The organism is Yinghuangia aomiensis (assembly GCF_039542225.1).
Taxonomy (GTDB): Bacteria; Actinomycetota; Actinomycetes; order Streptomycetales; family Streptomycetaceae; genus Yinghuangia; species Yinghuangia aomiensis.
In genome coordinates this window covers 285034-334754 of sequence record NZ_BAABHS010000007.1, presented here as the reverse complement: position 1 = coordinate 334754, position 49721 = coordinate 285034, and the positions used below count along the sequence as shown (strand labels likewise).

Here is a 49721-nt window from a genome sequence, read left to right as displayed (position 1 = left end):
CGGAGAGTTGCACGGTGGCCCGCCCCGTTTTCAAGGGCGCGTCCACCGGCAGACGGCGCACACACCGGCACACGACCGGCGCGCATCCCCGCCAACATCAGCTACACCACTCAGCGGGACGCCATCCGCGAGGCGTCTTCCACACGGCCTTGCCCGCGCTTACCGATGCCCAAATTGAGCGCAAGATCAAGCAGCGAATGGACCGGAGAGCCATCCTTGATCGTGGTCCCGGCGTCCGGTTGTGGTTCGTCATCGATGAAGCAGTGCTCCACCGCGTGCCCAGGGCGGATGGAGTCGCCGTCGAGCAGCTCACGCATCTGCTAGACATGGCGCGACTGCCACAGGTGACACTCGGGGTCGTGTCCTTCCGCGAGGGCCTTCACGCGAGCATGCATGGCCCCTTCGCGCTGCTGTCGTTCGACGACGGCAGCGAGAGCTGCTATCTCACATCCGCGGACGGGGCGCGGATCACCACCGACCACCATCGCCTCGTGACGTTCCGCGAGATTTACGATGGACTCCTGTCGGCCGCCCTTCCGCAAGGACAGTCCGAAGACCTGATCCGAGAGGCTCTGGAGAACCTGTGAAGACCAGCCCCACCATGCCCCACGCCCCGTGGTTCAAGTCGTCGTACTCGGGTTCCAACAACGACAACTGTGTGGAGGTCGCCGGCCTGACGACCGGGGTCGGTGTTCGCGACAGCAAGGACCTGGCCAAGGGCCACTTGGTCGTGTCCCGCGACGCCTGGGGCTCTGTAATCGAGGCTGTGGCCCGCTAGAGCACGGTTCGTTGGTGCCCCGCCGGGGTGGGGCACCGGCGGAAAGCATAAGGGCGCGATATGGACAGCGAACGACTCGACGACCTCCTCAACGCGCCGGGTGAACGAGTCGGAGTCCGTCGTGCGCGTCGGTTAAGCCCGGATGCGCCAGGCACGTTCGCCCTCGAGTGGTGGAGCGGTACACGTTGGCTGTGTGCCGGACACACCACCCGGAACGACGGCATCACAGCATGGATCCGAGACACACCGGACGGTCATCATCCGTGGAAGCCCGGAACCGGCCGCCGCCGCAAGTCGGCCTCCGGGATCAGGGACGGATGACGTGCCTGAGATAGGCGTTCGGGTTGGTCATGAATCTGCGCCAGTGGTCGACGAGGAGGAGTTCGTCCCAGGTTGTGCTGCGCAGGCCATGGTCGCCTACTTCGATGATGTCGGGGTCGGGGGTTGCGGCGAGGTCGTGGATGAGGCCGACGAGTTGCAGCATGAGGTGAACAACAGCTCGGCTTCGGGTTCGTCCGTGAGGCTGGCGCCGCGCGTGTGCACGGATGTGCACCCGTTCGCCCGGAGGTTTGATGCCGACGGCCGTCATGCACGGCTTCGCATGGCGGGGTTGCTCATGCCTCGTCTGGGGGAGGGACCGTGCAGAAGAGCGTGCACACCGGTCGATCGGGGGATCGCGATGCGCCTAGTGTTTGTGGCTGTCGACGAGAAGAGCGGCGGGGGTAACTGCCCGACGGTCTGGGTCGACGAAGACGCGGGAGAACTGGTCTTCCAGGGCTGGGATGCGCTGCCGGAGATGCTGGAAGCGTGCCGAGCCACGGGGCCGGTCCCCGACGGCGAATCGGTAGTGCGGCTTCCCGTGAGGATGGCCGACGCAATACGGAGGGCATGTGACCTCGCGGAATCCTGCGACGTTCGATGAGTTGATGGCCTGGTGCTCGAAGACAGCAGAGCACTGGGAACTCCGCGACGGCTACGACGTCCCCGAGGAAGCGGACGACCTGGACCGGTGGCGCCGCGGCGAACCGGGACCGGACCCGTACCGGGACAACTTCCGGCCGATGGTCGCCGCGGCCGTCGCCCGCGGCGTGGCCTTCCGACGGCTACGAGTGGTCTCCATGCCTGCCACCGAGTACGTCCGGTACGAGTACGACACGACGGGGCACATCCTCGACTCCGGCGAGCAGGTCCGCTGGATCAAGCGGCCCGATGTCGTCGGGCTGGTGCCCGCGAACGACCTGTGGGTGTTCGACGGCCGGTTCGTGCACTGGGGATTCTTCGACCCGGCCAACCGCTTCACCGGCGCCCGGATCGACGACGACACTAGTACCGCCGATGTGATCCGCAACGCCTTCGACTCCGTATGGTCGCAGGCCACCCCACACGCCGACTTCGAGATCGGGTGACGGAACCGGCTGCCCGCTACCCGACGACCGGTCATGGCCCGCTCCCCTTCCTCCAGTGCGCAGAAAGCCCGTGAGGCGCTCGCGGCACGCCTCAAGGAGGCCATGCGTCGCGCCGGCCTGGACGGCACCCGCGTCGCGCACGCCGCCGGGTGGCACCCCAGCAAATCCAGCAGAATCCTGACCGCGACGACCCTGCCGTCAGTCTCGGACATCGAGACCTGGTGCCGACTGTGTGGGGTACCGGACGCGGTTGAGGACCTGGTGGCGCAGATGTTCGCCGCCGACGAGATGTACTCGGTGTGGAAACGCCGCTGGCGGGGCGGAATGGCCACCGACCAGGCCACCTACGGCCCCCAGTTCCGGCGGCACCGGCGCATCAAGGTCTACTCGGCCAGCGTGGTCCCCGGCTTCCTGCAGACCTTCGCGTACGCCCAAGCGCTGCTGTCCACCATCGCCCGGTTCAACGGCGTGCCCGACCACGCCGACGACGCCGCCGCGGCGCGGCTGGAATGGGTGCAGCTCGTCCACGAACCCGGCCGCACCTTCGCCTTCCTCATCGAAGAGTCCGTCCTCCACTACCAGGTCGGTGCGCCCGAGGACATGGCGGACCAACTCGTCCACCTGCTCACAGCGATGACGTGGCCGGCGGTGTCGGTCGGCGTCATCCCCATGACCGCGCAACGGCCGGACATGTGGGTCCAAGAGACCTTCAGCCTGTTCGACGACGCCCGGGCCAACGTCGAACTGCTCACCGCCGAGATCAACATCACCACCCCCTCCGAAGTCGACGGCTACACCAAGGCCTTCACCGAGCTGTCGAAACTCGCCGTCTACGGAGCCCAAGCACGCACCCTGGTCGGACGCGCCTTTTCCTCGCTCGAATAGCCGGGCACGGCCCTGCGCAGGCCACCTGATCGAGTGGACTGCGTAGAAGAACGTGCACATCCATGGACCCGGCCGGCATCCGGCGCGGACCGTACAAGGATGGAAGCAACCGGTCGCCGCGCGCCGGAGTCGCGGATCACCTGGCCTCGGACTCGTGGATTGCGTTGCCGCGTGTTCACCGTCCACCCCGACGGCTCCACCACACCGGAGCCGATCCGCGACCTAAGCGCCACGCCAGCGCTGCCGTTGGCGCGGCCGTTCGAGGACTGCCGGTGCCCGCGCTGCCGCCCGAACCTCCACCGGCACTCGGAGACCCGCGCGTGAACGAGGAAAGGCCATCCACCGCCTTCGCCGAGCTAGCCAGCGCTGTCGTCTACGACGACCAAGCGCGCTCACTCATCATCGAAGCCGTCAACCGACCTACGTAGAGCGTAAGTTCGCCGGCGTACGTCATCCGGCTGGCGGATTCCCGCAGACCCCGATCAAACGAGAGAGTCAGCCTCTGTACCGCTTGCAGGTGGGAGGAGCCGGACGCCATGACCGACCAGGACGGCAGCGAAGCCGAGACCGCTTCGCCCGAACTCGCCGCGGAAGAGCTGAAGTTCTCCTTCCGCGGGCTGCGCGAAGAGTCCGACATCCGCAAGGCGATCTCGATCAGGTCGATAGGCGGCAGGCTTCCGCAGCTGATCCGGCGTTCGCTGACGCTGGCGTGGCGTGTGGACCGCCGTGCCGTTGTCCTGCTGCTGACCTTCCAGGTGTTGTCGGCCCTCTTGGAAGCGTTCGGGTTGCTCGCGACGACCCGCACGATCACCGAACTGATCGCCTCCGGGCACATCGCCGACCGCGTCCAGGCCGCGCTCCCCTCTGTCCTGGCGATTGCCACCGCGGCGGCGCTCCGCACGGTGCTCGGCATCGGCATCAACATGATCGGCTCTGACCTGGAACCCCGCATCGCGCGGCGGGCCGAGTGGATGATGCTGGAGGCCGCGACCGAGGCCGAACTGTCCGCCTACGACACCCCGGGATTCAACGACGCCTGGGACGCCGCAGACCGCGGCGCCGTCGTCTCCCCGGACTTGGTCCTGGAGTCCCAATCGATCATGTCGTCCGCCGCGTCCCTCCTCGCGGCGGCCGGGGTGCTGACCGTGTTGCACCCGGTGCTGCTGCCTCTGCTGCTGTTGGCCGTCGTCCCACAGGGGGTTGCCGCCGTCGCGGCGACGCGCGAGAACTACCTGTCCAACCTGGAGATGAGCGCCGATCGGCGCGCGCTGTCGCATCTGCGCTGGCACCTGGCCGACAAGGAGTACGCGGACCAAGTCCGCTCCGACACGATGGCTCCGTTCTTGCTGGCCAAGTACCGCCGGCACGGCGAGCGGGTCGATGCTCGGGTCCGCAAGTCCGTCCGGACCGGCGCCCGCTACGCCGCCGTCGGAGCCCTCATGGGTGGCGCCGGCGCGACGCTGGTGTGGGGCGCGGTGGTACTTCTTCTCTCCACCGGTCGCATGTCCGTCGCCTCCGCCGGCACCGCGGTGATCGCACTTGGCGTTGCGACCACCGGGCTGCGCGGCATCGTCAATTGGTCGGCGCGCCTGTTCCGCACCGGCCTGTACGTCGACGACTGGGCGGACTTCATCGCCAAGGCGGGCGGCTACGCCCTCGCGCGCGGCGCCGCCGCACCGCCGGCTCCGGACGTGATCCGCGTCGAGGGAGCGACCTACGGCTACCCGGATGCGGCGAAGCTGGCCCTGGACAAGGTGGACTTCCACGTCCGACGCGGCGAAGTCGTCGCCCTGGTCGGCGAGAACGGCTCCGGCAAGACCACCCTCGCCAAACTCATCGCCGGCCTGTACTTGCCCACGGACGGCGAGGTCACGTGGGACGGTGTCTCCACGCGCGATCTGGACCCGCACGCACTGTGGGCGCAGACCTCCGTCGTGCCGCAGAAGGTCGCCCGCTGGCCGCTCACCGCCCGCGAGAGCATCACCCTCGGCCGTGAGGACGAAAGCGGCGACGGCACCATCCTGGACGCCGCCGCGGCGTCAGGGGCGAGTGATGTGCTGAACGAGCTGAGGCGCGGGCTGGAGACGCTGCTGGCTCCGGAGTTCTGGGGCGGCCAAGACTTGTCCGGTGGGCAGTGGCAGCGCATCGCGCTCGCCCGAGCCTTCTACCGCCGAGCCCCGCTGCTGGTCCTGGACGAGCCGACCAGCGCGCTGGATCCCAGGGCCGAGCACCGGATCTTCGCCGGTCTGCGCGCCATGGCGGCCGACTGCGCCATCGTCCTGGTCACCCATCGCCTCACCAACGTCGCCGTCGCGGACCGCATCGTGGTCCTCGACCACGGTTGCGTCCTCCAGGAGGGAACGTTTACCGAACTCACCACCACACCCGGCCTCTTCCAGGAGCTATGGCGGCTGCAAAACGACCGCGCCAGCCTGCCGGATCAGCGTGCCGCCCAGCCTGCCGAGGAATTCGATTCCGGGATCGGGAACAGCGGACAGTGACGCGGGCGTTGTGCGGTTCCCAAACGAACCGCGGGGAGGGCAATTGCCGACAGACGTGGCGACGTGGCGGATCGACGGACCAGAGCCGGTGGAGGTCACACCGACCCCGTTGGCGCTCGAGCGGCAACTGGAGGACGCGCTCGCGGCCCGGCCGGACATTCTGGGAGAGCAGCTGCTGCTGATAGGCCGCCAGGTCCCCACCGGGATGGGCGGGATCGTGGACTTGGTCGCCGTCGACGCCGAGGGTGCGCTCCACGTCATCGAGCTGAAGCGCGACCGGACACCGCGCGAGGTCGTTGCGCAGGTCCTCGACTACGGATCTTGGGCCGAGTCCCTCACCCACGACGACGTTCTCGCGCTGTACGCCGACCACACCGGAGGGGTGTTCGAGGCCGCGTTCGAGGACCGGTTTGGTTCCTCACCGCCGGAGGTGCTGAACACCACCCACCGCCTCACCATCGTCGCCGCGGTCCTCGACGACGCGACCGAGCGCATCCTCGGCTACCTCGCCCGCGGCCAGGTGTCGATCAACGCTGTGCTGTTCCGCCACTTCGAGGCCGACGGCGGCCAATACCTCACGCGCGCCTGGGTGCGCGAGCCGTCAGCGGCGGTACCGCCGGCACGCAAGCGTTCGCGCGGGTCTGCCGAGCCGTGGAACGGCATCGACTGGTACGCCAACTTCGGCCACAACGAGACACGTGCTTGGCAGGATGCGGCCCGGTACGGCTTCATCTCCGCCGGCGGCGGCGCGCGGTACTCCCGCCAGATCCGGCACCCCCAGGTCGGGAGCCGCGTCAACGCCTATGTACCCGGGAAGGGCTACGTCGGCGTCGGCGAGGTGACCGGTCCCGCCGTGCCGTTCACCCAGGCAAGGGTTGTGGTGGACGGCCAGACGCGCGCACTCGCCGATCTGCCGCTCATCGGCTCCTACCGGCATGCCGGCGAGGATGGGGACCCGGACTTGCGCGAGTGGGTGCTGCCGGTGTCGTGGCGGCGCACCGTCTCGATCACGGAGGCGTACCGTCCGGATGGCGTGTTCGCCAAGCAGCACATCACCTGCAAGCTCTCCTGCGTGTTCACCCTCAACCTGCTCGCAGGCTTCGCCGACGACGCATGACGATGCCCTGCCCGAGGTTCACCCCGGGCCCGGCAACGGGGTGAACCACTCAGCCTGCTCCGGAGGCACGGGCACGGCTCTCCCGAGCGGGCGGGCACGGCACTCCGCCCAGTCGTAGTCAGTGGGGTCGCGAGGAATCGCCACATTGTCGTCGGTGGCCTGCTCCGGGTCCTCGGTGGGTGATGCGCTCTGCGGCCTGGGCGATGTCACCGGAGGCCCGGGTAAGCAACGTCCTGCGCCGCGACGCCAGCCGTTCCCTGGTCTGGTCCCGCGCGACCAACGCGCGAAAGCCGTCCCATTCAGGCGGGTACACCCACAAGCCGACGGGTCGCAGCGCCTCCGCCAGTGCAGCCAGCATCGGTTCGGGCAGCGACATGCCCGCGAACGTCGCGGTCCGGCCCGGCTCTTCGCGATTACCGGTAGGCGCCGAGGGCGGTGAAATACAGGAGCATCAGCGTGACGGCGGTGCTGCCGCCGTACAGCAGCGCGGCGGCCGGGGCGGCGCCGGTGCGCTGCTTGAGGATGAAGGCGATCAGCGCCGCGGCGAGGGAGGCGAAGGTCGCGGCGAGCAGCATGACGGCCTGGATGCGGTCCACGGGTCTCCTGTGGTTGATGGGGTGCTTGTTGCACTCGATCGACATGCGAACCCGGCTCTTCGGGTTACAACCGCTGCGGACCGAGGGGGCGGAACTCGGCCCGGAACGCCGTGCGTTGGGGGGACACCCGGTGCGGGGCACGCTCCTCGAAAAGATCTTGGAGAGCCGTGTAACCCGGATCCAGTCTCTTGGCCCTCATACGGGTGGACGGTGTTGTCGGCGGTGAGGAGAGGCGCGGCGGTGCGGAGCCTGAAGGTCTCGGAACAGAGCGGCGGAGGGCCCGGCGGCGGACCCGAACCGTCCGCGCCGGCATGCCCGGCTGCGCGCCCCCGATCGCGGCGGTGCCCGTGGTGACGCCGCACCTGCGGTTGACCGGGGACACCCCGGAAGCCAATTTCACCGTGGGCTGCGCCACGGCCGACGACGAGTTCGCGGCCGTCGCACAGCACGTCGGCGAGTTGCCCGCGCTGGTGGGGTTCGTGCGGCGCAGGTTCCCCGACCTGGCATCGGAGGCCGAGGACATCGTGCAGGACACCTTTGTCGCGGTGCGTCACCGGATCGCCCACGTCGACAACCCGGTCGCCTACTTGTACGAGGTCGCGAGGCGGCGCGCGTACACGGTGTGGAACAAGCGCAACCGGGTGGTGTTGGCCTCCGACGGGTACGACGAGTGCCTGCGGATCCAGGCCGCGGTCGACCCCGCTCCCACAGCCGCGCGCACCGTCGACTTCGACGCCTTCGTCAGGACCCTGCCGCGGCAGGAGCAGCGGGTGGCGGTGTGTCAGTACGTGTACCGGATGACCGTGTCGGAGATCGCCAAGGCCATGAACGTCAAGGAGGGCACGGTCAAGAGCTGGCAGAACCGGATCCGGAACCGGGCCCGGGCGATGTACGGGGAAGCGAAGGTGGTGAGCGCGTGACCATGCGCGACGGACTGGCGGGCCGCAATGCCGTCCCGGACTTCCCCGATCTGGTGTCCGCCCCCCGCTCTCGCGGGGGGCTCGGTCCCCGCGAATCCGACCTCATTCGCCGCCAGGCGCAGGTGTGGTTCGCGTCCTGCGGTGGACACGACACGGCCAAGGACCTCGGTGCGGACGCGGGGGAGGACATCGCGACGGCCGAGGTTGACGGCGACGGTTTGCTCGCGATCCTGCGGGCCAAGGCCGCGCGTGCCCAGCGAGACCCCGGATACGCGGCGGAGTTGGAGTGGGCAGCACGGGCCGGACAGGACGACGAGGACGACGGGCTACTCGACGACGATGACCTCCTCGCCGAGACTGAGGATCTGTGCGGTTGTGAGGCCGCCGAGGAAGCCCGCGCTGCCGCCCTCGTCGGCATGGGCAAGTCCGCGTACCTCGTGGCGAGGTTCGCGGCGGTGTACCTGCTCTCGCGGTCGCGGGTCTCCGAAGCAGTCAAGGTCACGCCAGCCCGCCGTGATCACCGCGCCTTCACCGACGTGCTCCGGCGATGGGAGGTGAATGTGGACTGCACGCTGCGCCGACTTTCCGAGCGCTGGTTGCCGAAGGCGGGAAAAGTCACGCCACCACTCCTGGACTGCCGCGACTCCACCGACGTACGGCGCTTCGACAAGGAGCTTCGTGCGCTGCGGCAGCTCGGCAGGAGGGGAGCCGAAGGCCCTTCAGTCGTGACCTGTTTCGAGGCTTTGGCGCGGGTGTCCGCCGAGAACAGCGACGCGGATGCCGCCGCGTACCTGGGTAGTTGGTACGAACATCGCGGCGATCCCGAACGCGCGATGACGTGGTACCTGCGATCCCACTTTGCGGGAAGCGAGTGGGGAACGTTGGCACTGGCGCGCATCAGCTATGACCAGGGGGCTCGGGACCACGCAGCCCGCCTGCTGTCCAAGGCGTGGGGCACCGATGCTGCGTTCGCCCAAATGGTCCTTTTGGTGGTGGACGCAGCGCGGACAAAGAAGCGCCGCGACCGCAGTGCGGTAGGTCCGCCGGAAGAGCTGCAGGCAGTCGTCGACAGGATCCGTGCGATTCCCCCGGTGCTCCCCGCCGAGTCGTTCGATGCGGGGGTAGGGCAGACCGCAGGGGCCAACGTCCTTGTCCTGCACCGTAACGGCGACCTGCCAGGCGATGTGCATGAGCATCGTTCGGACGACACCCCACGCGCACAAAGCGAGGGCGATCCTTCACGTGACGTTCGTGGGTTGGCGACGGCTGGGACCGACACCCCGCTCCTACGGGCTCAGGCAATCGGGCGGCTCGTTGAGGAGGTGAGGAGGCTCGAAGCGAGGCTCTGCCTGTCTCCTGGCGGTGATGCCAGGCCCCTCCGAGACATCGCGTCCCGGCGGTGCGGATCACCCGACCAGTGAGGCCCGCTTTGGGCCGGGCCAGAACGCGTGGCTTTCGTGAAAGGTCAAGCCGACCGGGACGTCGGCGCCGAAGGCCTGCTGGGCAGTGACGGTGATGTCGGTGTGGTGGCCTGCTGTGTGGGCGATAGCGCGCAGGACCAGACCTTTGCTGTGCCCCCAGACCGCTGACCTCGTTCAGATTGACCGGCCCGCCCACGGCAAGGCTCGCCGCGACACGCAGCGCCAGGCCTTCGCCCGACGAACCCGGCAGGTGCGCGTCGTTGGCGTCCGCCCACCGCACTGTGGCCAGCGGGGTGTCGGTGAGGTTCGAGTCGTCGGTGTAGTGATCTGAGCCATAGAAGTTGGAGAGCCACTGTTAACGGCGGTTCGCTGATGCGCGTACGTGGTAGCACCCGAATCGTGGCGTGCCACCGCCCCCGCGCCACGACCCCGCCGAGACAGACGGTGGTGTCGATCGTGATGATCTCGCTGCCGGTGCCGACAGCCCGCAGCGGGGGACGGGATGCTTGTCCTGGGGACTGCCACCCTTTCCGGCAACACCAATTCCGCCTCATGTCGAACAAGCGTGGGGATGCTCAGACTTGCCTGCTCGGGTCCTGACGTGATGGCACAATGGGGTGCAACTGCGGTGGAGGGGAGTGCGGGTGGACTGTGTGGCGTTGCCGCGCGTGTCTCTCGTGGACTACGACCCTGGGCTGACGGGACGTCCATACACCACGACCGAGAAGCTCCTGGACCGCGAGTACTTCCGTAGCGAGGGCCGTCCCCGCCGCTTGACCCGCATGACGCTCGTCCAGCCGCATGACAGCGACGACATACTCATCCGGCCGGACAGCGTGCACGGCTCGTCGGAGCGCATGTTGGACCGGCGCCTTCTTCCGCCTGTGCTCCACAACGTCCCCGGCCTCACGCGGACCGTCCTGGTCGCGTTTACGGAGGCTCGCAAGCTGTCCGACTATTGGGACGCGTTGGAGCAGCGATTTGGTGAGGGCCGTGGGCCACTGACTTTCCTGTTGCCCGCGGAATTCGAATTCCTCGTGTTGCCCAGGCTGTCGGCCCATTCCTACCGGCGGCGGGCAGGGCAGGCTGAAGGCCCGCAGCTGTTGGTGTATCCGGAGGACATCGCCGCCGAGGATCCGAAACGGACGCGAGTTGCGGTAGCTGCGTGGGTGCGGGCTGTGGCCAGGGTGATCGCCGTCGCTGTGGGCATTACCCGAGCACAGCGGCGCGCGGTGCTGCGTGTGCTGTCGCGGCTCACCAACGGCGTGTTCCGCCTGTCCGCAACCCGGACCCAGCTGCGAGGCTGCCGCTCGCACGCATGCCTTTCCGCGCCGCTGATCTGTTCGGCGACCTGTCATGCCCCGCCCCTGCCTGCCTGGCGGCAGGTGGAGACGGCGGCCGGCGCCTCCATGCCCGCATACGACCTCGCAGCGTAGAGACCACTTCGACCCTGCCGCCCCGGCCGCGGCACGGAGTCGCCATGACCACCCTCGGATCCGCGGCCCTCGTTGTCCTCGTCGCGATCGTCGCCGCTCTGCTCACCGAGCGCATCACCCTGCACTACGGCGCCCCGCCGCTGCGCCGCCTCGCGGCCTGTGCGACTGTCGCGTTCGGCACGCTGAGCGTCTGCATCGCAGCCATCACCCTGGTCACCGCACGGGCATAGGGGATTCGAGTTGGGACGTGTCGTTGCGGACTCGAGCCGTTGTGCCGCTACCGTCGCTCGCAGCGGATTTGGGTTGGGGATGCGGCGGTGGCGCCGGTGCCGCCCGGCAGAGTTGGCGGCCGGGGTGGCTCGCGGCCGCCCGTCATCTCGTGCCGGAATCCGTGCCCACGCCCCGGCCCACGATCAAGGTCCCGCCACCGCGCCGAAGTTCCGCCGTCCCGCCTCGACCGGGCCGACGCGAGCGTAGGCAGCGCGGCCGGGAAGACGTGACGCGATGGCCGATCCGCACAAGCGCGAGATCAAAGCCCGCCAGAAGGCGAGGGGCGAGACATACATGCAGGCCCGGCGCCGCCTGGACGAGGCAGATCCGGCACCGCGGCACACGGTGGCCGCGGTCGGTTACCTGTTCGATACCAGCCTGCCGTGCACGCCCACCCACACCCCGCCGCCCGGCGAGGTGACAACGTCCGAGGAAGTCCTCGCGGCCCTTGTCGCCAACAGCGCCGTGCGGCTGACGCGGGAGGAGACCGGAGAGGTGTATCCCGCGTACGCCCGCGCCGCGGTGCTGCCGACCGATCCGACGCCGGGCGCGGACAACGCCCCGGCCGGCTGGTACTCCGCGGACGTGATCGTGTTGATGGGTGCCCGGCGCCCGTGGTCGGCCGAGCAGGAGCCGGACGAGGTGCAGACCGACGCGTACCGCGCGGCGCGCAACGCGGTGCTGCGCATGTGGCCGATCCCCGAGGAGTGGACACCGGCGGCGCTGCCGCTCGACTTTGCGCAGATGTTCCGGCGCTGGACCGACGCCGACATGCCTGACCTGCTGCGCAGCGTGGTCGCCCGCGCCGTCACCGTGGGCGGGGACCGCGGCCTGGACCCCTACGCCGTTTGACGCCCGGGCGCAGGCGGTCCGGATGTCTTGCGGCGACGCCCGGTGCCGGGCTGCCAGGGGTGGGTGCCGTGCGGTGTGCCCGAGAGCCACCCCCGGACGCCGTCGCTGTCGGCGGCCTCGCCAGCGCGGACCCACACCGCTCCGTCCCACCACTCCAGGGCAAGCGCGCCCGCGGCGCGATGGGGCCGTCGGACGCGGCGTGCACCGATGTACTCCCCGGGCTGATTGAGGAGTCCGTCCAAGCCGCTGTCGTCCACCACCGGCTCCTTGTCTCAGGGGCGCACCGCCCGTCAGACCCCGATCACGGCATTCTCCGGCTTATGGGGCGGCGCGGCGCTGGCGTTCGGCCACCGTGGCGATCGCGTCCTCGACGAGTTGGTCCGTCAGCCGCGCGAGTTGCGGGTCGTCGTTGCGCAGCCGCGCGCCGAGGTCGGCCAGCCCAACCGGGCGACCGGGCACCGCCAGCCCGGAGGCGCGCTCGATGACATAGGCGTTGGCGTTGTCGGTCATGAGCGCGGCCAGCGGATCGGACGGCTGCTCCGGCAGTGGGTGCGCGGCCAGGAACGCGGCGGACTCCTCACGCAGCTCGGCGTCGGAGCGGGCCGCTTTCTCCGGGGTCATGATCGCCTTGCACACGTGCCCGTCCGCGTCGCGCCACTCGCGTATCACCCATGCGTCATTGCCCATCGGAACCGCCTCCCCTTGCGCTGCCATCCGTTGGTCCGCGCGGCCGCGGCCGCCGCGGTGGTGCGTCGGCCCCCGCCGCGTGGGGGGATCGCGGCCGGGCCGACACCAGGCAGCCCGGCGTCGGGAATGGGGGTGGGCGCAGGCTGCTACCGGTCCGCTGACAGTTCCGTCGGCGAAGACCGGATCATGAACGGTACGCCGGTACACCACGGTTCGGAACCCGCCAGACAGCACTAATTCCGGCCAACGGCAGTTAAGTTGGATCAGACATGCCCGGCGCGAGCGAGCCAAACCCCGGCCCGCCGACGAAACAGGACTTCGACCTACCCGCGGCATGACGCGGTTCGGAAGCATCCGTTCGACCGCTCGTCGGCGCGCGGCATGGTGTGGCTGGCAAGGGATACCACCGCTGCATCGGGCGGCTTCGGGCGTCCTGCCGCGCGCTGGCCGCCTGCTCGGCCACACTGCCTACCATTCGGTGACGCACGGCGAACAGGAGGCGGGCATGGTCCAGTTCCAAGGGCAGGAGTACGACCTCACCCAAGCGGACGTCGACACGCGGATGCAAGGACTGGCGCCGGAGGGGATCCGAAAGTACTTCGTGGAGGTCAACGGCAACGCGTACCCGGTCAAGCAGGTCGCCCGCACCTGCACCGGGGTGCACCGACAGAACACCCGCGAATCGCAGAAGCTCCTGCGCGACCTCGGCTTCACCGTCCACCAGACCTCATGACGCAGCCGGGGGAACCGGGGCTTCGGGCGGAAGACGGGCTCCGCATGGAACTGCTCGCACGCGTCGACCGAGACCAGCAGGCCCGTGAAGCGCTCGGCCCCGCGCCTGGCGCCGAGGAATGGGCCCGGGTGACCGCGGTCGACGCGGACAACACCCGGTGGATCATGGCGGTGATCGACGAGCGGGAATGGCCGGGGCGCAGCATGGTCGGCGAGGACGGGGCGACGGCCGCATGGCTCCTGGTCCAGCACGCGCCGCTGGAGGAGCAGATGAGGGCGCTGCCGTCGCTGGTCATGGCCGTTGCCCGGGGTGAGGCGGCGTTCCGCGACCTGGCTTGGTTGCTGGACCGGGTCAGGATGCGGCTGCAGATTCCGCAGATCTTCGGGTCGCAGTTCACCCGCGACAAGGCGGACGATCCGTGGGAGCTCTATCGCATGGAGCAGCCCGAGGCCGCCGTCGACGCGCTGCGTGCCGCGATCGGGGTCGGCCCGGTGGAGGCAACCCGCCGCATCCTCAAACCGGACGCCTAGGGCGCGGGCGCGCTCTCTCTATACAGACGGAGGTTGGGGATCTTGTGCAGTCGGGCCGGTAGGTGAGCCGGATAGTTCTGCAGGTACCAGGCTCGGGCCCAACGCATGACCAGTGCTGAGCGGCCAACGCACCGGCGAAGACGCACTCGCCATCCTCGCCCACCACCTGGACGAGATCTTCCGTGGGCCACAAACCGCCTCGCCTGGGTGAGCGCACCACTTGACGGGGAGGAACGGCCCGAGACCCTCAACTGGCGGGCGAAGCCGTGCCGTTGTTACCCCGTCAACCAAGTGGGGAACGCGAGCAGGGCTGGCCGATTCCATGGCTGTGGCGGATATTTCGGATGCTGTTGGTGATCTTCGCTGGGTCAACTCGGTTTCGTGGTGGAGATGTTCCGGCAGAGGCGTTGGAACGGGGTGGCCGGTCTGGGGTTGCGGGGTGGGGCGGTGCCGGGCGGGTGGCATTCGCTCAGTCGGATGATGTTGGTGCCGGCCGCGGTGAGGACGTGTTGGACGTGGGTCCTGGCGAGGCCTCGGTAGCGGCAGTGGCGTAGGCCGTGGGCGCGGACGGTCTCGGAGACAGTGGCCTCGCAGCCGGCGCGCATCGCGTAACGCTGCCGCCATGGGTCGGTCTGCTGGTCGAGGCGGACGCGGGTCTGGATCTCCTGGAGGTGCTGGGGCATCAGCAGGATCTGGCGGCCTCGGCCGCCGGTGTTGCCGGTGCATTTGAGTCGGTCCTCGCAGGCTCGGCAGGCCGCCCGAGGGAAGAGCACGGAGATCCGCTTGTGTCCGTCGGCGACTGTGGGATGCCAGGGCGGGCTGGTGGCGCCGCGTGGGCAAGTGAGTGTGCGGTCCTGCCAGTTGGGTTGAAAGTCCTCTTTGGTGAAGCCCGGGTGTTCGCCGGCGCGGGGATCGACGCGAACCGGGCCGAGCAGGTCGATGCCGTGGGTGGTGGCGGCCCGGTGGATGGTCTCGGGGGTGACGTAGCCGGAGTCGACCAGGTGCTCGGACGGAGCCAGGTCCCGGGCGGCCAGGGCGTCGTGGATGCGGTCGAGCACCGCGATGTCCTGTTCGGGCGCGGGGGTCGTGGTCACGTGCACGATGACGTTCGGTCCGCCGGTGTCGCAGGTCTCCGTCTGGTGGTCCTTGTAGCCCACCCACTCCGCCTTGCCGGGCTTGCAGCTGTAGCGGGCCTCGGGGTCGTGCGGGGAGACGATCTCCATCGTCGACCAGGGCGCCCTGGCCGAGGCGGGGTCCGGTGAGCCGTCCGCGGCAGGGGCGGACGTGGACCGGCGCGGCTTGTCCCGCCGGCTCTGCCGGTCGCTGGTCTGCTTCGGCCCGCGCCAGCGCAGCCGCCCGGCGTCGTCGTACTAGTACTGCTGGACCCAGACCCGCCGCAGCACCTGCACCTGGTCGAGGGCTCGGAGCCTGGGCGGGGCATCGGGCGCATGGACTGCGGTCAACAGTGTCATGCCGTCCGCGCCGACCTGCTCGACATAGGCGGCCAGCTTCACCGCGCCCTTGGGCAGCCGGTCGTAGCGGACCGAACGCCCGTAGCGTTCAGCCCACTCCGGCGTGGTCAGCGGCGCCAGCCACTCGTCGTCCGCACGGGCCAGCGCTTCCAACGCGGCCCGCAGCGTCTCTCCGACCAGCTCGGCCCGGTTGAGGCGGCGGACCGCGCCGAGCACGTGCGTGGAGTCGGTGCGCTGGCGACCGCCGCGCTTGACCAGCCCTGCAGCGACGAATCGTTCGACCATGACCGCGAGTAGGCGGTCCGCCCGGTCGCCTTCTGCGATGCGGTCGCGGAACTCGCTGAGCACCGAGTGGTCGAACCCGGGATCGCCCAACTCCAGTCCCAGGCAGTATTTCCAGTCGATCCGGCAGCGGACCGCCTCCGCGGCCTGGCGGTCCGTCAGGTTCTCCGCGAACTGCAGCACCGACACCAGCGCCAACCGCGCGGGCGAGAGCCCGCGCCGCCCGTCCGTCGGGAACCAATCGTTGAAGTCCTCATCCACGAACAACTCGGACAACCGGTCCCGCACCCACATCGCGGCGGTGCCCGAGGATTCGCCGACCGGGCCGTCTCCAACGTGCGCACCGGAATCCCCGAGCCCGAACTCGAACCCATAGACATCGCCGCCCCCTCGCTGAGGCTCACCCCACAACCAGCGAAGCAGCACCCGGCGTACCCGTCAGCATGGCGAAGCCCAGCGAAACCCACCAAAGATCACCAACAGCATCCGAAATATCCGCCACAGCCGATTCCATAGGTCCTCATCAGAGGTCCCACTCCGAACTCCGCAGCGTCGTCGGGGCTGACGAGGCGTAGTCGGCTGAGGAGGGGTTCGTCGACGAGGCGGAGCAGGGCGGCCAGGTCCTCGTCCTCGGGCAGCAGCACGACGGGGCGGGCGGCTTCCTGGGCGGCGCGGTGCTCGGCGTAGGCGCGCAGCTGGGCGGCGTACGCGCGGTCGGCGAGGGCGCGGGCTTCCGCGGCTTGCTCGGGGGTGCGGTCGGCGGACAGTTCGTCGGCGAAGCCGCGGAGGGTCGCCGCGGCGTCGATGAGGCCGGCGAGGGGTTCCTCGTCGAACGCGATGGGCGCGCGCTCCATGTCGGGTTCCAGCCGCCGCAGTTCGGCGTCGATCAGGGCGGCGACCGCGTCGAAGTCGGGCAGGTCGCGGGCGCTGTGCCGGTCGGGGCCGAGCTGGCGGGCGTCGAGGGCGGCGGGGGAGCGGTCTTCGGCCAGGCGGGTCTCCTCGCCGAAGCCGTCACGCCCGAGACCTTCGTGCTGGTGCTGGACTGGCTCACCTCGACCCGGAGCGGCTCGGTGCAGACCAAGCGCGACTACGCCGACGACATCCGCCGCTGGGCCGCGTTCGCCGCCGAGCTCGGCCACGAGCGGTTCGCGCTCGGGCAGTTGACCGCCGACCACATCCGCGCCTGGCGGATCCGACGGGAGGCCGCGGGCTGCGCGCCGAGTACCACCGCCCGCTACCTCACCGCCCTCAGCTCCCTGCACCGGTACGCGGCGGAGAAGGTGGACCTGCCACGCAACCCGGTCACCCAGGACGACCGGCCCAAGGTCGACAAGGGCAACACCTCGACCAGTACGCCGGTATTGGAGATCGACGAGGTCCGGGCCCTCGCCCGGCGCGCGCAGGACGACTTCGACCTGCTGCTGGTCACTCTCCTCTACACCCTCGCCGGACGCGTGAGCGAGATGTGCGCGATCGGGTTCGGCCAGCGCATCGAACGCGGCCGCCGCGTCTACCTCGACGTCACCCGCAAGGCCCACAAGGAACGCGTCCTGCCGCTCCCGACCACCGTCGCCGAACTCCTCGACACCCACACCGCGGGCCGCACCACCGGGCACCTGCTCCTCGACCGCGCCGGAGCCCCCCTCGACCGGCACGACGTCGCCCGCGCCCTCGCCCGGATGGGCCGCCACGCCGGCCTGCTGCCCGGCCGCAAGGTCACCCCGCACGTCATGCGCGCCTCCCGCATCACCCACATGCTCGACGCCCAGGTCCCGCTCGCCGAGGTCCAGCAGTTCGCCGACCACGACAACCCGGCCACCACCGTCGGCTACTGGGAACGCCGCCGCAAGGACCGCCGGAACGTCGCGTTCGTCGACGACGGCGAGACGGTGTTCACCGGGATCACCCCGGGGACGTGGGTGTAGATCAGACGGTCGGCGGGCCAGGGCATCGCCGGGTCGCGGACTCGCGCGCGAGGATCGCAGTCGAACGGCGAGGAGCAGGCCACTGCCGCAAGAGTGTCTGGCTCGGTGCGGCAAAAGCCGGGCGATTGAAGCTCCTGGTCGGCCCGTGGAGAGCCGCCGCTTCTCGTAGCGTGTCTCCTGTCAGAAGGTGAGCATGTGGACTGGGGGAGCACGTGGTGGATCCTGTATCGGTGGGGCTGCTGATGGCGTTGGCGGGTGGCGCTGGAGGCGAGGCCGGGCGGCAGGCATGGGCAGGGCTGAGCAACCTGGTACGGCGCCCCTTCCGCAGCGGCGGAGCGCCTTCCGAAGGCTTGCCGACAACGTCCGGTGAAGGAGAGCTGAGCCGGTTGGAGGAAGCCCCCGCTGATCAGCTGTGTGCCCAGGCACTGAGTGAGGCCCTGGCCGCACGGGCGACAGCCGACAGCGACTTCCGCTCAGACCTGAGCCAGTGGCACGAGCTGGCCATGACGTTGCGCATCGGCGAGGGCAAGACGACCAACCACATCAGCGGCGGCACGTTCCATGGGCCCGCAGTGCTGGCCGAGAACATCTCCGGAGGACTCACGTTCACGACGCCCGCTTCCGGGAGCAGCGCACCACCGGACGGCGAGGGAGATCGTGCCCCGCATTCCCGGTGAGGAAGCGGGACACGCCTAACTGGTCTGGCTCTTGGCTGCCCGTGCTCGAAATCCGCTCAGAGGCCGGCTGGTAGATCCCCCGCCACAGCCTAGGTATGGTCGTCGTCGCCCAGCCATCGGCCGCTTCGGCGCGTACTTCACCCGCGAACTCGGCCTTGAACCGACGAGTACAGCCCGCACCTGGGCATCGGCTCCAGCCGCCTGCGCAGCGACGGCCAGGCGGCCTGAGCACCCATGGCACGTCGGCCCATGTGGGTCACACGACCGGTCAACGCTCACCATCCTTGGCCTGGCGTAGCTTTGCGAGGTCCGCGACGACGAGCGATGTTCTGCGAGTAGTCAGGTGATCATTACCGAGTGCCTGAATGCTCATGCGCAGGGCCTGTCCCGCCAGCTTCTCGGCGGTGTCCAGCAACTCGTCGCTGGCGTTCAATTTGCCGAGTCCACCGAGGGCCAGGGCGAGATTACTGGTGACGGTAAGTGTGTCGGAATGCTCGGCACCCAGGGTCTTTTGAAACCGTGGGAGGATGCTCTCCCATAAATCTCGTGCCATCCCGTACCGGCCCCTGCCGTACATGCATCCGGCGAGCCGGTTGGCCAGGGCCAACGTGTGCGGATGGTTCTTGCCGAGACTCGTTTCCCAGTCCTCACGCACCCGGCGTGCGATCTTCTCCCCCAATGAATTTTGACCGGAGACGTGGAAGAAGCGGATGACGCGGATGAGCAGCGCGCGGAACTGCTCCGACTTGTGGCTGTGGAAGCGTTCTTGACCCAAGAGGGTCCGCACGTGCATGGCGAGCTGCTGGTAGGCCGGCCATGCCGCCCGGTCATCGGGACCGGAGTCCCGCATGGCAGAGTCCAAGGCCAGCGCGGCGTTGTAAACGTCCTGGATACCCGTGGACTGGGACCAGGTAGCGGGCGGGGGCGGGGTCCTGTACTCCTTGGCGAGACGCCGCCGCAACCCTCTCTCGTAGTCTGCGTCGTCCTCCTCCAAGGCCCATGAGCCAGGTCCAGAGAACGCACCCGACGGATACGTCTCGAACGGGTACCCGTTGTCGTTGATGACGACGGTTCCCTGCCTGCCCGCGCAGATCCAGTCCAGCTCCACCTGCCAGCAGACCTCCTCGAAACCAGCAGACGCCGTGAACCGGAACTGCTCGATGTCGGTGGCGCTGATCGTGAACGGAAAATCCGGGCCAATAGGGCGCAGCTGCGGCGAATCGGTATCGAAATGGGGACGAGGGGCGGGGTTGCGTGGAGCGTGAACTGCGCGGCGGCCGAAGCGTTTGCGTGCAGGTGGTTGCTGGCCGACGGAATCAGCCGTGCTGAGATCCGCTTCGAAGTCCCGTTCCGACGGGCGTGACCCGATCAGGATCTCGTTCCTGGCAGGCGAGTACCCCGGCCGCGGCAGTCGACGGGACAGCACGACTACCCGGGCGGCGCGAAGAACAACCGCCCGGACCGTCCGAGCCTCCAGAGTCACGATGTACGTCATGCCGCTGGCCGGCATCCACCGTGGCGGGTCGGCGTCCACCGCCAGCCACTCGCTGCATTCCCGATGCACGGTCACGATCACCGGGTCTTCCAACGCGCTCGGGTCGTCCGCCCCGGCGCGATTGACGTGGACGCCACCATGGATAGTGCCGGCCTGAACGACGTTCTCGAAGTTCCCGGAGGCTATCTCGTTCCAGATACGAGACGGTCTCTTCTCATCGTCCACGTAGGCTGCTCCTCATTCTGAGCTTGCTCATGGCCGTGTCGAGCGTGCGGTCGACCTTGACGTGCGCATGCCCGGCCACCCGCCCCGCCTTGAACCGCTCCGGGATTGCTGGAGGCTCCATGCGTTGGCTCAAGCCGCCGGTTGGGGGCTGGTGTTGAGCGTAGTAGTTGGTGTCGTGCTCGGGGGCGGGATGGCTCCGATTGCGGTGTGGATGCCCCGCTTGTTGAACCAGTCGACCCCTTCCGACGCTGTACGCCGCCGGAGGCGGTGTCGCCGTGGGCGCGCTCCATCGGCGATCTGCCGCCGTCTCGTGTCGATGGCGCGGGTGAGGCGGTCCGCGCAATCGGACAGGTGCCTGATCAAGTCGGATTCCCAGAAGCGCAGCACCTGCCAGCCTGCTTCGGCCAGTTTGCGGTCCTGGTAGGCGTCGTTGGCCATGTTCCCCGCGACGCGGGGGTCTTCCCGGTCCTTCTCGTGGAGTCCGTGCCAGTAGTCGCCGTCGGCTTGGAGGACCAGCCGCAGATCGGGGATGGCGGCGTCGACCGTCCACCGGTCCAGCAGGAGCAACTGCCGCGCCCACGCGGTTCCGGGGGCGAGTTCGGGGACGAGTCGGTCGAGGAGGGCGTACAAGATCCGTTCCGGACGGGTCTCGGTGCGTGTGGTGAGCATCTGGTGGCGCGCGGCGGCGAGGACGGCGCGCATGTGCGGGTTGTTGGCCAGTTGGCGGGCCCGACAGGCGCGCGAGCAGGTGCGCCGGCCCGGGGCGGCGGACGCAGGCACGCTGAAGATCTGGCCGCATTCGGGGCATGGTTGCTCGACCCGGTTGCGGCGGCCGAGATGCCGGCAGGCGTTGCTGCAGTACCTGGCGCGGCCGTCGCCGACCACCGACAGCTTGGCCGTGAACGCGGTGCCGCACTGCCTGCAGGCGCGTCGGACCTGCGCGGGGACGCAAGCTTTGGAGCAGTAGGTGCCCCACCCGCGTGCGACATCGCTGAGCGGCGACCGGAACGCCACGCCGCACCGTCGACACACCCGAGCCACGGTGAACGCCGCGGTATAGCAGTCCTTCGAGCAGTAATGGTCGCGGCCGGTGTCCGCCCGCGACGCCTTGATGTCGAACTCGCTGCGGCAGTGGTGACACGTCCGCGTCGTGCGGTTGCGGTGGGCCAGCCCGGAGCATCGTTTCGAGCAGTACCGCCCGATCATGTTGTCCTCCGAAGCCGCCCCGGGGTTCTTGGGGACGAAATCATCGCCGCACTGGGCGCATTGGCGCGGAGGTTGCCGGTTCGCGGCCACGGTGCAGGTGTGGGAGCAGAACCGTGCCGGGCGCTTGGCCGCTTCCTTGCCTCGGAGGAGAAAGGTCGCCTCACAGTGCTCGCACTGTCGGCTGACCCAACCCGTGTCCTCCGTCTGCGTGTTCCGGAAGCAGGCGGTTGAGCAGTATTTGCGACCGGACTGGGAGGGCGGGACCGAGAAAGCCTGGGTGCAGCGTGCGCAGGTAAGCGTGACGGGCATGGCGCAGTGTGACAGCCGCTACTGACATCAGGGCCAGCCGAGGCTGTAGCGCGGAGCGCCCAGGATGTACCGGAGATGGTCGGGGCTCAGGCCGGATCCGCGTCGGCAGTCCGCCTGGTCGAGTCGGGGGCGTGCGGTCGCTCGGTTGCGGCCGCGATGGCTGCGCCGGCCGCGCGGTACGCGGCCGCGAGCGGGGTGGTCGGCTCGTCCAGGGCGGGCAGTGCGCGGCGGTGGTGGGTCCGGGCGGCGTCGGGGATGTCGGCCACGATCGGCAGGCCGGCCTCGGCCATCGCTGCGTCGACGGCGCCCCGGTACGCCTCGTCGCGGTCGGGGCCTCCGACGAACCGCATGACCAGCAGACCGGATGCCGCGATGAAGTCCCCGTAGCCGGCGGTGGCCAGGTGCACGCGTTCGCGCAGCAGCAGCGCGGCGTCCGCCGGTTGCAGCGGCCGGTCGACGACGGCGCCGCCGGGCAGTGCCCCCCGCCGTTCGCGCACGGGGATCTCCGGCTCGGCGATGACGCGCACGTGCGCGTCGAGGAGTTCGGCAGTGGCACAGATGTCCTCGTCGAGCAGCACCCAGTCGTACCCAGCGCGAGCCCGGGCGAGGATCCGGACAAGGCTGTCGCGGACGGCGGGCGAGAACAGCACGCCCAGCGTCGGCTCGAACACCGTGGTGTCCAGCACTCCGGCGCCGGGGACGTCGGCGAACGCCGACACTGCACCGAGCCCGACGTCGTGGCGCGCGGCGGGCCTGTCGGATCCGCCAGCGCGCAGCCGGGCGTGCTGCGGGCCGTTCACCAGCAGCACCCGCGCGCCCGAAGCAGCCCACGCCGCGGCGAGGTTCGCCTGGACGAAGTCGCACACCGGGCCGCTGACCCGGACCACGCGCCCCACCCCGCCGGGCACCCCGACCGCAGGAGTGCCGTCGGGCTGGGGGCTGGCTGCGGTCGACGTGGTGCGGGCGCGCAGCGCGTCGCGGTACCGGACGTCGGCCAGCTGTGCGGCGGCGCGGGTCTTGGAACGGTGCTGGGTGGACCCGGACTTGACCATCGGTTGTGTCGCTTTCCGCCGGAGTCCACGTCCCTCCGGCCGGTCGGCGGTGTGCAGGCCAGGTTCCGGTGTCGGGTGCGGGCTCGCCGCCCCGCGTCCATGCGGGGCGTAGGCCTTGCGCCGTGGTGGCCACCAGTGCGACGTGGACGCGGTGCGGTGACTGGGCGGGTGGGCGTACGCAACTTGCCGACCAGCACGCTACCGGCCCCGCCCGGGGCCATCGGTCCCGCGGCCGCAGGTTCCACCCCATCGGGTGTACGCCCGCCGCCGACGGGGCGGCAGTTCAGCCAGTGGCCGGGTATGCGCGCAGGGTGCCGGTGGAGTCGACGGCGATGACGGTGGTCGCGCTGACCTGGACGGGGGCGACGGCCGGCGTGGTGAGGTCGCGGCCGGTGGCGCCGTCGAGGACGACGGGGCGGCTGGAGACCTGACCGTAGACGGCGCCGTGCCATACCGCCGTGACCTCCGGGGCGACGCGGTTCGCGGCCTGGTCGGGCAGCCGCCACAGCTCCTTGCCGCTGGCCGCGTCCAAGGCGAGTACGATCCCCACGCCGGTGCACACCGTGACCGTCTTCTGGTCCCACGCGCACCGCATCCCGTAGGTGGCGTAGCCGCTGGTGGCCTGCGATGGCGGGATGACGTCCTTCCCGGCGGCGTCGAGGAGCCGGAACGTGGACCGGCCGCGGCCGTAGTCGCGGCCTTCGATGGCAGCGAACCCGGGCCCGGCCGACGTGATCGAGGTCTGGTACAGCGAGCCGGGCAGGCTCCACGCGGGGGCTCCGTCGGCGATCGCCAGCCCGGTCACGGTCTGCCGCATGTTGGTCTCGTCCTGCGGCTGGACGGTGACGACGGTGTCCCCCACGAGCGCCCGGCCCAGGAACCCCGGCTTCGACCACCGCAGCGTCCGGGTAGTCGTGTCGAGCGCACACACGGCGCTGGACTGCCCGTGCTGGTCGGTGACGGCGAGCACGAGCGTGGTGCCGCGGACCCCGAGCACCGTCGGCGTCCCGATCTCCCCGTCCATCGGGACGGACGCGCTCCACGCCACACCGTGCGTTGCCGGGTCGACCGCCGTGACCGCAAGCACCGTGCGGCCCGCGGTGGTGCCGCGCCCGGGAAGCTGCAGGATTTGGGGGAACGCCACCATCGGGCGGCCTCCGATGTCCGTGAGCGCCGGGCTGCCCGACAACGCACCTGCCATCTGGGTCCCGTTCGGGGTCTGGGCCAGGTCCGGGTGCGTGAACACCTGCGTGGCCCCGCCGGGGGCAAGGTCGAGCGACTGGAGGCCGCCGGCGCCGTTGGCGGCGTAGAGGGTGCTGTCGAACAGCACGCGCCCCGTCGGCTCCCCGAACGCCAGCGATCGCGCGGAGAGCCCACGCGGCAGCTCCACACCGGCCGCAGCAAACTCCTTCGGCCGGTCGAACCGACGCACCGGCACCGACGACTGCGACGGCCGCGCCGCCGTCGCGGACACGTCGTCCGCCGCCGTCACCAGCAGGCCCGACGAACCCGAACACCCGACGACCCCGCCCAACGCCGCCACCACCAGCCACGCCACCCACGAACCTGCACGCACCGATACCCCCGCCGAACCGATCGTGATCAAACGCGGGCCAGTCTACGAGGGGCCTGTCCTCCAGCCTCGCGGCCGCCACACGCGGGGTTGGGCGCTCGTAACACGTTCGTTGGCTGTACCCCGTTTTCCGGCCCGGTGCTCCGGACCGGCGGGGAGTGGCTCGTCACGACGGACGGTTCGTCAACTCGGGGTGCCGTTCTGGGACACCGCGTACTTGGCGTTTACTCGGTGATAGCACTACCGGCCTCATATGCGTGACGTTAAGGCCGATGCTGCCATAGGAGTAGGTCGCCCCTCAGGTAAGGGGCGAGCCTCCGTCACCCTGCCGGGGCTCTACGCACCTGGGACCCCCGGAGGAACCCGTGTCCGAGAACCCCACCGAGCCGGCGCCCCACCAAAGCGGAGAGAGCGCCCCGGACGCGCGTGACGTCCGCAACGAGACGGGCCGATCGCCGCAAGGCCTGAACGCCGGCCGGGACATCTTCATCATCAACATGGGGACGATTACCGCAGGCAACACACCGGCACAACAAGACGCAACGCCTTCGCCGGGCGGCTGGCTGCGCCGACTCCTCGCGTGGCTCGGCCTGTGACGACCGCCCGGTCGGCTGCGCCGCTCCGTCTCCCAACGTCGGCCAGCCACGGCAGCAGAACACCCGCGAGGCCCAAACGCCCCTGCGCGGCTTGGGGTTCACCGTCCAGCAGACCCGGTGACCAGTCTTGCCCTTGCCGGTCGAAGCAGCCCGGCGCGGAACAGACCGACGGCAGCTTCCTCAATGTCGGCGCGCGCCGTGAACGGAAAGACGTCCCGCCGATGGGCGTTCTTCCTCACCGCTCTCTTCAACCCGCGCTCTGCCGAGACCGATTGGAAGATCTCCAGGCATTCCGTGCCGAGAAGCTTGCCGGGCTCGTCTTCATAGCGTCTGTCCTCGATGGCCAGCCAATGGGCTTGAGGCCACCACCGCACATAGGCGGGGACGGCCAAGCGGTCCGGCAGCGACCCGAGGTAGTCAACCGCATCGTCCGGATGGTCGACGTGCCAGTAGATCAGGGACCACGGTCCGGTGTCCGCATGCACCTCCTCGTGCAAGGCCTGGGCCCAAGGGCAGTCCGGACAGCGGACAATGCGCTCCCCAAAGACGCTGTAGCCGGGGTCCGTCACCGCCCAGTGCGGCGCGGAAACTCGGTACCTGTTCAAGGAAACTCCGCAAGGTCGGGGCGGAGTCGTCCGCCAGCCGGTTGACGTCCGTCCCTCTGTGTCCGTGTGCCAAAACGTACGTTTCTGCGCACGGCACACGAGTCTGGCACGTGTGGGGTCACGGGGTGTCCGCGGGCCGTTCGCTGGCGGCTTCCTCGGGCGTTGCGGTGTTGACGCGGGTTGCGATGCCAGCGGCGATGTCGCGGTGGCGGGCCGCGGTGGCGCGGTGGTCATCGGCCATGGCGGGTTCGGCGGTGGCGAGTCGGTCGTAGTGGTCGGCGATGGCGGTGCGGGCCATGGCCCAGCGGCGGGTCGCGGCGGCGTGGTCGGGGGTGCCGATCGCGGCGAACGACGCGTAGAACGCGGCGTCGTCCTCCTCGTGGAAAGCGTGCAGGCGGTCGTGGAGAGCGCGGGTGTCGGCGCGTTCGCGGTCGGCGGCCTGCTGGGTGACGACGTCGCGCGGGTCGGCCGCGGCGAGACCGGCGGTGACAGCGTGGGGCACGGACGGGTGAAGGCGGGCGTACCAGGCGTCGATGTCTTGAGCCAGCTTCCACGAGCCGCCGCCGTGACGGCGGCGGCCGAACGTGTGCCAGGCGTCGGCATGCCAGCCCCACCGGGCCCGGGCCTCGTCCTCTGTCACGGCAGCGCCCGCGGCGATGTCGGCCCAGGTCGCGCCGCGTTCGAGAGCGACGACGACCGCGCGCCCGACGGCGAGGTCGGCAAGTCGGGCGAGTTCCGCCGCCTCGCCGACGATGTCGGCGGCTTCGGCGGTACCGCGCTGTTGCAGCGGCAGGACGTCGAGGGTGTAGACGGCCAGGTCGCGCATGGCGTCGGCGTGCGCAACGAGTGCCTCATCAGCGGGGATGAGCCCGGCCGGTTCGCTGCGGGTGTCGGGGTCGGTCACGGTGCGGCCTCCAAGGCGTCCGCCTCGTCGGCGGCGGCAGTGTCCTGGGCGGTGATCCAGCGAGCGGCGGCGGTAAGGGTTTTGAAGCCGTTCCGGGTCACGTCGAAGTGCAGGGTGTAGGCGGGGAACAGCCTGCCGGCGGGCTTGGGGCGGGCGGCGGCGCGGAACTGGGCGGCGCCGCGGGGCCCGACGGAGGTGTGGACGAGGCCGATGACGTCGCTGTACTGCAGGTGATCGGTCTTCGTCCGGGCGGCGAGGTACTGGTATGGGCCTTCGCCGGGCAGGAGTTCGCCGCCGGGGTACATCCACAAGCCGCCGTGCCGGACCGGCGGGAGCCCGAACCCGAGGCGGAGGGTTGTCGGTGTAGCGGACCTCGCCGCTGAGCGTGTACGCGGCGCTGCACATCCGGCAGTACAGGCGCACATCGGTTGGTGTGGCGGTTCTCCTGGTGCGGGCAGTCGTCCATGACGCACCGGTGCTCACCGCGGGGCTCGTGGTCCTGGTCCTCGGTGATCATGTCGACGTCCCACCGGGACTGGGTGCAGCCGCTCCGGTGCGCGAACGCCCCGAACCCGAAGTAGTCGCGGTCGATGTCCATCATCAGCGCACCCCGCCCCGGCCGCCCGTGGCGGCCTGCGCGTCAGGGAGGCGGCGCCGGGGTGCACGGTCGAGTCCGCGGGCGGGGCGCAGTCGACCAGTACCACGCGGGGGGTGCCGCCGCGTGCCGGGCACATTGAAGGTCGCCGCGGTCTTGCCGTCGCGGGTGAGCTGTCCGGGGGTGGTGTCCACGCGGGGTTCGCTCCCTGGGGGTTGGGTGGTCAGCGGTGCCGGGCGATGAGCCGGTTGGCGGCCAAGGCCGTACCGCTCGGCGTCGATCCGGAACACGACGCGCTGTTCGTCTACGGCGGACCGCACCGCGGCGGGCAGCAGCCACTCGGTCCGCGTCCCCGGCTCCGAAGACCAGGCGAACGTCGCCAGATCCGTCGGTCACCACTGCCGGGCCTGCGACGCCGGCGACGTTGCGCAGCATGGTCGTCAGGCGGGTGACGGGGTCGACGTGGACGCGGCCGTCGATGACCGCGTCGGCGTAGGCGGCGAAGTGCGCGGCGGCCTCGGCAGCGTCCCGCGGCGCGGGGCGGCGGCAGGGGATGCCGCGGGTCAGCGGCCGGCGTGACCTCGTCGGCCGGACCGATCTGGCCGAACGGGCAGAGCGGCGGGTATGGAGAGCTCCGCTCGGCCGGGACGCCCTGTCGGTCGCGGGACTCCGCAGCCAACGTTCGATGTCACCGCTCTGCGTCGCCACCTGATGCCCGGGTCGGGAGATGTTCGTCGGTGATGGTCAGTCCGATCGTGTCGATCACGTACTCGTCTTCGTCCCAGCCGCCGTTGTAGGCCAACAGCGCGAAGGGCGGGGGCCACCGTGCGGCGCCAAGTCGGGCCCGATAGGTCGGTCGGTGGTCTCCGAGGTTGCCCTGGCGGGCTCCGCGAAGAGGATGTATTGGGGCTGCTCCGTGGCGCGGGCGAAGCTGCATCGCCAGTGCCGGGCCGTAGTGGCGCGGTCCCCGTGCGAGTAGGGGCGAGCCGTTCTCTTGAGTCATACTTTTGGGGTCTACTAGTAACGGGCCTTTGCTTGCGGACCCGCCAGGCAACCCCTATTTCCGCACCGCTCTTCGTGTAGGGCAGGACTCTGCATGCCTTGTCGTGTGTCGGCTTCGGCCTTGCCGCGGCGCCATCGCAGACGAGATTCACGCCTGGCGAAAGCGGACTCCGGACCGCTCTCCGCCGCCACACAATCGCCACAGCGCAGGCCGAAACACTCGGGAACAGTTACTAAGAGTGAGCAATGATCGTAGCGTTCCCAGGAGCGAGAAAGGCCCGCTGACCTGCGAAAACGCAGGTCAGCGGGCCCATTCTCAAGCTAACGACGGACGAGTCGGCTTATACGCCGGGTTCTGTCTCCCAGGTTCCTTGCGGGGCCTGGGGAGGCGGCCATCCATCTCGGGCCGGCGTTGCCGCCGGCCTCCAGCGGTCTACCCGCAGGCTCGGGCGGGCAGCCCTCGAACGCCTGCGCAGGAGCCCTGTCGGGTTCCCTTTTGACCTTGCTCCGGGTGGGGTTTACCGAGCCGCCCGAGTCACCTCGGGCGCTGGTGGTCTCTTACACCACCGTTTCACCCTTACCAGGGGTCCGGAGACTCCTGGCGGTCTGTTCTCTGTGGCACTGTCCCGTGGGTCACCCCAGGTGGGCGTTACCCACCACCCTGCCGTGTGGAGCCCGGACGTTCCTCGACGGGACCCGTGAAGGTCCCGACGCGGCCGCCCGGCCGGCTCGTCCGCCGTGCGGCAAGGATAGCGCGTCGGGGAGGTGGGACCGGCTGGTGGCGGGGGTGCCCCCGACCTGCGGGGAGGGTGGGCGGAGGGCTCGGGCCCGGTGGCCGATGTGACGGATTGGGTGGGGTGGACCGGGGTGGACCGGGGCGCGTATGTCGTCTGTGCCGGGGTGGGTGGCAAGCCTCGCGAGGTTGGGGCGTGTCGTGGCCGGGGTGAAGGCGGGCGGGTGCGAATGGGTGAGCTGCCCGGCGTCTCGGTCGGGCGGGAGCGGATCCGCCTCGTTCCGTCTGTATCCCCGGCCGCTCTGTTTGCGGGGCGGGCGTAGGTGACGGGCCCGCGGTCACGGCCGATTTCCGCCGGTGTTTCGTTGCCGCGATGGCTGTACTGGAGGCGCCGCCGTTGATCGTTCGTCTGGGAAGGGCCGTTCATGCCTGCCAGTGCAGCCGTCCAGCACTCGCCGAAATCCCCGCCCTCCGGGGTGGTGGCCGGGTCGCCGCCTCTTGGTCGGACGGCCGGGGTGCTGTCCATCGCGCTCGGGATCTTCGTCATTGTCACCACCGAGATCCTGCCGATCGGGTTGCTGCCCTCGATGGCGGCGGGGTTCGGGGTGTCCGACGGCACTGCCGGTTTGCTGGTGACCCTTCCGGGGCTGCTGGCCGCGGTGAGTGCGCCGGGGGTGGCGATCGTGGTCGGGCGGACGGATCGGCGGCGCGTTCTGGCGGGGCTGGTTGTGCTGCTGGCCGTGGTGAACGTGCTGACGGCGTGTGCGCCGTGGTTCTGGCTGGCGATCGTGGCGCGGGCGCTGCTCGGGATCGTCATCGGCGGCTTCTGGTCGATCGGTGCCGCGCTCGCGCCGCGGCTGGTGCCCGCGGAGCGGGTGCCGGCGGCGACCGCGATGATCTTCGCGGCGGTGCCGGTCGGTTCGGTGCTCGGTGTCCCGCTCGGAACGCAGCTGGGCGAACACGCGGGCTGGCGCGTGGTTTTCGTGGTTCTCGCCGGCTTGGCGGCGGTGTGCGCCGTGGTCGTCGCGCTCAGTCTTCCCGCGTTGCCGGGACGTGAGGCCGTGCGGATGCGGGTGCTCGCGGGGCACCTGCGCCACTCCCGCGGCATCCGGACGGCCGTCCGGGTGACGGCCTTGATCGTGGTCGCGCACTTCGCGGCCTACACGTATGTGACGCCCTTCCTCCGCGACGCGGCACACGTCGGCGGACGCTGGGTGAGCATGTACCTCCTCGTGTACGGCGTCGCCGGCATCGCCGGGACTTTCCTCGCCGGCCGAGCGATCCCCCGCAGCGCCCGGGCGACCTTCATGTCCGCGGCGTTCCTCATCGCCGGGACGGTGGCACTGCTGCCGCTGCTCGGGCGGTTGCACAGCGCTGCGGCGCTCGGGCTGCTCGTGGTGTGGGGCGTGGCTTACGGAGCGGTTCCGGCGTGCTCGCAGGCGTACTTCCTGCGCGGCGCACCGGACGCGCCGGAGGCCGTGACCGTGCTGTTCACGTCGTCGTTCCAGCTGACCCTGGCCTCGGGGGCACTGCTCGGCGGGATCGTGGTGGACGCGACCTCGCCGTCGATGCTGATGGCAACCGCTGCCGTTCCCGCCGCGTTGGCGGGCGTTTTCGCGTGGGCGGCGAGGCACGAGGGGTGACGGGGTGAGGGAAATGGGTGACGGGTGACGGTGGATCGTCCGGGATTCAGGCCGGTTGGGTGAGGCGCTGTTCGGTCGCGCTGATGTAGGCCGCGAGGGATTCGCGGGAGCCGGCCAGCGTGTTCAGGCGGTCGTCGAGGGTGGCCAAGCGGGCGCGGAGGGTGTCGACGATCTCCTGGCAGGGGGCCATCTCGGGGGTGGGGCCGGTGACGCAGGGGAGGAGGTACGCGATGTCGTCGGTGGAGAGGCCGGCCTCCAGGAGCCTGCGGATCTGGTGGACGGTGAGGACGGCCTCGTCCGTGTACTCACGGTAGCCGCTGTGCCGGCCTCGACGGGGTTGCAGGAGGCCCTGGCTCTCGTAGTAGCGGAGTTGGTGGGTCCGGACGCCCGTCCGGCGGCTCAATTCGCCGATCAGCAAGGCTCGTTCCTCTCCACGAATGCACACGGCTTGACCTTCATACCGGTGTGAACGTCGAGCATCGCTGCATCGATTCCGGTCGGCGTCACGCCGACGAATGTTCTTGCTGGGGGATGTCATGACTGCTGATGCTGCAACCCGTCCGGTGACGGTGCTCGGGCTCGGGCTGATGGGGAGCGCGCTCGCGCGGGCCTTCCTGCGGGCCGGGCACCCGACGACGGTGTGGAACCGCAGCGCGGCCAAGGCCGAGGCGTTGGCCGCCGAAGGAGCGCAGGTCGCCGGGTCGGTGGCCGGGGCGGTGGCGGCGAGCCCGCTCGTTGTCGTCTGTGTCTCCGACTACCACGCGGTACGCGAACTCCTCGGTCCGATCGAGGGGTTCGAAGAGGGCCGGACGTTCGTGAACCTGACGTCGGGGACGTCCCGGGAGGCGCGTGAGCTGGCTGCCTGGGGCGGCGGGGCGTACGTGGACGGGGCGATTCTCGCGGTCCCGTCCGGTATCGGGGCGGCGGAGACGCCGATTCTGTACAGCGGCGCGGCGGATGCGTTCGAGGAGCACGCGGACACGCTGCGGGTACTCGGCGGGGCCGCGGCCTTCCTGGGCGCCGACCACGGGCTGGCGTCGCTGCACGACGTGGCGGTGCTGAGCCTCATGTGGGGGACGCTGAACGGGTTCCTGCAGGGTGCCGCGGTGCTCGGTGCGGCGGGTGTGGACGCGGCGTCGTTCGCACCGCTCGCCGCGATCTCCGCGAACACCGTCGCCGGGTGGCTCGGCGGTTACGCGGAGCAGATCGACAGTGGTGCCTACCCGGGCGACGATGCGGCGCTGGACACGCATCTTGCGGCCATGGAGCACTTGATCGACGAGTCCGAGGCGGTCGGACTCGACGCGTCGTTCCCGAAGGCCATCAAGCAGTTGGCCGACCGCGCGGTGGCGGCCGGCCGCAGCAAGGACAGCTATGCGGTCCTGGTCGAAGAACTCCGCAAGCGGTAGGCGGTTCCGGATCCGGCTGTGCACGCGGGCGCCCGACGGCGGAAAAGCCACACCGCCGGCGCCCGCGCGGGCACGAAACGGCCGGATGCGTCGCCCCGACGGACACCAAGCCGTCACCTGATCGTGAAATAGCTTTCCGCAAAGCTACTTCGATCGCGAAAGCTTTGCGGAAAGCTGTTTTTGAGACCGCTCGGTCCCGGTGCGGCAGCCGGTGCCGCTTCGGACGTGACCGGCCCTCAGCGCAGTTCGAAGCGCATCTCCGGGTAGGCGCCCGACGTGCCGTCGAACAGCCGGGTGGCGCGGCCGCGCAGGTGCAGGTCGAAGAAGGCGGTGACGAAGGCGCGGGTGGCGGCGACCGCGCGGTCGGGGCGGATGGTGCCGAGCATCGGTTCGGTGGAGCCCGGCGGTTGGCCGAGGTGGGCGGCGATCTGCGGCATCAGTATCTGGATGTCGGTGTACGACAGATGGCGCGACTTCTCCAGGACATACATCCGGCGCCAGCCGCGCAGATTGGGCCAGAACTGCTGCCATGCTTCGTCGTACGCCATCGCCTCGTGGTCGGCCGCTTCCAGCAGCAGTTGCGGACGGTCAAGGCCGGGGCCACGACCGGTCAACCGGTGGACCGGTTGGCGGCGGGCAGGGGTGCGCCGCGCGGATAGCCGGGGCGATCCACGCCTGTGCAGGATGGCGGTTTCTCGACAGGACTTCTGCGCACGGGGGTTGGGCGTTGGCCACGTACACCGGTCTGGATCGGCTGGACTTGCCCGGCCTGGCGGCTCGCTACGGGCTGCGGGAGGTGCGTGCCGAGCCGCTCGTCGGCGGTGCGGTCAACTCCAGCTTCCGACTCCGCTCCACGGCAGGGGAGTTCGTCCTGACGGCGCTGGACGGCCACGACGCGGCGACTGCCGTGGAACTGGCGCGACGGACGAGGATGTTCGCGGCGCTCGGCGTCCCGACCGGCGACGTTGTCCCGGACACCGCGGGCGCGCTCGTCACCGCGGTCGGCCCGCACCAGGTGATGCTGAAACAGTGGCTGGCCGGGCGCGTTCACACGTCCCTTCCCGAAAGGCTGCTGCGCGACGCCGGAGAACTGCTCGCGCGCCTTCACCTGCTGCCCGCAACCGCCACCGGCCTGCCCTCCGGCACACGTAGGCTGTCCGAGGCGGACCTGGCGGGCATGGAGACGTGCACCGACCGGGAGTTCCGCGACTGGGTGAGCGGAACCGCGGTACTGCCAACCCCCCACGCAGGGACGGAAGTCGTCTGCCACGGCGATTTGTTCATGGACAACCTCGTCGAACGGCCGGACGGCTCGCTCGCCGTCATCGACTGGGAGACCGCGTCGATCGACGACCCGGTCTTCGACCTCGGCATGGCTGCCGTGGGCCTGTGTCAGTCGCCGGAGGGGGACCGGATCGACCCCGCCCGGCTCACCCTGCTGCTCGACGGCTACACCCGGCTGCGACCGCTGCCGGACGCGGACCGGGCCCGGCTCCCGGACACCATCGTCGAGTCGTGCGTGCTCCTGGCCGTGCACCGCTACCACCGCCGTGGGACCGGCCGCGCCCACCGTCAACTGATCCCGGTCGCCGCCTCGGCCCGGACGCTCTCACAAGACGCGGAATCCCAGGCGATTCACTAGACCCAGCCGTCTCGATCCGCACCCCGTCGGCTTACCACCGCAACCCCGCGGCCGGCGGGACGGCGACGGCCGGCAAGCGGACCGACACGACCAAGCCCGCCGCGGCGGCCATGCCCACCGGAACAGCCAAGTCCACCGCGGCAGCCGCACCCACCGCAGGAGCCGCACCCACCGCCGCAGCCAAGCCCGGCACCCGAGGCACCGCCGGCGCCGGAGCCGAAGGCGCCGCCATGACCCGCTCCGAAAGAACAGATGCACGTCGGTGTGGAACGCCACGAAGCCGGCCACGCGCGGCTCCGCAAGTACGTCGTTACCGAGGAGCAGGAACAGACCGTCTCGGTGCGCCACGACGAGGTGCGGATCGAGCGTGAGCCCATCACCAAGGCCAACCGCGACGCGGCCATGGCCGGACCGGACATGACCGAGGGCGAACACGAAGTCACCCTGTACGCGGAAGAAGCCGTCGTCGAAAAGCGGGTGACCCCCGTCGAGCGGGTGCGCCTGACCACCGAAGAACACGTGGAGCAGGAGACGGTGAAGGGCGAGATCCGCAAGGAACGCATCGACACCGAACTCACCGACGCGGCCGGCCGCCCCCGCAAGCCCGGCGACGCAGCAGGCGATTCCGGCAAGGGCAAGGCCCAGGGCCCCCACTAGCCCACGCCGGACCCCCGATTCCGGAGGATCCTGAACGCCAGGCCGCGCCCCCGCCGACGAAGAACCGCCGAAAAGCCGCCGGGGCCGAAGCGGAATCCCGCCCCGGCCCCGGCCGCAACCCTCAGTTCACAGACCTCACATCACAGCCCGCAGGTCGGCACATCAGCCGACCGACCACCGCGTCAGCCCGTCCTCGACCGCCGCGATGATCCGCGGCCGCATTTCCGCCGCATCGATCACCGCGTCGACCGAGCCGACCTCGACCGCCCGGCGGATGCTGTGCACGCGGTCGAACTCCGCCGCGACCTCGCCGAGCTTCTCGGCGCGCACCACCGGCTGCAGTTCGTCGCGCTGCGCCAGCAGGGCCGCCCGTTCCGTGCCGTCGGCCGCCGCCGCGCGGGCGTGCAGTTCGGTCACCCGCGGGTCGCCCGCCGTGCGCTTGTCGACCTCGCCCGCGAACACCACCGCCGCCGCCGGAGCGCCGCCGAGCACCGACGCGAACGAACCGTCCAACGCCAGCACCGTCATGTTCGGGTTCAGCGCCTTCGAGAACACCACGAACGCTCCGCCGTGGTAGCGCGAGATCACGCAGAACACGATCGGCCCGTCGAAGTTGACGACCGCGCGCCCGATCTCCGCGCCGTACTCCAGTTGGAGCTTCCGCATCGACTCCGGTGAACCGTCGAAGCCCGACAGGTTCGCCAGCACCACCACCGGCCGGTTCCCCGACGCCGCGTTGAGCGCCCGCGCCGTCTTCTTCGACGACTGCGGGAACAGCGTGCCCGCGGTGTACGCATCCGGGCCGTCGGTGGGCGGGAAGCCACGGCGCGACACCGCCCGCGACTCGATGCCGATCAGGCACACCGGGCGCCCGCCGAGGTGCACGTCCTGCACGACCGACGTGTCCGCGTCCGCCATCCCCGCCCAGCGCTCCAGCACCGGGTGGTCCTGGTCGGACAGCGCCCGCATGACCGTGCGGATGTCGAACGGCTTCTTCCGGTCCGGGTTGTGCGCGGCCGAGAAGATCTCGCCGACCCGGGCGAAGTCGCTGCCCTCGACCACATGCGGGAAGTCCGAGACGTCCCGGTCGACCGGGTCGCTCGTCGGCGCCGGGCGCGGCGACGTCTCCCCCGCCGCGACGTACGTGTGGTCGTAGTGCGCCATCAGCAGTTCGTGCGCGGCCGGCAGATCCGGCGCCCAGTACTGCGCCTGGCCGTTCGGCCCCATGACGCGGTCGTAGCCGCCGATGCCGAAGTTGTCCTCGGCCGACACACCGCCGGAGAAGTCCAGCGCGTGCTTGCCGGTGAGCACCATCGTCGAGTCCGGCGTCATCACCAGGATGCCCTTGGTGTGCATGAGCATCGTCGCTTCGGCGTTCCAGTACGGCTGCGCGCCGACGGTGATGCCCGCGACGACGATGTTGATCTCGCCGCCGTCCTGCGTGAACTCCACGATCCGCTTGAGGGCCGCGGCCACCCAGTCCATGTTCTCGGTGCCCGAGTCCATCGAGATCCGGGCGCCGGCGGACAGCGCGTACCACTCCAGCGGCACCCGCATCTGCTCCGCGAGGTCGATCGCGGCGATCACCCGGCGGCACTCCGGCTCGGACAGCGCGCCGAGCGCCTTCGTCGGGTCGCCCAGCAGCACCACGCGGGTGACCCCCTGCGGATGCCGGGACGTCGTCGTGGTGACGACACCCGCGACGATGCCCGCCGTGTTGCGGCCCTTCGCCCGGGAGACCGGCACCAGCCGGTGCTCGTCGTCCAGGTCGTGCTCGACGAAGTCGCCGATCATGTCCGTGAGTTCGTACGGGTACGGGGTATTCCGCGCCTGCGCCCGCAGCACCTTCTGCCGGTACTGGTCCAGCGGCTCGACCGGCTCGACCGGCGGCTCGCCGAAGGTCAGTTCCGCACCGCCGGCGGCGTCGAACGAGAACCGCACGGCAGCCTTGCGCAGCGCACCCGTCTCCCGGTCGCGCTGACGCGCGATGAACAGGATCTCCTCCAGGCCGGCACCCGCGGTCGTCGGCATCATCCGGCGGCCGAGCATCTCGACCTCTTCGCGGGTGAAGTCGATAGGCGGCCAGACGTACACCACGATGCGGTTGGTCGGGAAGCGCTTCTGCGACGGACGGGCGACGTGCGCGCGCCGGATCGCGTCGACACACGCGGCGATGGTGTTCTCCGTCGTCGGCAGCGCGACGAGCTTGCCGTCCTGGTCCCGCAGTTCCGTCAGGTCGCGGATCTGCGCGAACGCCACCAGGCGTTCGTCCGCGGCATTGTCGGGCGAGACACAGCGGTACAGGTAGACCTCTTCGTCCGACGACGGCAGGCGCGTCAGGTCGAACCGGCCCCAGCGCTCCATCTGCATGCGCTGCGCGATGTACGGGTGCAGACCGCGGATCAGCCGGTCCTCGGCCATCCCGTCCGCCGTCGGACGGAACGTGAAGTGGTGGTGCATCACGGCACCGCCGCGGCCGGCCACCGTCGCGGTGATCCGGCGGACCCCGTCCGGCTGCGGCTGCGCCGCGAGCGCCTCCTGCAGCGCGGCGGCCATCGCCTCGAAGTCGTCCGGCTGGCTTTCCCACGCCAGGTAGATGTCCGCGTCTATGGCGTGCCCGCCATTGCGGTCGGCCAGCTCGGCGAGGCCCCGCAGCGCGCCGCCCAGCTCGTCGAAACGCACCGCGGTGGACGCCACGTCGCCGTCCGCGCGCTGCGCCACCACGAACGTGCCGCCCGCGTACTCGCGGGTGTCCACCGACACGAGCGCCTTGTTGCCGTAGTACCGGCGGGTCAGCACCTCCAGCATGACCGCGTTGTCCACGCCCTCCCGGACGAGGCGCTGGCCGAGCAGCCGGACCAGCGGCTCGGTGCTGCGCACCATCTCGGCGATCCGCTCGTCGCGGTCCGCGGCCTCCGGGGCGGCGTCCAGGTGCCGCAGGTGCTTGCGCACGTCGGCGTAGACCCGGGCCCGGTTGCGGCGCAGCAGCGGCTGCGCGAACCACGAGAACACCACGCCGCGCGCCAGGTCGGCGACCACCGGGAAACGCACCTGGGTCGCGGTGACCAACTGCTCCAGGGTGTGGCCGACGGCTTCGCGCAGCGACGCGTCCGCCAGCGGCTCGCCGAGCCACTCGCGCAGCAGCGCGGCGACGATCTCGGCGTCCGCGGACGCGCGGCGCTGGGCGAGGAAGACGCGGAAGACCGCGGCCTCCAGCTCCGGGGTGCGGTCCAGCTCGGTGACGCCGTAGTGCCCGAGGGCCTTGCCGAGCTTGGCCTGGAACGCGGGGGTCAGGCCGGCGCGCTCCGCGTCGAGGCTCTGCAGGTAGCGGTGGAAGTGCTCGCGGGCGCTGTACGCGTGGTCGTCGCCGTCCTCGCGGACCGGCCGGTTGCGGCTCAGCTCCGCGACGTCGGCGAACACGCCGATGAGGGCGAGTTCCTCGGCGTGCGGCCGGTGGTCGTCCTCGGCGAGTTCGCGGCGGGCCGCGAGGTAGTCCTCCAAGACCCGGCGCTCGTCGTACGGGTCGGCGTCGTAGCCCAGCAGCAGGCTCCGCAGGTCCTCCAGACCGCGCGCGGCCCGCTCGGCGGCCGCGAGGTCGCCGGGGCGGCCCGGCAGGTCCAGCTCGACGGGCGCCGCGGCCTCGGCCTCCTCGGCCTCGGTGTCGGCCAGCGGCTCCAGACGCAGCAGCGCCGCGCCGGTCTCCACCTGGCTGCCCACCGCGACGACGCACTCCTTGAGGCGCGCCTTGAACGGTGCCCGCAGCACCGTCTCCATCTTCATGCTCTCCAGCACCAGCACCGGCGCGCCCGCTTCGACCTCGGCGCCGACCGCGAGCGGCGTGGCGACGACCAGTGCGGGTGCGGGAGAGCGGACCACGCCGCCCTCGTCGAGGCTGACCCGGTGCGCCACCCCGTCGACCTCGACCAGGTGGGTGGGGCCGTGGGTGCCGATGAGCACCCGGAAGCGGCTGCCGTTCACGGCGATGCGGCCGGAGTGCGTGTCGAAGCGCTCCAGCTCGACGTCGGCCGTGCGGACCTCGCCGCCCGTTTCGATGCCGACCCGGAACCGGCGCGCGCCGACCCGGGTGGCGCGGACCCGGTAGCCCGCGCCGCGCAGCCGCAGGTCGAGCGGGCGGCCCGACTCGTGCCGGACCTGCGGGCGGCCGCCGAACGCGGTGGTGAGGAGGCGGGCCTGCTCGACGCGCTCCTCGTCCTGGTACGCCTCGATCGCCGCGGCGGCCACGGCGACGCCGGAGTGGCGGTGCGCGACCAGGCGGCCTTCGCCGCGCACCCGGTCGATCCAGCCGGTGTCCGCGGACCCGTCGACGACTTCGGGCTGGTCGAGCAGGTCGAGGACGAAGCTCTTGTTCGTCGCGCCGCCTTCGATGACCACGGTGGTCTCGGCCATGGCGCGGCGCAGTCGGCCGAGTGCCTGGTCGCGGTCCCGGCCGTAGGCGATGATCTTCGCGATCATCGAGTCGAAGTCGGCGGGGATCTCGTCGCCTTCGCTGACCCCGGTGTCGACCCGGATGCCGGGGCCGGCGGGCAGCACGAGCCGCGCGATGCGGCCCGGTGCGGGCGCGAAGTCGCGGTCCGGGTCCTCGGCGTTCAGCCGGGCCTCGACGGCGTGCCCGGCCTCGTCCGGCCGCGGGCCCTCCAGCCGCCCGCCGGACGCCACGTGCAGCTGCAGGCGGACCAGGTCGGTGCCGGTGGTGATCTCGGTGATCGGGTGCTCGACCTGCAGACGCGTGTTCACCTCGAGGAACGCGAACAGCTTCTCGCCGGGGTGGTACAGGAACTCCACGGTGCACGCGCCGCGGTAGCCGACCGCCAGGGCGAGCCGTTCGGCGGAGGCCTTCAGCTCGGCGGCCTGCTCGGCGGACAGCACGGGGGAGGCGGATTCCTCGATGATCTTCTGGTTGCGGCGCTGCACCGAGCAGTCCCGCACGCCCAGCGCCCACGCGGTGCCCTGGCCGTCGGCGACGACCTGCACCTCGACGTGCCGGGCGCCGGTGACCAGGCGCTCCAGGAAGACCACGCCCGACCCGAAGGCGCGCAGTGCCTCCTGGCTGGTGCGCTCGTAGGCGTCGGCCAGCTCGTCGGGCGATGCCACCATGCGGATGCCGCGCCCGCCGCCGCCCGCGGTCGCCTTGAGCATCAGCGGGTAGCCGATCTCGCCGCCGGCGCGCAGCGCGTCCTCCAGCGTCCCGACCTCGCCGCGGCTCCACGGCGCGACCGGGACCCCGACCTCTTCGGCGAGCAGCTTCGCGCCGATCTTGTCGCCGAGCTTGCGCATCGCGTCCGGGCTCGGGCCGACGAACGTCACACCGATCCGCGCGCACAGCTCGGCGAACCCGGCGTCCTCCGCGACGAAGCCCCAGCCGACCCACGCGGCGTCCGCGCCGGTCTCGCGGAGCGCGTGCTCCAGGACCTCGTGGTTCAGGTACGGGCGCGCGGCGGCCGGGCCGAGCGAGTACGCGATGTCGGCTTCGCGGACGAACGTCGAATTGCGGTCGGCGTCGGTGTAGAGCGCCACCGTCTCTATGCGTGCTCCGGTTTCCGCGGCGAGATCCCGGACCGCGTGGATGAGCCGCATCGCGGCCTCACCACGGTTGACGATGGCAATACGACGAAACACGGACCGAGCCTCCCAGAGCTGCGCGCAGCAGGCAGAGCCCTCGGGCGGGCCTTCACCTGCACAGGTTTCCCACCCTGCTGGAAAATCGTCTCGCACACCAAGGCCAACTCCACGCGCGCCAAGCCCCTGATTTTGTAGGGATCTCACAAAAGGTGGCGAGCCGCCGCGCTCCTCGGGGGCTCTCCGCGGCGGAATTCGGGGCGTCATCGCGGTGTGCCGGAGCGGGGGCGACGCCCCGGCGCCTCGTCCGGGGCCCGCGGACGAGTCCGCGCGAACCGCGCTGCACATCGTCCCACCATGGTGCGACGATGTGCAGTCCGCCGGCGAATACGGGGGCGATCGATGACCGGGCCGCAGGACGAGACGTGGCAGCGCGATCCCACCGCCGTCATACACGCTTACGCCCGATCCGTGCGTGATCTCGTGGCGGGCACCACCATGGTCGGCCTGACCCGGTTCCGAGCGTCCATGGAGCAGAAGTACGGGAACGACGTCATACCCCGCCTGGAGGCCTGGGGGACCAAGCAGGTCCGCAAAGCCGACCGCGAGATGCGCCGAGCCGACAAAGCGTTCCGGCAGCAGATCCTCGAGTATGCGGAGCGGGCGAGGTTGGGCGAGTACCACGAACTTTTGAAAGCCGAGACACAACGGGAAGCGGCCAGAGCCACAGAATGGGACGCGCCGCCTGGGGGCCGCCTCGACCCCCAATGGTCGAGGCGGTTGTCGGAGGCCGTGGGCGGCGTGCCGGATTCGACCGCCGCGGCGATCGACGACGTCCTCGCAGGCGACCGCTACGCAGGCGCGGCCTTCGGCCAAAGGTACCCAGGGCCGGGCACGCTGCGCCGCCACCCCGAGGCCTTTGAATGGCTGCATGCCGCGGTCGAGTCGGCTGCGGACTTGGCGATGCCGCGTGACCTCGGCGAGCTGTACGAGGCCGGCCGCCTGCAGGTGGCTGCGACGGCGGAACTCCTCGAGGCGCACAGGTCCCAGGAAGACGCCAAGCTGTCCTCTACGGATCAGAGCCTGCTCTTCGAACGGTATGCAAAAGCCGAGGCCGCGCACGGGAAAGAAGTCGACGCCGCCCTCGGCCGATGGGTGACGGAGTACGTCCAGCGGTTCGACGATCTGGCGCCCCGGCGTCTCGCCGAGATCGTGCGTGAAGCCGGACTGGGTGCGGAACTCGGTGTGACCCAACGCCAAGTCGGGGTGGAACGGGCGCGGATCAGGCTGGCGGACCTTGCCGCACTCCACGAGCGAGAAGCCGCGGAACCTCCTTGGGAGCAGCGGCCCGTGCCGGTCGTGGCGGCTGCCAAGCCGGGGGCCGTGCCCACACCTGGCCACCGCGATCCCACCCCCAAACCGGCGTCCGGTCCGGTCGCCGACGTTCCGCGCAACGTCCCCGAGATCCGTGTCCTGGCACCGCACGACATTCCCCGGATGCATCCGGCGGCCGACCCTGCCGCCACCTACGGGCTGCCCAGGCCCCGGGTGCGGGCGGCCGCCGCGGGCGCCGCCGCGCCGGCTCCGACCCACCTGCCCGCCGCCGGCGCGGGGCTGCCTGCCGCCGGGACGCACCCCCAGGCGGTGGCAACCCCGCTGCCATTGCCGTCCGCCGCGTCGCGTGCCACGTCCGTCGCGATGCATGCGGCAGCTGCCGCCAACACACGGCCGACAGGCAGACCACAGGACATCACCGTCCCTCGCAAGGGCGCAGTAAAGGCGTTGACAGTCGCCCGCGAGCGTTGACCGGGCGTTCGCCGCCGCGATTCCCGCGAGACAGCAGACACGGGCGCGCGCCCCGCACACGGCGAAACCGTACGGTGCGCGCCGCTCACAGCGTCTCGGTCGCGTACTTCGCCCGCAGGGCGGCAAGGCGGTCGCCGTCGAGCGTCTCGCCCGCTTCCAGCGCCCGGTGCAGGTCCCGGAAATAGTCCTCGTAACCGGCCGGGGTGAGGAGGAACAGGCAACGCGCCCACGTCTCCGTGGTGTTGCGGAATCCGTGCGCGGCGCCGATCGGGACCGACACGGACCCGCCCGCGCCGAACGTCACGGCGCCGTCCGCCAGATCGAACGTGATGTCGCCGTCGAGGACGTGGAAGTGCTCGGCATGCGCGTGATGCACATGCGGGGCGGCGCCCACCGCCCTGGGCGGCAGCGCGTACTCGACGACGGCCAGTGCCCCGCCGGTCTGCGCGCCCGACAGGCGAACCACATACGAACCCACGGGTCCGCGCAGCCGCTCCCCGTCTTCGGGCCGGGTCATCGTGACATCGGTCATCCCCGGATTCTGCCGCGGAACGGTCTTACGCCTCTCCGGTGCCCTCGCACGTCGAGCAGTCCACCCATTCCCGCCGCTGGACGACCTTGCCGTCCTGCCGCTCGGTGACCAACCGGTAGTAGCCCTTCCTGCCCTGGCACACGCCGCATTCCATCGAAGGCCCTCCGTCCGCCGCGAACGCCGTTACCGTGAGTTTAGAACCAACGACACACTGCGGCTGGAGTGCCCGTGGATGACGACAACGGATGGCGGAACACGTGGCCGTTCCGGTGCCACGACGACGCGCCGCACGCGTGGAAGTACAACGGCGAGTACGTGCCGGGCAAACCCTGGTCGAAGCACTGCCTCAACTGCTTCATGGTGAAGGCGGGCAACACGACCGACAACGACCCCGCCCCGGCGGACCTCCCCGCTCCGCCCGCGCCGCGCCCGGGCGGAACGCTCCCCGCGGCCGGTCCCGCGGCCGGTCCCGCGGCCGGTCCGTCGGTCGGTGCCGCGGCCGCCGCCCCGCATGCCGCTACGAAGAACGGGTGAACTCGGGCAACGATCCCGTATCCCTCCGCGGAGCCCCTCGTTGCGCAGGATGCCGAACCCGATCGGCAGCTCTACGTGGAGGAATTGTGAAGAACGCGAAGAAGGCGGCCGTCCTCGCGGCCGTGGCCGGCGGCGTCCTTGCCGCCGGTGCCGGTGCGGCCCACGCCAGCAGCGAGGCGAACGGCGCCGCCGTCAACTCGCCCGGCGTGCTCTCCGGCAACAACGTCGAGGTCCCCGTGCACATCCCGGTGAACGTCTGCGGCAACACCGTCGACGTCATCGGTGCGCTGAACCCGACCTTCGGCAACACCTGCGTCAACGCCGGCTGATCACGCCGGACGGGACACCCGGTCCCGGCCGGCCGCGTCGCTCCGGACGGCGGCGTGGAAGACAGCCGCGTCGCGCCCCGAACCATGTCCCCGCGCCACCGAACGCGGTCGCCCTCCTTGGCCGCCCCGGCGGCGACGCACCGCCCCGCTCCCGGTCCGCCGGGAGCGGGGCGGCCCGCATTGCAGCACCCGGTCACACCAGGTCGTCTTCCGGCCACCTCGTCGCCAGGATCCGGCCAGCTTCGGTCGGCAGCGAACCCGCGGCGGCGGTCCGCTCCGGGGACCCGCGACAATGGGACGGCCTACCTCGGTTCTCCCGCGCCGCGCCCCGCGTCGTGCACGACGACGCCGCGCGTCGGGGATCATGGACAGCAGGCGGAAGAAGGGGTGCCATGGACCGTTCGGACCACATCGGCAAGAGGGCCCGCGTGGCCGGCTGGCTGCGCCGCATGCAGCGCGAGGACCCCGGCGCCGCGCGCGACCGCCGCACCGAACTCGTCCTCGACGCCGTCCGCATGGGCTGGCCGGTCTGCCCGGCCGCACACCCGCTGGCCTACGGATGCTCCTGCGACCGCGTCGGCTGTCCGGCGCCCGGCATGCATCCGATGTCGTCCGCCTGGCAGACCCAGGCGAGCACCGACCCGGCGCACGTGCAGCGCTGGCTCGAGCGCTATCCGGACGCCAACTTCGTCACCGTCACCGGCACCTCCCACGACGTCCTCGACGTCCCCGCCGACGCGGGCGCGCTCGCGCTCGACCGGCTCGGCGACGAGGCCGGCCCGGTCGCCGCATGCGGACCGGAGCGCGTGCTCTTCTTCACCGCCACCCGCGGCACCCCTGTCGACGAGGACGAATGGTGGCCGTGCGAGCTGGACAGCCATCCCGAAACCCTCGACGCGCACCCCGGACTGCGCTGGCACTGCCGCGGGTCCTACGTCCTGCTCCCGCCGGCACAGCACCCGTCCGGTACGCAGGTCCGCTGGATCCGCGGGCCGGAGACCCCGCTGCCCGACCCGCTGCGCGTCCTCGACGTGCTCACCGACGCGTGCGACACGGTCGGCGCCACGGCAGCGGACTCGCACTGGCTCATGGGGCGGTAGGCGCCGGCCGCCCCGGTCACTCGCCGTCCGCGCCCACCACGCCGGACGCCGTCGCCACCACCCGCACCTGACCGCCGCCCGCGGGCGGCACGGCCACCGCGTACTCCGCGAGCCGCTGCTCGGTGACCGAGCGGGTCGGCTTGCCGGTCACGAACGCGCCCTGGCTCGGGTCGAGCTCGCCGAGGGTGTTCGGGGGCTGCATCGTCAGCTTCATACTGTGCGTGACCGCGAACAGGACCAGAGCGCCGCCGTCGCGCAGCCGGATCGCCAACGGGCGGTACTGCGTCGTCGGCATGTCCGCGAACTGCCGCACGAAGCCGTCCTGCACCGCGCCCTCGCGGGTCTTGCGGGCCTCCGACGTCTGCGTCCCCGGCGCGAACAGCGTCGACTTGCCGTCCGTGAGGTAGCCGGTGAACTCCTGGGCGGTCCGGCTCGGTTCGACCGCCAGCCCCGGGGTGTCGAGGCCGACCTCCTCGACGTGGCCCGTGCTGTCCCGGTACGGCTCCGGCAGCGGCTCGCCCGGCTTCGCCGACGGACCCCACGACGCCATCCACGGCGCGTCCGGGCCGGACTTGACGAACACGAGCAGCATCGTGCGGTTCTGCGCGTACGACGGGGTGTTCTGCACCGCGAACCACTTCGGCCAGCCCACCGGCCGCGGAATCCAGAACTGCGGGTTGTTGTGTGTGACCGGCGGCGTGGGCCGGGCCCGCTGCGGGTCGGAGAAGCGCAGGATCTTCAGCGCGCCCTGGTCGATCGCGCCGAACGAGCCGGCCTCGATCGTCTTGTTGAGGTCCGGATCGCGCTTCGCGTAGACCTCGTTGTTGCGCGCGTCGAACTCCGCGAGCACCTTCGCGGCTTCGCGTTCGTCCAACGGCGCGACACGCGCCCGGGCGCCGTCCACGGTCATACAGGCGGAGGCGGATATACCGATCGCGGCCGCGGTGGCCGCTGCCGCGGCGGAGCGCGCCGCGCGTCGTCCCAGGGCCATGGCACCCTTCAGGCTGGTGGTCGGACCGACGGTCGAGCGGGGGGACCGAATGTGTCTGCTTACGGCAGCGTGAGGACCTCGGCGCCGGTGTCCGTCACCACGATCGTGTGCTCGAACTGCGCGGTGCGCTTGCGGTCCTTGGTGACGACCGTCCATCCGTCGTCCCACATGTCGTATTCGTAGGTGCCCAGCGTCAGCATCGGCTCGATGGTGAACGTCATGCCGGGCTCCATCACGGTGACCGCCCGCTCGTCGTCGTAGTGCGGGATGATCAGGCCGGAGTGGAACGACGAGTTGATGCCGTGGCCGGTGAAGTCGCGGACGACGCCGTAGCCGAAGCGCTTGGCGTACGACTCGATGACCCGTCCGATCACGTTGATCTGCCGCCCCGGGCGCACCGCTTTGATGCCCCGGTTGAGGGCCTCGCGGGTGCGGTCGACGAGCTGCCGCGACTCCTCGTCGACGTCGCCGACCAGGTAGGTCGCGTCGGTGTCGCCGTGCACGCCGTCGATGAACACCGTCACGTCGATGTTGACGATGTCGCCGTCGTTCAGGCGCGTGGTGTCCGGGATGCCGTGGCAGATGACCTCGTTGATCGACGAGCAGATCGTCTTCGGGTAGCCGCGGTAGCCCAGGCAGGACGGGTAGGCGCCGTGGTCGAGGATGTACTCGTGCGCGACGCGGTCCAGCTCGTCCGTCGTCACGCCGGGCGCGACGTGCTTGGCGGCCTCCGCCATCGAGCCCGCGGCGATGCGGCCGGCCACGCGCATCTTCTCGATGGTCTCGGCGCTCTGCACGTCGGGGCCGGTGTAGGGCGCGGGGCCCGGCTTGCCGACGTATTCCGGACGCGGAATGTCGGCGGGGACGGTGCGGATCGGGGTGGGCCTGCCGGGCACGAGAGTCGCCATAACCTGCGAGTGTAGCCAGCGCGGCCCGGGCATCATCACGGGCGAAACCTCAGCGGCCCTGGGGGGAGACCCGGGAAAGAGGAGTACGCGATGTTCAGGCTGTGGCGGCGCCCGAAAGGCAAGCCGGGGGAGTGGTACTACTGCGTGCGGCACAACAAGGTCGAGGAAGGCCCCGAGTGCCGGGCACTCGACCGGCTGGGACCGTACACGACCCGCTCGGAGGCCGAGCACGCCCTGGAAATCGCCCGTGAACGCAACGAGGCGTGGGACGGGGACCCGGAGTGGAACGACCGGCCGAAGGGGGACCCGCCGGCTTAGCGGCGGCGCCGAAACGGACAGACGGGTGGACACGAGAACGGCGACGGCCGGACCGGCGGGTGCGTCCAGCGCCCGCCGGTCCGGCCGTTCCCGGCACGTCCCGCGTGGTTTCCCACGCCGCTTCCGGCCCTGATTCCCGCGTTACTTCTTGCGCGCCGCGGCCTTGCGCGTGGTGGTCTTGCGGGCCGCGCTCTTCGTCGCCGGGGCGCGCTTGGCGGTCTTCTTGGCGGGGGCCTTCTTGGCCGCGGTCTTCTTGGCGGCGGTCTTCTTCGCCGTCGTCTTCTTCGCCACGGTCTTCTTGGCCGGAGTCGCCTTCGAAGCGGTCTTCTTGGCCGCGCTCTTCTTCGCGGCCGTCTTCTTCGCCGCCGCCTTCGTCGCGCTGACCTTCTTGGCCGCGGTCTTCTTCGCCGCGGCGGCCTTTGCGGTGACCTTCTTCGCGACCTGCTTGGCGGTCTTCTTCGCGGTCGGCTTCGCGTCGGCCTTCGTCCGGTCGTCGACCGTGCCGCCCTCGCCCATGCGCTGGACGGTGCGGAGCGCGGTCATCGCCTCGCGCTTGGTGTCGTACGCCGGGGACTTCGCCAGCGTGGCCCCCTTGGCGGACTCGACCATGAACACGTATTTCCCGGTGCGCGCCTGGCTGAGCACGAACTTCGCCGGCATCGGTGCCTCCCGTGGGCGGGACATGTCCGGCCCGGTGCCGAACGATTTCCTTATCAAAAGAGCATGATTTGTGCCGGTTGTCACATGTTTGGGGGGTCTTTAGGTAAGTGTCAAAGGTGAAAATTCATGCGGATGGCGGCTTAGGTCGGAATTGAGACTGTGACCTCGGCTGCATCTGACCGCCGTCTCGTGCCTCTTCACGACCTCGCTGGCAGGATCACGCCATGACTACCCCCTCCAACGCCCAGCGCGACCCGCGCGAGCTGCCGGACGTCGGCAGCCTCGTGGTCGGTGTCCTCGGCGGCACCGGCGAGCAGGGCCGCGGCCTTGCCTACCGCCTGGCCGTCGCGGGCCAGAAAGTGATCATCGGTTCGCGCAGCGCGGACCGCGCCGAGTCCGCCGCCGCGGAGCTGGGCGCGGGTGTACGCGGGACCGACAACGCCACGTGCGCCGCGGAAAGCGACGTCGTGATCGTGGCGGTGCCGTGGGAAGGCCACAAGGAGCTGCTGGCTTCGCTGGCCGGGCAGCTCGCGGGCAAGATCGTCGTCGACTGCGTCAACCCGATGGGCTTCGACAAGCAGGGCGCGTACTCGCTTCCCGTCGAGGAAGGCAGCGCCGCCCAGCAGGCCGCGGCCGTCCTGCCGGAGTCGCGGGTGACCGCGGCGTTCCACCACGTCTCGGCCGTGCTGCTGCTCGACCCGAACGTCGAGGCGCTGGACACGGACATCATGGTGCTCGGCGACGAGCGCGCGGCGACCGACATCGTGCAGGCGCTCGCGGGCCGCATCCCGGGCATGCGCGGCGTGTACGCGGGCCGGCTCCGCAACGCGGGCCAGGTCGAGGCGCTCACCGCGAACCTGATCTCGGTGAACCGCCGTTACAAGGTGCACGCGGGGGTGCGGGTCACGGACGTGTGACCTGCCGCATGCCGCATGCCGCATGCCGCATGCCGCGTGAGGCTGTGACGTGCGACCGGTGCCGTGTGCACCCGGTCGCGGCGCGGCCGCTGCCACGTCAAACCGCCGAGGGCCCGACACCGCATGGTGTCGGGCCCTCGGCGGTTTGCGTGCGCTGCTGTTGCCGCGGTTCGGCGGCGGTACCGGCCGGTCCGGTCGGTCCTCCCCGGCCGGGCCGCCGTCGCGGACGCGGTCAGCCGGCGAGCGACGCGGCCCAGGCGTTGAGCGCCTTGACGTGGTTGGCGCCGGTGTTGGCGTCCACGGCGAGCTGCAGCGCCTCGAGCAGGTACTTGACCATGCCCGCGGTGGCCGGGTCGTTCAGGGTGGCGACGGCCTGCGCGTCGACGCTCACCCGGGTGTGCACCTCGGGGATCGCGATCTCCGGGCCGCTGACGACGTACGCGGCCAGGTTGCGGAGCTGGCCCTTCAGCTCCTCCTGCGCGCGGATGCCGCCCTGGACGCCCGGCGACGAGGAGAGCACGGCGACCGGCTTGCCCTGCCAGGAGGACTGGCCGTACGGACGCGACGCCCAGTCCAGGGCGTTCTTCAGGACGCCCGGGATGGCGCGGTTGTACTCCGGCGTGGAGATGACGACGCCGTCGGCGGCCTGGACGGCCTCGCGCAGGCGGATGACCGAGGCCGGGACGTCGCCCTCCAGGTCCTGGTTGAAGTGCGGAAGCTCGTCGATGCCCTTGAAGACCTCGATGGACATACCCTCGGGGGCGAACGGGGCGAGCGCGTTGAGCACCGCGGTGTTGAAGGACTCGGTGCGGATCGAGCCGGAGATGGCGAGGATGCGGGACATGGGAGGACCTCCGAAAAGCGCTGGTTGAACGTTGAACAAGCTACACCCGGGTCGTTTCGATTTCAACTTTCTTCGGCGGGTGCGGCTGCGCGCGACGTGAAGCGCCTTCGGGGCGCGGCTCGGGGTGGCCTCGACATTCTCCGGGGTGCGGTTCGTGATGGTGCCGTCGGTCTCCCGGTGCACGGTTTGCGGCGGTGGCGCCGGTCTCCGGGGTGCGCGGCTCGCGGTGGTGCTGCCGGCCTCCGTGGGGCGGGTGCGGGGCCGGTGCCCCGGTCGGGGACAATGGGGTGTACGCCACCGCCGTCACGGGAGTTCGGCTCATGTCCACCGCGCCCACCGCAGACTCCGCCTCCGCCGGATCCACCCCGGCCCGCACGCCGCGCGTCGCGATCCTCGCGGTCGTGGTCTGCGTGCTCGCCGTGGCCGCGGCGGTCGTCGCCTTCGTGAACGGCAGCTGGCTGGGCGTCCCGTTCCTGCTGCTGGCCGCGGTCGACGGCAACATCGCCTGGTACTACATCCTTCGCGCGCGCCACCCGCGGCGGGTTGCGGCGTCGCGGGACGCCTGACCGCGGGGCCGGTGCTCCGGCCCGCCTTCCGCTCTCCCGGCTCTCCCAGTTCTCCCGGCGGCCACCCGTCGTTGTCGTCCCCATCCCTCGATCGGGTGACGTTCGCCCCACCCCGCGCCGCCCCGGTGCCGCGTGCCGTTCGCGGCCGCCCCCACCTGCCGAAACGCCCTCCCGGGCGGCCCACGCCACCCCTGTGCCAGGCACCCCTCTTTCGCCTGAATCCCCGCCCCCCGGCGCGTGTCGGAGTCGTGATCGAACAAAAGTTCGCATACGCTTGAGGCGCGGAGTTATCCACAGGTGTGCGAGGCGGGCCCCACGATGTCGGTCGGACGGGTTAGCGTCATGACAATGAAGCGCACACCACGACCCGACAGGGCGGCATCAGCGATGGCAGGACAGGACCGCGAGAAGGCGCTCGACGCCGCCCTCGCCCAGATTGAGCGTCAGTTCGGCAAGGGCTCCGTCATGCGCCTCGGCGACGACGCGCGGGCGCCCGTCGAGGTCA

At 70.6% G+C, this 49721-nt stretch carries 51 protein-coding genes and 1 other RNA gene (1 of these 52 running past the window's edge); 28 read left to right on the top strand and 24 right to left on the bottom strand.

Features of this window, described 5'->3' with window-relative positions; all coding sequences use genetic code 11:
* Together ABEA93_RS12505 and ABEA93_RS12500 are read left to right on the top strand one after the other, a co-directional pair.
* Nucleotides 1-587, top strand: a 587-nt coding sequence (locus tag ABEA93_RS12505) for a DUF5753 domain-containing protein (protein ID WP_345675512.1), incomplete at its 5' end; no start/stop codon positions are given.
* Nucleotides 584-778 carry a DUF397 domain-containing protein gene (locus ABEA93_RS12500; RefSeq protein WP_425584917.1) on the top strand — a complete coding sequence of 65 codons (195 nt, stop codon included), beginning with the start codon at nt 584-586 and terminating at the stop codon, nt 776-778. The genes ABEA93_RS12505 and ABEA93_RS12500, both read left to right, overlap by 4 nt.
* Before the next feature lie 307 nt (nt 779-1085).
* On the opposite strand, the gene ABEA93_RS12495 is transcribed toward ABEA93_RS12500, so the two are convergent.
* Nucleotides 1086-1262, bottom strand: coding sequence for a hypothetical protein (locus ABEA93_RS12495; protein ID WP_345675511.1), 177 nt, complete (start codon nt 1260-1262; stop codon nt 1086-1088).
* 406 nt (nt 1263-1668) lie between these two features.
* Here ABEA93_RS12495 and ABEA93_RS12490 point away from each other — a divergent pair, with 406 nt between their 5' ends.
* From ABEA93_RS12490 to ABEA93_RS12475, 4 genes are all read left to right on the top strand, one after another.
* On the top strand, nt 1669-2184 hold the full coding sequence (locus tag ABEA93_RS12490) for a DUF6879 family protein (protein WP_345675510.1): 516 nt from the start codon (nt 1669-1671) through the stop codon (nt 2182-2184).
* Between the two features lie 33 nt (nt 2185-2217).
* On the top strand, nt 2218-3069 hold the full coding sequence (locus ABEA93_RS12485) for a helix-turn-helix domain-containing protein (RefSeq protein WP_345675509.1): 852 nt from the start codon (nt 2218-2220) through the stop codon (nt 3067-3069).
* A 536-nt stretch (nt 3070-3605) separates the two neighbouring features.
* Nucleotides 3606-5570: an ABC transporter ATP-binding protein gene (locus ABEA93_RS12480; RefSeq protein WP_345675508.1), complete on the top strand. Its 1965-nt coding sequence runs from the start codon at nt 3606-3608 to the stop codon at nt 5568-5570.
* A gap of 43 nt (nt 5571-5613) precedes the next feature.
* Entirely contained in the window at nt 5614-6687 is a 1074-nt protein-coding gene (locus ABEA93_RS12475; protein ID WP_345675507.1) for an endonuclease NucS domain-containing protein, read from the top strand.
* Between the two features lie 413 nt (nt 6688-7100).
* Here the strand turns inward: ABEA93_RS12475 and ABEA93_RS12470 are convergent, their stop codons facing one another.
* On the bottom strand, nt 7101-7283 hold the full coding sequence (locus ABEA93_RS12470; protein WP_345675506.1) for a hypothetical protein: 183 nt from the start codon (nt 7281-7283) through the stop codon (nt 7101-7103).
* A gap of 311 nt (nt 7284-7594) precedes the next feature.
* Between ABEA93_RS12470 and ABEA93_RS12465 the strand changes: the two genes are divergently transcribed.
* The 5 genes from ABEA93_RS12465 to ABEA93_RS12445 all read left to right on the top strand — a co-directional run bounded on the left by ABEA93_RS12465 (nt 7595) and on the right by ABEA93_RS12445 (nt 12182).
* On the top strand, nt 7595-8203 hold the full coding sequence (locus tag ABEA93_RS12465) for an RNA polymerase sigma factor (RefSeq protein WP_345675505.1): 609 nt from the start codon (nt 7595-7597) through the stop codon (nt 8201-8203).
* A complete protein-coding gene (locus ABEA93_RS12460) occupies nt 8200-9624 on the top strand; it encodes a hypothetical protein (RefSeq protein ID WP_345675504.1) in 1425 nt (474 codons plus the stop codon). The genes ABEA93_RS12465 and ABEA93_RS12460 overlap by 4 nt, the downstream gene beginning before the upstream one ends.
* 677 nt (nt 9625-10301) lie before the next feature.
* Complete coding sequence (locus tag ABEA93_RS12455) at nt 10302-11060, top strand: hypothetical protein (protein ID WP_345675503.1); 759 nt, start codon at nt 10302-10304, stop codon at nt 11058-11060.
* Between the two features lie 44 nt (nt 11061-11104).
* Entirely contained in the window at nt 11105-11290 is a 186-nt protein-coding gene (locus ABEA93_RS12450; protein ID WP_345675502.1) for a hypothetical protein, read from the top strand.
* Nucleotides 11291-11564: 274 nt separating this feature from the next.
* A complete protein-coding gene (locus ABEA93_RS12445) occupies nt 11565-12182 on the top strand; it encodes a hypothetical protein (protein ID WP_345675501.1) in 618 nt (205 codons plus the stop codon).
* 318 nt (nt 12183-12500) lie between these two features.
* Here the strand turns inward: ABEA93_RS12445 and ABEA93_RS12440 are convergent, their stop codons facing one another.
* The gene (locus tag ABEA93_RS12440; RefSeq protein WP_345675500.1) at nt 12501-12869 is read right to left on the bottom strand and encodes a hypothetical protein; all 369 of its coding nucleotides are present in this window, start codon (nt 12867-12869) and stop codon (nt 12501-12503) included.
* 505 nt (nt 12870-13374) lie between these two features.
* Here ABEA93_RS12440 and ABEA93_RS12435 point away from each other — a divergent pair.
* Both ABEA93_RS12435 and ABEA93_RS12430 read left to right on the top strand, forming a co-directional pair.
* Nucleotides 13375-13602 carry a hypothetical protein gene (locus tag ABEA93_RS12435; RefSeq protein ID WP_345675499.1) on the top strand — a complete coding sequence of 76 codons (228 nt, stop codon included), beginning with the start codon at nt 13375-13377 and terminating at the stop codon, nt 13600-13602.
* 44 nt (nt 13603-13646) lie between these two features.
* The gene (locus tag ABEA93_RS12430) at nt 13647-14132 is read left to right on the top strand and encodes a DUF6624 domain-containing protein (RefSeq protein ID WP_345675498.1); all 486 of its coding nucleotides are present in this window, start codon (nt 13647-13649) and stop codon (nt 14130-14132) included.
* 368 nt (nt 14133-14500) lie between these two features.
* Here the strand turns inward: ABEA93_RS12430 and ABEA93_RS12425 are convergent, their stop codons facing one another.
* From ABEA93_RS12425 to ABEA93_RS12415, 3 genes are all read right to left on the bottom strand, one after another.
* Complete coding sequence (locus ABEA93_RS12425) at nt 14501-15355, bottom strand: transposase (protein WP_345675497.1); 855 nt, start codon at nt 15353-15355, stop codon at nt 14501-14503.
* Between the two features lie 147 nt (nt 15356-15502).
* Nucleotides 15503-16162, bottom strand: a complete 660-nt coding sequence (locus ABEA93_RS12420; protein WP_345675496.1) for a transposase — start codon at nt 16160-16162, stop codon at nt 15503-15505.
* Nucleotides 16163-16359: 197 nt separating this feature from the next.
* Complete coding sequence (locus ABEA93_RS12415) at nt 16360-16740, bottom strand: hypothetical protein (protein WP_345675495.1); 381 nt, start codon at nt 16738-16740, stop codon at nt 16360-16362.
* 75 nt (nt 16741-16815) lie between these two features.
* On the opposite strand from ABEA93_RS12415, the gene ABEA93_RS12410 reads away from it, so the two are divergent.
* Nucleotides 16816-17811 (top strand): tyrosine-type recombinase/integrase, encoded by a 996-nt coding sequence (locus ABEA93_RS12410; protein WP_345675494.1) that lies wholly within the window; start codon nt 16816-16818, stop codon nt 17809-17811.
* Nucleotides 17812-18026: 215 nt separating this feature from the next.
* A complete protein-coding gene (locus ABEA93_RS12405) occupies nt 18027-18488 on the top strand; it encodes a hypothetical protein (protein ID WP_345675493.1) in 462 nt (153 codons plus the stop codon).
* Nucleotides 18489-18756: 268 nt separating this feature from the next.
* Here the strand turns inward: ABEA93_RS12405 and ABEA93_RS12400 are convergent, their stop codons facing one another.
* From ABEA93_RS12400 to ABEA93_RS12385, 4 genes are all read right to left on the bottom strand, one after another.
* Nucleotides 18757-20208: a tetratricopeptide repeat protein gene (locus ABEA93_RS12400; RefSeq protein WP_345675492.1), complete on the bottom strand. Its 1452-nt coding sequence runs from the start codon at nt 20206-20208 to the stop codon at nt 18757-18759.
* A 129-nt stretch (nt 20209-20337) separates the two neighbouring features.
* Entirely contained in the window at nt 20338-21414 is a 1077-nt protein-coding gene (locus tag ABEA93_RS12395; protein ID WP_345675491.1) for a DUF559 domain-containing protein, read from the bottom strand.
* 395 nt (nt 21415-21809) lie between these two features.
* Complete coding sequence (locus ABEA93_RS12390; protein WP_345675490.1) at nt 21810-22775, bottom strand: hypothetical protein; 966 nt, start codon at nt 22773-22775, stop codon at nt 21810-21812.
* 283 nt (nt 22776-23058) lie between these two features.
* Nucleotides 23059-24381 (bottom strand): outer membrane protein assembly factor BamB family protein, encoded by a 1323-nt coding sequence (locus ABEA93_RS12385; protein WP_345675489.1) that lies wholly within the window; start codon nt 24379-24381, stop codon nt 23059-23061.
* 332 nt (nt 24382-24713) lie between these two features.
* On the opposite strand from ABEA93_RS12385, the gene ABEA93_RS12380 reads away from it, so the two are divergent.
* Nucleotides 24714-24944 carry a hypothetical protein gene (locus ABEA93_RS12380; protein WP_345675488.1) on the top strand — a complete coding sequence of 77 codons (231 nt, stop codon included), beginning with the start codon at nt 24714-24716 and terminating at the stop codon, nt 24942-24944.
* A gap of 98 nt (nt 24945-25042) precedes the next feature.
* On the opposite strand, the gene ABEA93_RS12375 is transcribed toward ABEA93_RS12380, so the two are convergent.
* The 5 genes from ABEA93_RS12375 to rnpB all read right to left on the bottom strand — a co-directional run bounded on the left by ABEA93_RS12375 (nt 25043) and on the right by rnpB (nt 28782).
* Nucleotides 25043-25549 carry a hypothetical protein gene (locus ABEA93_RS12375; protein ID WP_345675487.1) on the bottom strand — a complete coding sequence of 169 codons (507 nt, stop codon included), beginning with the start codon at nt 25547-25549 and terminating at the stop codon, nt 25043-25045.
* Between the two features lie 118 nt (nt 25550-25667).
* Nucleotides 25668-26453 carry a hypothetical protein gene (locus ABEA93_RS12370; protein ID WP_345675486.1) on the bottom strand — a complete coding sequence of 262 codons (786 nt, stop codon included), beginning with the start codon at nt 26451-26453 and terminating at the stop codon, nt 25668-25670.
* Nucleotides 26450-26758: a hypothetical protein gene (locus ABEA93_RS12365; protein WP_345675485.1), complete on the bottom strand. Its 309-nt coding sequence runs from the start codon at nt 26756-26758 to the stop codon at nt 26450-26452. Before ABEA93_RS12365 ends, ABEA93_RS12370 begins: the two co-directional genes overlap by 4 nt.
* Nucleotides 26759-27053: 295 nt before the next feature.
* Entirely contained in the window at nt 27054-27242 is a 189-nt protein-coding gene (locus ABEA93_RS12360) for a hypothetical protein (RefSeq protein WP_345675484.1), read from the bottom strand.
* 1136 nt (nt 27243-28378) lie between these two features.
* Nucleotides 28379-28782: RNase P RNA component class A (gene rnpB / locus ABEA93_RS12355), an RNA gene on the bottom strand.
* 426 nt (nt 28783-29208) lie between these two features.
* Here rnpB and ABEA93_RS12350 point away from each other — a divergent pair.
* Nucleotides 29209-30426, top strand: coding sequence for an MFS transporter (locus ABEA93_RS12350; RefSeq protein WP_345675483.1), 1218 nt, complete (start codon nt 29209-29211; stop codon nt 30424-30426).
* Between the two features lie 46 nt (nt 30427-30472).
* Here the strand turns inward: ABEA93_RS12350 and ABEA93_RS12345 are convergent, their stop codons facing one another.
* A complete protein-coding gene (locus ABEA93_RS12345; RefSeq protein ID WP_345675482.1) occupies nt 30473-30844 on the bottom strand; it encodes a MerR family transcriptional regulator in 372 nt (123 codons plus the stop codon).
* 118 nt (nt 30845-30962) lie between these two features.
* Between ABEA93_RS12345 and ABEA93_RS12340 the strand changes: the two genes are divergently transcribed.
* Nucleotides 30963-31835 (top strand): NAD(P)-dependent oxidoreductase, encoded by an 873-nt coding sequence (locus tag ABEA93_RS12340; RefSeq protein ID WP_345675481.1) that lies wholly within the window; start codon nt 30963-30965, stop codon nt 31833-31835.
* A gap of 236 nt (nt 31836-32071) precedes the next feature.
* Here ABEA93_RS12340 and ABEA93_RS12335 read toward each other — a convergent pair whose 3' ends face one another.
* Nucleotides 32072-32449 (bottom strand): hypothetical protein, encoded by a 378-nt coding sequence (locus tag ABEA93_RS12335; RefSeq protein WP_345675480.1) that lies wholly within the window; start codon nt 32447-32449, stop codon nt 32072-32074.
* A 113-nt stretch (nt 32450-32562) separates the two neighbouring features.
* Here ABEA93_RS12335 and ABEA93_RS12330 point away from each other — a divergent pair, with 113 nt between their 5' ends.
* Nucleotides 32563-33477: a phosphotransferase gene (locus ABEA93_RS12330; protein ID WP_345675479.1), complete on the top strand. Its 915-nt coding sequence runs from the start codon at nt 32563-32565 to the stop codon at nt 33475-33477.
* A gap of 252 nt (nt 33478-33729) precedes the next feature.
* Nucleotides 33730-34134, top strand: coding sequence for a YsnF/AvaK domain-containing protein (locus ABEA93_RS12325; RefSeq protein WP_425584916.1), 405 nt, complete (start codon nt 33730-33732; stop codon nt 34132-34134).
* 162 nt (nt 34135-34296) lie between these two features.
* On the opposite strand, the gene ABEA93_RS12320 is transcribed toward ABEA93_RS12325, so the two are convergent.
* A complete protein-coding gene (locus ABEA93_RS12320; RefSeq protein WP_345675478.1) occupies nt 34297-39771 on the bottom strand; it encodes an ATP-binding protein in 5475 nt (1824 codons plus the stop codon).
* Nucleotides 39772-40113: 342 nt separating this feature from the next.
* Between ABEA93_RS12320 and ABEA93_RS12315 the strand changes: the two genes are divergently transcribed.
* Entirely contained in the window at nt 40114-41517 is a 1404-nt protein-coding gene (locus tag ABEA93_RS12315; protein ID WP_345675477.1) for a hypothetical protein, read from the top strand.
* A gap of 85 nt (nt 41518-41602) precedes the next feature.
* On the opposite strand, the gene ABEA93_RS12310 is transcribed toward ABEA93_RS12315, so the two are convergent.
* Nucleotides 41603-42049 carry a cupin domain-containing protein gene (locus tag ABEA93_RS12310; protein WP_345675476.1) on the bottom strand — a complete coding sequence of 149 codons (447 nt, stop codon included), beginning with the start codon at nt 42047-42049 and terminating at the stop codon, nt 41603-41605.
* A gap of 25 nt (nt 42050-42074) precedes the next feature.
* On the bottom strand, nt 42075-42203 hold the full coding sequence (locus tag ABEA93_RS12305) for a hypothetical protein (protein WP_345675475.1): 129 nt from the start codon (nt 42201-42203) through the stop codon (nt 42075-42077).
* Between the two features lie 74 nt (nt 42204-42277).
* Here ABEA93_RS12305 and ABEA93_RS12300 point away from each other — a divergent pair, with 74 nt between their 5' ends.
* From ABEA93_RS12300 to ABEA93_RS12290, 3 genes are all read left to right on the top strand, one after another.
* Nucleotides 42278-42583 (top strand): hypothetical protein, encoded by a 306-nt coding sequence (locus ABEA93_RS12300; protein WP_345675474.1) that lies wholly within the window; start codon nt 42278-42280, stop codon nt 42581-42583.
* An 86-nt stretch (nt 42584-42669) separates the two neighbouring features.
* Nucleotides 42670-42912: a chaplin gene (locus ABEA93_RS12295; RefSeq protein ID WP_345675473.1), complete on the top strand. Its 243-nt coding sequence runs from the start codon at nt 42670-42672 to the stop codon at nt 42910-42912.
* 392 nt (nt 42913-43304) lie between these two features.
* Nucleotides 43305-44012 (top strand): bifunctional DNA primase/polymerase, encoded by a 708-nt coding sequence (locus ABEA93_RS12290; RefSeq protein WP_345675472.1) that lies wholly within the window; start codon nt 43305-43307, stop codon nt 44010-44012.
* 16 nt (nt 44013-44028) lie between these two features.
* On the opposite strand, the gene ABEA93_RS12285 is transcribed toward ABEA93_RS12290, so the two are convergent.
* On the bottom strand, nt 44029-45003 hold the full coding sequence (locus ABEA93_RS12285) for an SCO2278 family lipoprotein (protein ID WP_345675471.1): 975 nt from the start codon (nt 45001-45003) through the stop codon (nt 44029-44031).
* A 59-nt stretch (nt 45004-45062) separates the two neighbouring features.
* Entirely contained in the window at nt 45063-45911 is an 849-nt protein-coding gene (map, locus tag ABEA93_RS12280; RefSeq protein ID WP_345675470.1) for a type I methionyl aminopeptidase, read from the bottom strand.
* 90 nt (nt 45912-46001) lie between these two features.
* On the opposite strand from map, the gene ABEA93_RS12275 reads away from it, so the two are divergent.
* Nucleotides 46002-46229: a hypothetical protein gene (locus ABEA93_RS12275; protein ID WP_345675469.1), complete on the top strand. Its 228-nt coding sequence runs from the start codon at nt 46002-46004 to the stop codon at nt 46227-46229.
* A 141-nt stretch (nt 46230-46370) separates the two neighbouring features.
* Here the strand turns inward: ABEA93_RS12275 and ABEA93_RS12270 are convergent, their stop codons facing one another.
* The gene (locus ABEA93_RS12270) at nt 46371-46889 is read right to left on the bottom strand and encodes a histone H1-like repetitive region-containing protein (RefSeq protein WP_345675468.1); all 519 of its coding nucleotides are present in this window, start codon (nt 46887-46889) and stop codon (nt 46371-46373) included.
* A 224-nt stretch (nt 46890-47113) separates the two neighbouring features.
* Between ABEA93_RS12270 and npdG the strand changes: the two genes are divergently transcribed.
* The gene (gene npdG / locus ABEA93_RS12265) at nt 47114-47806 is read left to right on the top strand and encodes an NADPH-dependent F420 reductase (protein ID WP_345675467.1); all 693 of its coding nucleotides are present in this window, start codon (nt 47114-47116) and stop codon (nt 47804-47806) included.
* 232 nt (nt 47807-48038) lie between these two features.
* Here npdG and ABEA93_RS12260 read toward each other — a convergent pair whose 3' ends face one another.
* Nucleotides 48039-48650, bottom strand: coding sequence for an NADPH-dependent FMN reductase (locus ABEA93_RS12260; RefSeq protein WP_345675466.1), 612 nt, complete (start codon nt 48648-48650; stop codon nt 48039-48041).
* Between the two features lie 320 nt (nt 48651-48970).
* On the opposite strand from ABEA93_RS12260, the gene ABEA93_RS12255 reads away from it, so the two are divergent.
* Nucleotides 48971-49216 (top strand): hypothetical protein, encoded by a 246-nt coding sequence (locus ABEA93_RS12255; protein WP_345675465.1) that lies wholly within the window; start codon nt 48971-48973, stop codon nt 49214-49216.
* Between the two features lie 387 nt (nt 49217-49603).
* On the top strand, nt 49604-49721 hold the 5' end (the start) of the coding sequence (gene recA / locus ABEA93_RS12250) for a recombinase RecA (protein WP_345675464.1). It continues 923 nt past the right edge of the window; the window shows 118 of its 1041 coding nt (coding positions 1-118); its start codon is at nt 49604-49606; its stop codon lies beyond the right edge, outside the window.

Coding starts and splice junctions, on each gene's coding strand:
- ABEA93_RS12495 (WP_345675511.1), bottom strand. CDS start 1,262: ATGCTGCAACTCGTCGGCCTCATCCACGACCTCGCCGCAACCCCCGAC.
- ABEA93_RS12485 (WP_345675509.1), top strand. CDS start 2,218: ATGGCCCGCTCCCCTTCCTCCAGTGCGCAGAAAGCCCGTGAGGCGCTC.
- ABEA93_RS12480 (WP_345675508.1), top strand. CDS start 3,606: ATGACCGACCAGGACGGCAGCGAAGCCGAGACCGCTTCGCCCGAACTC.
- ABEA93_RS12465 (WP_345675505.1), top strand. CDS start 7,595: ATGCCCGGCTGCGCGCCCCCGATCGCGGCGGTGCCCGTGGTGACGCCG.
- ABEA93_RS12450 (WP_345675502.1), top strand. CDS start 11,105: ATGACCACCCTCGGATCCGCGGCCCTCGTTGTCCTCGTCGCGATCGTC.
- ABEA93_RS12445 (WP_345675501.1), top strand. CDS start 11,565: ATGGCCGATCCGCACAAGCGCGAGATCAAAGCCCGCCAGAAGGCGAGG.
- ABEA93_RS12440 (WP_345675500.1), bottom strand. CDS start 12,869: ATGGGCAATGACGCATGGGTGATACGCGAGTGGCGCGACGCGGACGGG.
- ABEA93_RS12435 (WP_345675499.1), top strand. CDS start 13,375: ATGGTCCAGTTCCAAGGGCAGGAGTACGACCTCACCCAAGCGGACGTC.
- ABEA93_RS12430 (WP_345675498.1), top strand. CDS start 13,647: ATGGAACTGCTCGCACGCGTCGACCGAGACCAGCAGGCCCGTGAAGCG.
- ABEA93_RS12425 (WP_345675497.1), bottom strand. CDS start 15,355: ATGGAGATCGTCTCCCCGCACGACCCCGAGGCCCGCTACAGCTGCAAG.
- ABEA93_RS12415 (WP_345675495.1), bottom strand. CDS start 16,740: ATGGAGCGCGCGCCCATCGCGTTCGACGAGGAACCCCTCGCCGGCCTC.
- ABEA93_RS12395 (WP_345675491.1), bottom strand. CDS start 21,414: ATGATCGGGCGGTACTGCTCGAAACGATGCTCCGGGCTGGCCCACCGC.
- ABEA93_RS12390 (WP_345675490.1), bottom strand. CDS start 22,775: ATGGTCAAGTCCGGGTCCACCCAGCACCGTTCCAAGACCCGCGCCGCC.
- ABEA93_RS12365 (WP_345675485.1), bottom strand. CDS start 26,758: ATGTACCCCGGCGGCGAACTCCTGCCCGGCGAAGGCCCATACCAGTAC.
- ABEA93_RS12350 (WP_345675483.1), top strand. CDS start 29,209: ATGCCTGCCAGTGCAGCCGTCCAGCACTCGCCGAAATCCCCGCCCTCC.
- ABEA93_RS12340 (WP_345675481.1), top strand. CDS start 30,963: ATGACTGCTGATGCTGCAACCCGTCCGGTGACGGTGCTCGGGCTCGGG.
- ABEA93_RS12325 (WP_425584916.1), top strand. CDS start 33,730: ATGCACGTCGGTGTGGAACGCCACGAAGCCGGCCACGCGCGGCTCCGC.
- ABEA93_RS12315 (WP_345675477.1), top strand. CDS start 40,114: ATGACCGGGCCGCAGGACGAGACGTGGCAGCGCGATCCCACCGCCGTC.
- ABEA93_RS12310 (WP_345675476.1), bottom strand. CDS start 42,049: ATGACCGATGTCACGATGACCCGGCCCGAAGACGGGGAGCGGCTGCGC.
- ABEA93_RS12305 (WP_345675475.1), bottom strand. CDS start 42,203: ATGGAATGCGGCGTGTGCCAGGGCAGGAAGGGCTACTACCGGTTGGTC.
- ABEA93_RS12290 (WP_345675472.1), top strand. CDS start 43,305: ATGGACCGTTCGGACCACATCGGCAAGAGGGCCCGCGTGGCCGGCTGG.
- ABEA93_RS12285 (WP_345675471.1), bottom strand. CDS start 45,003: ATGGCCCTGGGACGACGCGCGGCGCGCTCCGCCGCGGCAGCGGCCACC.
- map (WP_345675470.1), bottom strand. CDS start 45,911: ATGGCGACTCTCGTGCCCGGCAGGCCCACCCCGATCCGCACCGTCCCC.
- ABEA93_RS12275 (WP_345675469.1), top strand. CDS start 46,002: ATGTTCAGGCTGTGGCGGCGCCCGAAAGGCAAGCCGGGGGAGTGGTAC.
- ABEA93_RS12270 (WP_345675468.1), bottom strand. CDS start 46,889: ATGCCGGCGAAGTTCGTGCTCAGCCAGGCGCGCACCGGGAAATACGTG.
- npdG (WP_345675467.1), top strand. CDS start 47,114: ATGACTACCCCCTCCAACGCCCAGCGCGACCCGCGCGAGCTGCCGGAC.
- ABEA93_RS12260 (WP_345675466.1), bottom strand. CDS start 48,650: ATGTCCCGCATCCTCGCCATCTCCGGCTCGATCCGCACCGAGTCCTTC.
- ABEA93_RS12255 (WP_345675465.1), top strand. CDS start 48,971: ATGTCCACCGCGCCCACCGCAGACTCCGCCTCCGCCGGATCCACCCCG.